This is a genomic window from Phyllobacterium sp. NPDC097923 (genome assembly GCF_044760925.1).
In the GTDB taxonomy this organism is placed as follows: Bacteria; Pseudomonadota; Alphaproteobacteria; order Rhizobiales; family Rhizobiaceae; genus Phyllobacterium; species Phyllobacterium calauticae.
In genome coordinates, this window is record NZ_JBIWBL010000001.1 from 1,177,655 (window position 1) to 1,232,890 (window position 55,236).

Sequence of the window (55,236 nt, forward strand, 5' to 3'; positions counted from 1 at the left end):
TCGTGTCCAAGGCGAACACGGCGCTGCAGATTGTGCTGGTGGCGTTTACGCTGGCTGATATGACCTTCCAATTTTCGTTCGGCGCGGGGCGGACGATTCTGGTATGGATGGTTGCACTCTTGACCGCAGCGTCCTCCACTGCCTATCTCGTGGCATGGACACAACACATGGCTGGCTATGAGCAAAACCGTAAGCAAGACGAAGACGACACCACCGGCCGAACGTGACATCCACGTGGATGTGCAGGTGAACACGCTGGCAACCGCCGTGCGGCGTCAGGCGTTTTTCTGGACCGGCGCCGTGGTGTTCCTGGCGCTGTTCCTCTACATTTTCTCGTCGATCCTGCTGCCCTTCGTGGCCGGGCTCGTGCTTGCCTACTTCCTCGATCCGGTCGCTGACCGGCTGGAACGCCTGGGTATGTCGCGCCTTCTGGCAACCATCGTCATCCTGATCCTGTTCCTGGTGACCTTTGCGCTGCTGCTGATGATCCTCGTGCCGATCCTCGCCTCACAGATGACTGATTTCATCGCCCGCCTGCCGAGCTATGTCGCCCGGCTGCAGGAACTGATCGCCAACCGCGATTCCCAGTGGCTGAAGGATTTCATCGGCGTCGATGCATCCGTCATCCGCAACAGCCTCGATTCCCTGCTGCAGCAGGGCGCCGGTTTCCTGTCCACCCTGCTGCAGTCGATCTGGAGTTCGGGCAAGACGCTCATCGATGTCGCCGCGCTGTTCGTCGTCACGCCCGTCGTGGCATTCTACATGCTGCTCGATTGGGACCGCATGGTGCAGAGCATCGACAACCTGACGCCGCGCGACCATGTGCAGACGGTGCGCGAAATCGCCCGCGACATGAACAAGGCCATTGCCGGCTTCGTGCGCGGGCAGGGCACGGTGTGCCTGCTGCTCGGTATGATCTATGCGGTGGGGCTGACCATCGTCGGGCTGAATTTCGGCCTGCTGATCGGGTTGTTTGCCGGCCTCATCAGTTTCATCCCTTATGTCGGTTCGCTGGTCGGGCTGGTGCTGGCGATCGGCGTGGCGCTGGTGCAGTTCTGGCCGGACTATTTCTATGTGGGTGCGGTGGCCGTGGTGTTCTTCATCGGCCAGTTCTTCGAGGGCAATATTCTCCAGCCGAAACTGGTGGGCTCCTCCGTCGGGCTGCATCCTGTCTGGCTGATGTTCGCGCTGTTTGCCTTCGGTTCGCTCATGGGCTTCACCGGCATGCTGATCGCCGTGCCGACGGCTGCGGCCATGGGTGTGCTCGTGCGCTTTGTCATCGGCCGTTACCGGCAATCCCCGCTCTACACAGGCGATTACAGCAAAAGCGGGCGGTCCAAAGAAATCCGGTGACATCCGGGCGGCATTGACTGTATTTCACCTGACATGACCGATGCACCGCGACAACTGCCGCTCGATCTTGGCCATGAGCCGGGATATTCGCGCGACGACCTGATTGTCACCGCCTCCAACATGGCGGCGGTGGACATTGTCGACCGCTGGCCGGGCTGGATCTCTCCCGTCGTCATTCTGGCCGGGCCGACCGGGTCGGGCAAGACGCATCTGGCGGCGGTCTGGAAGGCCGAATCGGAGGCAACCGTGATCGATGCCGCGCATATCGGCGATGCCTCGGGCAGGACCGGTCCGTTCCTGATCGATGCCATCGGCGACGGTCCGATCGATGAAGCCGGGCTTTTCCATCTGATCAACAGCGTGCGCCAGAGCGGATCGAGCCTGCTGATGACGTCGCGCCGCTGGCCGGGCACCTGGCCGGTAAAACTGCCTGACCTTGCTTCACGCCTGAAGGCGGCAACGACGGTGGAGATCGGCGAGCCGGATGACATGCTCCTGTCCGGGGTGATGTACAAGCTGTTTGCCGACCGGCAGATCGCCGTCGATCCCAATGTGATCAGCTTTCTGGTCAGCCATATCGAGCGGTCGCTGTCCACCGCCAGCCGCGTTGTCGAGCGCCTCGACCGCGCGGCACTGGAGAAAAAATCGAAAATCACCCGCGCGCTGGCCGCCAGCGTCGTCACGGCCCTCGACGAGGGGCAGGCGACCTTCGATCTTTAGAGTGCCCGGCCTTCCATGATCCGAATTGCCATGATGCGGAAAGCGTCAATGGTTCTTGATGGCATTGAGAAAGATGGCGGCGATCTTGCTCAGATGGTGGTCGCCGTCTTCGTGATAGGCCTGCCGGCCGGCGGTGGAAATCGCGTTGAACAGCTGGTTGCCCTCGCTGTCGAGCGCAAGCGTATCCCTGACGATTTTGGCAATGTCGCCGCGCGGCTGGATTTTCCGGGCGAGATAATCGGCCAGCAGTTTCTGCTGCCGCGGGCGATCATCGGTGATGGCGCTGAAGATGCCCCAGACAAACCAGGTTTCACCGACCTGCATGTCGTCATCGCTGATCTGGTGCATCTGCTGCTCCCGCAGTTTCGCCTTCTGGGTATCGGCGATGCTTTGGGCCAGGTCGAATGCTGCCGAATCTGTGATCTCGATATGTGCTGACATGATGAAACTCCAACGGTTTGAAATATGCGCCGGCATGGAAATCAAGGCTGGCGACGGGCGTTCCCTGCAAAACCAGTCCCGGGGGATTGAACCCGGATCAAGGACGTATCTTCAACGTGGCTCATCGGCCGGTCAAAGGCTGGTGTGTTCGAGCAGCAGGGAGTGTTCCAAAGTCGGACGTTACAATCAAGCCATTTGTCGCCAAGCCGTCGGGACGAGGGGCAATCTTACCGGTCCCTGCCTGTGGGGCGGCGAACCTGCAGGGGATGCCATCCTTTTTGTTTATTGAGCTTTTGGATCATTCTGATCAATACTTCATGTATATCGAAGAATAGGCTTTGGGGGATACAATGGTTGAAATCACCATGAATGATTTTAACAACCTTGTTCAAACGATTTACAATGCAGCTGTCGACCAGAGTAAATGGTCAAAATTCCTTGAGGACACATCCAATCTTTTGGATGGTACCAACATATGTATCCAGGCACACGACGTTGTCGAGCGAGCCAGCCTGGGTTTAATAACGTCTGAGATCGATGAAAATTTCAAATCCGCTTACAATGAATACTATGCGGCGAAAAATGTATGGGTGCCTCATCTGACTTGCAAGCCGGTTGGCCAGACATTTCATTCCGAAGAGTTCTGTGACCGGAACGCGCTCATAAAAACCGAATTCTACAATGATTTTTTGAGAACCCAGGATATTGTAGCTGCCAGTGGCGTCATACTGAAGCGCAATGCCGGCAGGTTGTTGATTTTATCGGGCAATATGCGCGGCAAACAGGCGGAATATTTGCAGGCATCGGTAAGTAATATATTCAATTTACTCGGATCGCATATAGCGCGCTCGTTTGAGATCATGAGGTCCGTTCCAAGTTTGGTGCAGAACGAAGATTATCGGTCCGCGTTGGAGGGTACGACCGGCGCTATATTTTTCATCGACCGGCTCGGGGGTGTCATTCATAGCAACCAGGCGATTGCCGCCGTTCCTCAGGCAACGACGGTGTTCCGTATCGAGCGTTCGGGACGATTGAAATTGCTCGACGAGCAAGCAGACATCATGTTGCAATCCGCATTGGGGGCTATCGTAAGAACCGATTATCGCCGTTTAAAGGGAACTTTTGCCGTTAAATCCCGAAACGGCAGCGCCTTGCGCGCAACAGTCGCGCCCCTTTCTCGCAATACCATCGAAACCGTTTTCGATCGGGTGTTCGAGGATATCCCGGTAGCACTCCTCATCCTGCATCCCGTTTCATCGGAACCGGATGCGTCGGCGCTTCAGGGCTATGGATTGACGCCCGCTGAAACGGCTCTGGCACATGCCATAGCGAGAGGTATCTCACCTCTCGAATATGCCGATACGAAGAAAATCAGTGTTCAAACGGTAAGGACGCAATTGAAAGCGATTTTCCTGAAAACGGAAACACGGCGGCAAAGTCAGATCGCCGCCTTGTTCTTGAGTCGCCGCTGATCAGTTATGTCAGGTCCTAGGGACGTTTGTTCTTGTTCGAGATCAACGAGTCGAGGCCATTGCAGACCCGCTGTACCTGGGAGCAATCTTGATAAGCGACGGGGTAGGGGGAACGGATCGGGCGCGACGAGCAAAATGTGCGTGGAACCAAGACACCGCCTTCAAACTGTCTCACCGTATCGCAACTGCGCTGGTATTGAGTGCGGTATTCTATCCGTTGCTTGAGCACACACTGCCTCTGCATCTGGCATCCGGCTTCAGCGATACTCGGGAAAAGGGCCAAACCACCAATGGCGACCATAACTATATTGATTGCACTCTTCATGATACCTCCTATGGAACATCTCTGTTGTTTGGAGTTATTTGAAGTGAATTCTGTCGATTGCGCATCACCCATTTAAGGTACGTCGATGCAATTCTTGCTCGGTAATGGAGTGGAGGGGGCGAAACACCGGAACTCGAATCATTCTGTTCAGGACGTTGAGGATGGGGCGATACGGTGGAGCGTCGCCGGTTGGGCTTTGGCGTGGCTTTCGGCGCCGTAAGGTCCCGCCGCATGGCTTATTTTCCATTTTTGTTTCTTTTGTCGATTTAGGCCCTTGCGTTCTCAGGGCTAAAACTCTAGGGAAGCCAACGTTGAACATGATACGGAGCGTAGCGCAGCCTGGTAGCGCATCTGGTTTGGGACCAGAGGGTCGGGAGTTCGAATCTCTCCGCTCCGACCATTTCAACCGATGATGCTGCTGGTACTGAACCGAAGCCTGTACTATATCGGGATTTCAGACAAAGGGATTTCTTCTAATGGCAGCACGTATTTACCGCCCCGCAAAAACAGCCATGCAGTCCGGCAAGGCCAAGACCGAAAGCTGGATGCTGGAATTCGAGCCGGAACAGCCGCGCAAGGTTGAGCCGCTGATGGGCTATACGTCGTCGCGCGACATGAAGAGCCAGATCCGCCTGTCCTTCGAAACGAAGGAAGAGGCAATCGCCTACGCACAGAAGAACGGCATTGCCTATTCGGTGCAGGAACCCAAGGAAACAAGACGGCGCGTTGTCTCCTATTCGGAAAACTTCCGCTTTGACCGCAAGCAGCCCTGGACGCACTGATTCTTTGACGTTTGGCCTTGTTTGCAGTTTGTTCGGATTTCCCGGCGATACTGTGATCGCCGGTGTAAAACTGGTCCCGTAGCTCAGCTGGATAGAGCACCGGCCTTCTAAGCCGACGGTCGCTGGTTCGAATCCAGCCGGGATCGCCACTTACCAAAGAGAACCAGTTCTGTTTCCCGGATAGCGAGGCAATCCGGCTGTTGATTTGCTGTGCAAACCAACAAGCTTTCATAGAGGCCGGTCGAAGCAGGAACGGTGTTAGCCGCCGAGTTCGGCAACTTTCTTGCGAAGCGCCAATACTTCCTCCACCAGCGTACTGACAACGTCTTTGAGAAACGCCACCTTGTGCTCCGGATCGTCAACAGTGTTGATAAGTTCGAGAGCACCGGGCAGAGAGTCAATCTCATCAAATCTGTTGTTGTCGCCCACGCTTCTTCTCCCACTTTTTTGGAAGACAGAACAACATAGTCCAAATCGGGAAATCAAGGTGACAACGATGTCCCTGTCTGTGTGTCGCGCCCAGCGCCGAAGCCGTGTCGGCGGGCGACATTGACACCTATCGTCTGTGTCCGCCGCCGTTACCACCGCCGCCGTTACCACCGCCACCGTGACCGCCACCACCGTGACCCCCACCACCACGGGAGCTTCCCTTGCCCGGGTTGCTGCTCTTTGCCTTTCCGCTTTCCTTGGCGACGCTTTTGCGGGGCCCGCCAAAACTCAATCCAAATCGCGCTGCGTCCGCTGTGCTGACAAGCACAACGCTTGATAGGGTAAGGGCGGATATGGCGATAACGAGTATTTTCATCATTTTCGTTGCAATCCAAACAGGTGACAAGTTGCACGAAATCGAGATGGCTATGGCCGCCGTGTCAATGCAATTGTTGTTAAAATGACCACAAAATTGCGCAAAACATGGTCTTTCCGGTGAAGTGAACACGTCCTGATACCGCCCAGCCGCCTGTGGTGCCTGTCGTCCACGCTATTCCCCGGAGAAGGCAGCTATGCGGCAGGGCCACGAGAATGCGCGTTTACTCCAATTCTCAATACCGCGTTTTTCGTCCTTTGTCTTCGCGATCTGTCTTGCGGTGATTGGATGGCACCGCTTAGTTTGATCTGCGATTGATTGGAGAGGCTCTGAATGCTTGAAACCACGGCTTCTGTGCGAAATCAACAGGTTGCCTATAAATTCAGAACACCCGACACATTGGAGGCAACACCCGTCGCTGTGAAGCGGATTCTCGTTGTCGGATCGTGCATGGCGGCGGGTCTCTTCCACTACGCCCATGTCATCTTCAAGGGCGCGGAAGTCGATCATGTCCTGTACAATTATCCCGGTGATTTGTCAGAACCGCCGCATCCAATCGAAGAATATGCCTTCCAGCTCATACATTTGCCGTTGCGGACGATTGTGCCGGAAAACATGCTGTCGGATATTCCGCATACCAGCGAAGAGCCGTTCAGGGAAAAATTGTGGGAATGCGAGCAGCGTCTGATCCAGACATTTACCGGCGCGCTGGCATTCACGAAAGACACCAGGCTCACGACCTTCGTGTCCGAATATTTTACGCCGCAGCAGAATCACATGGGGCGGCTTCTGCCGCGCTATGACCTGCGAAACCCCACCTATTTCGTCGAGCAATTGAACCGCAAACTGCATGAGCTGGCGCGGGAACATGGGGCGCATATGGTCCAGGCCGATGCCATCGCGCAGACATTTGGCCGAAAGTTCATTCAAGAGGATCTCGTCTGGAACTGGTCGCATGCCAGCTATGCCAATGACTGGGATTCCATCCACGACACAACCCGCATTGTCCAGCCAACCAAACTCACCAGCCTTTACCCGATCAACATAGAAGATTTCATCTTCGGGTTTTGGAGCGAGATACATGCCATGTATCGGACGCTCACGCAGCAAGACAGCGTGAAGCTGGTCATCCTTGATCTGGACGATACGCTCTGGCGCGGGGTTATCGCGGAAGAAGGCATACACAATCGCGTTCTCCTGGAAGGATGGCCGCTCGGCCTGATCGAAGCGCTGAAATTTCTCAAGCAGCGCGGTATCGTCCTGGCGATCGTCAGCAAGAATGACGAAGCGACAATCCTCGACCTGTGGCCTCAGTTCCTGAAGCACAGACTGGATATCGATGACTTTGCAGTCCGGAAAATAAACTGGCGGCCAAAAGCGGAAAACATCCAGGATATTCTGAGCGAAACCAATCTTTTGCCGAAAAATACTCTCTTCATTGACGATAATCCCGTGGAGCGGGAAAGCGTGCAAGCGGCATTTCCGGCCATGCGGGTACTTGGCGACGAGTTGTATTCGATCCGCAGCACATTGCTTTGGGCCCCGGAAACGCAGGTTCCGTACGTCACGCAGGAGTCAAGCAGGCGCACCGAGATGATCCAGGCTCAGGTGCAGCGGGAAGCCGCGAAGGCCGTTATGACCCGGGAAGAGTTCCTGGCTTCCCTCGACGTTTCTGTCGGCATCCGCCCGATCAACACCACAGATGACGAGCGTTTTCCACGCGCGCTGGAGCTGCTCAACAAATCCAACCAGTTCAACACCACGGGCAAGCGCTGGACCATCGGTGAATGTCAGCAGGCCTTTCTCTCGGGTGTCATCTTCGAGACGTTCGAAGTCGGCGACAAATACACCGATTATGGCCTGGTGGGAATCGCCATTGTCAAAGATCACATCATCATCCAGTTCGTGATGAGTTGCCGGGTGGTTGGCCTTGGCGTCGAGCAGGCGGTTATCGCCGGGCTTGCCGCAAACCACCTTCCCCTGAAGGGCGTCTACACGCCGACCGAAGCCAACGGCCTATGCCGCGACCTGTACCAAAAACACGGATTTACGTTGGACGGCGGGATATGGACGCTGCAGGACACTACCGTCACAGCCCCGCCGCACGTCAAATTCCGCGAGATGTCAGATTTGGCGCGTGGCGACCCTTGTTGAGCCGGGGCCGACCAACGACCGGCCACACATGATCGACGGCACCGCGGTTCGGAGAGCCTCACAGGTTCCCCGGTGCAATGCGGGATGAACGACGTGTCCAAGGCTTGCTTTGCAGCGGGTCTCGCATGGGCTGCCGCTAAAATCCGGCTGCCACACCGTGTCAGACTTGCCTAGTTCCGGCTGCCAAGCGCAAGGCGGCAGGCAAGTCCGGTGAAGACCGTTGCCAGCAAATATTGCGGCAGTTTGCGGAAGCGAGGGAAGCTGCCGACCCGGCTGCGGATATGGCCGCTCAGCAGAATCACCGTGCCATTGACGATAAAGCCGATGCCATTGAGCACGGTGGCGAGAATAAGCATCTGCAAGACCAGAGAACCGGCTTCAGGTTTGACGAACTGCGGAAACAGCGCCAGCACGAACAGTGCCATTTTGGGATTGAGCAGATTGGTGAAGAGACCTTCGCCGAAAATCCGCTTCATCGAAAAACGTTTGAGGCGGGATGTCGGCGAGAATACCATCCCTTCCGAACGTATTGTTTTCCATGCGAGATAAAGCAGATAGGCGCAGCCCGCCCAGCGAATGATTTCGTAAGCCACGGGAACCGCAAGAAAAAGCTGGGAAAGCCCAAGCGCTGCGGCCATCGCATGGCAATAGGTGCCGAGCGCTATGCCGGCATAGGTCAGAAACCCCGCGCCCCGTCCCTGGCTGATGCTGCGGGAGGCAATGAGAAGCATATCGGGACCGGGCGTGGCCGTAAGAACCACGGACGCGGCGGCAAAAAGCATGAGTGTCGAAAAGTCCGGCATATCGTTTTCCTTCGAGTTTACCGGAATTCCTGTCTAGCATTTATGCGTTGATTGACAAGGGCTTGGCTCGTCATTCCTATAACGACAGCCATGGACGCTTTTTGCCCAATAATACCGGTCTGATCCGGGATTTCGGTCACGCTCACGTCACGCCGGTTTTGATGATATGTCCATGACTGGCAACGTTGTTCTGTTGCCCGTCAATAATTCAAGTATGCCGGAAACGACACTGCCACAACACGTTCCCTGAGAAGAACGAAATCCAAGCTCCCATCGGGTGCAGGGAGTTGGGTCAATTGACTTATCGATGGAAGGAAGTGCTGCAAAATCCTGTTCCAGACACACTTTACCCCACCGTCTTTCGGGATGGTGGGGTTTTTACAGCGCCAGCTTTCCCCGCTCAATGCCGTCACCCTGGAGTTTAGAATGCATTCGATTGATCCGCAGCCATATCAAGCCAATGCTTGGAAATATATCGGCGTTGTCCTGTTTCTGGCGGCACTGTCATTTGGCCTCGGCCGATATTATGCGGCAACAAGAACTGCGGCAGAAACAGGCGTTCATCGTTTGAATGCCGAGCAGCAAGATAAAATCACTTTGCAGAGGGTGAATTAAATGGACCCAGCGGGGGTGCGCAACATGGTTGCGTCGCTCCCATCCACATAAAACCGATCGTCCCCAGGCGCTGGAATAAGCGCTTCACCAACCCTCGATCATCAATTTCGGTCTACGCGGCCGGAATAAACCTTCGTTTTGGAATAATTGTCCTTCAATCTTTAATATTCTGGTCTATCCTCAGCAACGAGGGTGGGCACATGGGGTCAACAAAGAGTATTGAAGAGGCAACAAGAGTTCTCAAACTCTCACACGCCATGCGTTACAGATATTTCATCAAGAAGTCGGTTGAGACCTACAAAGTATACACCATCAACCTTGGTTCGAATTATCTCATTCTCAATGACCCGGCGGGGACATCGATGTGCTGCCCGCTCTGGCCGGATGCGATCTTTGCGGAGCTGTGGCTGGGGCCACTTGACCGCGGTACCGGCTTGCATATCAAAACCGAAATAGTTGAGATGGAACTTGACGCTGTGCTGAAAGATTTTCTGCCGGCTTTGCGGCAGCGCGGACTTAAAGTCGGGATCTGCTTCGATCAGGCAAGCGACGGACGCATTGAGTCCGTTCACAAGGTGATTGCCGATATCAGGCATGAGATCCAGACGGGGTTTTCCTACCTGAAACCATGAGGGCAGCTCCCGCCGCCTCGAACAGGTGTCCCATTCAGCGGCGCCGCAAAAAGATGAAAAAAATCAAGACGACAACAATGAGCGGAACGCCCAGCCACCATAAAACTGCTGCTGTAAGCATCGTATTACCTCCAATTGAATGGGGTAAACGGCGGGGGGCGTGAGAGGTTCCGCCGCAATTTTTGGCGATACGATCATTCGTCGCGTCAAGTCCCGCAGGACGGTGCCGTTGAAAAGTGCCGGCTCCAACGCCTTTGCCGGCTTGTGCCGGACCGTTAGCTCGTGGTTTTGACGGCTTTGTGCCCGCTTGTTTCGAGGATCGATATCCGGAAAAACACGGGTTCAAGCGGGCGCTCCGCATCGCGAATGACCGTCTTCGTGTACCCGGGCTGCCACCATTCGGCGGATGCGCTCAGAAGGTGGTGCGCGGTTGCGCGCGCGTCGACATGGGACGGATCGTTCGACAGTTCTTCATACAGCCCGTTAACGATCACGCTTTGCCAGCGATTGGTTGCGTCGATCTCATCGAACGCAACACAGACGTGCGGATTGTTGCGCATCCATTCGACCTTTTGGCCGACCGTTGTAAAAGAATAGAGAAAGACGGAGTGATAGGCGAACCTGAGCGGAACGATGTAGGGATGATCATCCCTGGAGCAGGCCAGGCGGCCAATGCTCGCGCGGCTCAGCAAGGCATTGATCTCCGCCTTCGTCATCTCATTAATGATCATCAAGGTTGCTCCTGGACTTCTTGAACAGGCGGACTGCCGCCGCGATAATTATTGAGGGCGCTTTGTTCGTTGTCAAACAGGTGAATGACTTTGGCAGGGCAATGTGATGCGTCACCCAATGTGCGGGGATGCAAGGGGAGGCGCGGGTGGACCAGCCTTCATGCTTGCGTGGTCACGCAAACGAGGCGATCAGTGTAAAAACCTGCGCGCTTTGTCGTCTCAGGTTTTGTCGATACGACCGCGGCCGTGCCTGAACAGCATCACGCCGAGATCGACCTGAACGACCTCACCGCCCTCTTGCTGGCCGGTGTGATCCGGGTGCAGAGCCGCGGCCGGTCGCTCCGTGCTGTTGCGGGTGTGCTGTTCCAGCCGCGCGGCCAATTCGGGGTGCAGACCCTCGCCGCGTCGGGCGGCCATTGCATGCAAAGCATTCAAGAGAGACAACATTGAACTCACACTCCCTTCGGCGTGGATTCAGTGTATCGCTTGCCCTTGATGGCCAGCCACCCGATTCATGCGTCAGGTGGCGGCCATGCCAGGAATGCGAAACATCCGACGATCCGCGGCGTGCCGGTCGACGGGACCAGTTCTCCGCCATGAAATCGTTGCGATTCACGGTCAGTGAGGTCGCAGGAAAAACCGATTCGAAAGACCGGATGGACAGGACATGCCATTCTCGGGCTTTCGCAGTCCGCTCAAGGCTAAGGAAGCAGAGAAGAGAATGGATCAGACGATCACGCAATGGCTCAATTCACCCGCTGGCCACACTCCGGTTCTTGACGGAATAATGTTGACCGTCACCAGCTTCGGCGTACCGCTGATGATTGTGGCCGTCATTGGCCAATGGTGGAGCAAGGCGGACAGGCTGCATGTGCGGCATACCTGCGTCTCGGCCGGACTGACCTTTCTCATCGGACTGGGCTTGAACCAGATCATTCTGTTGTTCGTGCAGCGCATCCGGCCCTATGACGCTGATATCACGCATCTTCTCGTTCCCCCAAGCGCCGACTGGTCATTTCCGTCGGACCACGCGACGGCATCGCTTGCCATCGTCGCGGCCTTTGCGCTTCACGGTCTGGCGCGCCGCACCATTCTGCTGGGGCTGATGGCCTTTCTCGTCTGCTGGTCGCGCATCTATGTTGGCACGCACTATGTTTCCGACGTGATCGGCGGCGGTGTGACCGCCCTGCTGGCGGCCCTGGCGGTTGCCGTTTTTTATCGGGAGGGGTCGAAAATCGATCGCTTCGTAACACGCGTATTCTGAAAGTTATCCGGAACGCAATGGCGCGGCAAATTCAGCCACACTATAGCCCTAAACTAATCATTAACCCTGCTTCGGGGGCGTCGGCAAAGGCATATGTGGTGTATGGTTTTGGTGGGTCGTGTTAAGGAGAGAGTGTCATGTTCAAAGTTCTGGCAATGGCGGGTGTAACGGCTCTGACGCTATTGGCTTCAGCGCCGTCATTCGCGCAATCAATCGAAATAGGTCCCGGCGGCGTTCGCCTCGTCGATCCGCAAATGGATCGTCCCTATCGCAGCGTCAGCATCACTGATCGCACGGCGGTGCGCATCGCCCGGTCCGAAGGCGTGCGCGAGGTCGACGATATCCGGCGGACACGGTCGCGCATCATCGTGGAAGGAACGGACTATCAGGGCGACGACATCAGCGTCTCCATTGATCGTCGAACCGGAGAAGTGATTTCGGTCAATTAACGCCGGTTGAAGCTTTATCCGCCCCGCTGCCCCCAAGGGATGGCGGGGCGTTTTTGTTTGCTTGCCGTCACACCCGCGCGGTGGTCCGGCGCGCCATGAGTGTCAGAGAATTCTCTTGATCTCCACCCAGTCATTCATGTCGTTGATCTTGAGTTTTCCGATGTTTCCGGCCGTATCGAGCAGAACTTCCGGCATGAACTGGTGCAGATACTCGTCATCGCTGCTGGTCTGCTCCCATACCTGGCCATTGGTGAGTTCGAACTTTACCCCAAGCCCGTAGCCATTGGTCGAGCCTTTGATCGTCTCCTTGTCATATTCCATGGGCAGCCCTTTCATCCGGAAAAACCCAGTGTCATTCAAGCCGGACAGTTCGTCAATCAAGGGTGATGGAACCACTTGCCTTCTGATGCATTTGAAGCTTATGGAAATGCTTTCATTCACGCATGTGACCATCAAGTCGCCGCGTACCGGCCGCGTGATCGTTGTGCGCAACGTGCGCGACGCGCTGACCATGCTGACGCAGTACTGGTCGCGGCGCCGGGGTGAAAAGCACAGGATTGCCTGTGACGCATGCCGCAATGCACTTGATGAAAAATTGTCCGCCGAGGATGCACGCGCAGCCTTTGTCGCCGCATCGCTGGAAGCGGGTATCGATGTCAGCGAGCGCACCGGATCGCAATTGGGGACCACGCTCGGCGCATCGACCGATCAGCCGGGAAAACCTGCGAATACGATCTAGGGTCAGGTGAGGGTCTTATGGGACAGTATCCCGATGGGGCGATGGTTGAACTGACGGGAGCCCGTCAGGCCATGGAAGAACAAATCTGACTAATCAGCACGGCGATTGCCAGCGCAAAGCCAAACACAAGCAAATGGCACCACGCGGGCGTGGTATAGTGCAAGTGCTGTTCGTCCTCATCATCTTCATACATTCGAATGTTCCCCTAATTCGTCTGCAGGTGCCTATTCCATCAACATGAAAGTTAAATGTCAAAGCGTGTGCATGAAAATAATTCAGAAAATGCACCGAAAATGACCTGTTGGGCAGAGAAGTGTTGCGGAATCGACCCACAGAAGCGTGCTGCAGTGCATCAAAAACGGGGATTCTCAGGTGCCGTCACCGGATGCGGGGAGGGGATGACGATTGCAGGCGCAGCCGGAATGCATCCCGCCGAAGCGGTAATATCCGGTTGAATCACAGTTTACTAAACCTAGGGTTGTTATGCGAAGGCGCGTCCGAGTATCCAGACAGCGGCCAGAATGACAAGCATGATAATCGCAAGCCGCCAGGAACCTGCGAATACGCCGGGTTGTTTGTTATCATCAGACATTGAAGATTCCAGAGCGATTAAAATTTTATCGAAATGAATACAACTATTGCGCGAATATGCAATGAGAACTTCTGTAACTATGGAAGGTGAAATGTTGCGTCCGGCCGCCGACGCCAGCGTTTCGAGCTGAGGCGCCGTGAACAGATCCGGTCGAATGCCGGGCATCGATGGCACCGGTCATCGCTCCATTGCACCGGTGCCGTGTCGGATACCGAGGTCCTATTTGGTCAGAAACCTCACCTTGAGCTTGCGAACGATATGGCGCGATCTCAGCTTCTTGATAAGCCTGTCTTCGAGCTTGACGTTCCGGGCGATAAGTTCATCCCAGTTCGTCACCGCCGCGGCTTTGACGGGTTTGATTTTCCCGGCCTTTTTGACTGGCTTTGGGTTCTCGGGGCGATGTGTTGCCATTTCGGTCTCGCGATTTGAATGGCCCGGATTACGGTAGTCTTCCAAAAAGTACAAAGTAAGCACTCAGATGACCCTTTCCAAACATCCCCTGCCAACGCAATGCAGGTGGGTGTCAGCAAATTGGACGACGGGGTGAAGCACAAGACGATATGCGCCACAAAAGGCCCGCCAGCGACAAGCTTTGGTACTTTTGTCGTCATTCTCCAGTTGTGTCGTGTTGCACGGTTCCACGCGGGGATGAATATGACAAAACCACGTGAAATCCGTTGGATAAGCCACATTGCGTGGCCTGGTTTTCCCGCCGGCGAACCGCAATTTCGCCATGGGCGGGCCGGGGCAAAGACCGATGGAACGGGGTCATCGCCCGAATTTGCGGCCGAGAATCAGCACAAGGGGAATGATGATCAGGAAGACGACGAGATAGCCCCATATGGATGTCATATAGGGCGCGTAGTCGTCCTTCTCCCTGCTTTCCTCGTCCTCCTCCTCCATTGCTTTCTCCTGCATGGGCTTGGCCAGGCAGGGGTTAACGGACTTTGAACCTGCAATTGCGGTGAGGAGCAAGTCACGTTCGACCAGCATGGCAATTCGAGAACAATTTCAAGACACGATCATAACACTGACCCGGCGGCATCGGGAGGTGTAATATTCTAGTACATCCGATTGAGAAGCCCGGCCCTTTGGCGGGCCGGGGAGAGTGGCGGAGCGCAGGCCGGCGCGGTGCGGCGACCCGGAGCTGCCGGGTATCCTGTCCGGGTTTTCACCCTATGACGGGATGAAACCGCCGCAGGCAGGCAAAGCCGGCGGCAATGAACAGGAGCAGCACAATTCCTTGCACGATCGCAAAAGGCGGCTCCGAGCCGGTGGGCGCCAGGGCATTCAAAGCCGGTATTTTCTGGAATGACTGGGCGACCAGCACGAAAACATTGAAGTACAGCGAGATCACGGCGCCGACCACATAGACCCACCGCCACGGCCCGGCGAGATGCAGGGGGTAACGGGCGGCGATCGCGACGATGAGAATGATGATCGAGAGGATGCCGACGCCGATGGCGGGCGTAAAACCCTGGTAGGGAAAGCCGAAGCCGGTCAGGCTTGTGGCGGCCGTGCTCACCAGAAAGATCAGTGTCCATCCGTCCTTTCTGTCGGACGCAAGCAGTCCGGCGAGAACGATCAGCCCCGATATGATCCCGATCAGGCTGATCAGGACGTGAACGAAAGTATAGAAAGTCATGCCAAAGATCATGATGCGGTCCCCTCCATGATTTTGTTCAAGCGCATTCTGAATCAAAACTGGGGAGACGAAACAACGTTTACGGGAAATTGTAAATATATAGCATCGTGAAACGATATATGAGTAAAATAGTCAATATTATTAGGGGAATAGATCAAAGCCCGAAGTAATCAGCAGGCATATGCATGCGTATGGGTGATCGGGCTGATTTTGGTCCATGGGCCGACCGGAGCCATGGAAATGGCGGGCAGGGCCAGTCCGGATAATTTCATATCCAACGTCAACGGCATTGGCGTTGGATATGAAATTGGGGTTGCCCGTTGCCAGGCAACCCCAACGACTTGTTAGTTAACAGTCGTATTCTTGAACTTTGTGCCGAGGTTGGTGAACAGCGTGCCGAGGTTTGTGCCAAGCGAGGTTGCACCGGCAATGATGCCGACGGAGATGAGGGCAGCAATCAGGCCGTATTCGATGGCTGTTGCGCCGGACTCATCCTTGAGAAAACGTGTGAAAAGAGTTGTCATGTTCTGTATCCCTGTTGAAGCGTTGCTTTTGACGCGGTTTCGTTGAACCGTCGTGAACTTAGGCTTTCAACAATTTCGGCTGACTTAAAAAAACTGGTTAGCAAAGTATCACCGGATTTCTTGCTTAATCATCGCTTACATCGCCCTGAACATTTTAAGTAAAATGAAAGTCATGACCGCAGGGCGTGCATTTCCCGCGCCGGGCCGTGCGGCGTACCCCGACGCTGCCCCCTCAAAACCGCTGCGCTATCGCCCGATCCCCGGCAATGCTTTCGCTTGGGCAACCAGATGCAATCCTCCGGTGGCGTTCGAGGGAGCCCTTCAAAATAAGTTTTCATTAAAAATGTAAGTAATCTTGTGCCTTTCCAATTTTATCATGCGCTTACTTAAAGAAGGCATGGTGTATTTTACAATAATAAAGAAAAAATATTGAGAAGTGAAACTAAAACCCATGTTCTTACGTATCGACTATATCCATTCCAACTGACGTTGGAGATTTTATTGCGATGGAGATCGATGGAAGTTTAGAATTTTAAGAAAATATATGAATAGATATAAGTAAAAATACGAAACACATCGTTGTTTCGCGTAAAAATATTTGTGTTTTAATAAATATATTTAGAAAATATCTATTGAATAATAAGTGTTGTATTGATTTATTTCAAATAGTGATGCATATATCGGTGTTCTTGGTTTGTGAATGCTTGGATACAATAGTAATAATCGGGAGGTTGTAATGAATAAGTTCGAAAAGAAGACGAGCTGCATTGTAGCTGGCTCTTTCATACTTGCGGTGCTTACGACGTCGGCGCTTGCCGGAGGTTTGTCGGTAGGCGGGGTTTCAGTCGGCGGTTCGCAGAATGGCGGTCTGGGCGTTGGTGCCAGCGCCAATCTCGGCGGCGTAAAGGCGGGTGCTGATGCATCGGTTGGCGGCTCCAAGGGTGTTGCTGCGGGCGTCGGCGCATCGATCGGCGGTTCAAACGGAATCAATGCGGGGGCGGGCGCCAGCGTCAACAATGGCGTTAGTGCCGGACTTGGCGCCAATGTCGGCGGATCCAAAGGTGTGACAGCTGGAGCTGGCGCAAATATCGGATCAGGCGGGATCGGTGCAGGGGTTGGAGCCAATGTCGGTGGAACCGGCGGCATTGGCGCCGGGGTCGGCGTTGGCATTGGTGGTGGCAGCAATACGGGCGGCACCAGCCCGGGCGGTACCAGTCCCGGCGGTGTCAGTACCGGCGGGGTCACGACGGGTGGTGGTATTCTTGGCGGCGGCACCAAGCCGGGCAGCCTCAATCCCGGCGTAAACAACAAGGCGATCGCTGCCAGACTGGCACAGCTCACGGCGCAGGACAGGATGAAGCTGAAAATCCGCTGTGCGGAAATTTCATCCAACGCGACGAGCTATGACAGCTCGCTGGTTGCCCTGTGCAAGCTGCTGCGCGGCTCATGAGAACAGGCGCATGAGACAAGAATGGCCCCGGAAGGGGCCATTTCTTTGCCAGGACCGGCGCGGCGGGTGTCTGCCGGGCAATCAGCCCGTGCATTTCCGCCGTGCGATGGAGCGGGTCATGGAATCAACCTGTCCCTGCAGAGCGCCGGCCTTCTTCTGGTTGGCGGTGCGATAATCCGGCAGAATGGGACCGAAGCCCGTGATCACGCTCGGTTCCCGGTAGCCTGCGCCATTGGTCAGGCTGCTGATCTGGGCCATTGCGCTGTTCTTTTGCGCAATCAAAGCGGGGCACTCGACCGTATCGTAGTGCAGGGATGAAATTTTCTCGCGATCAAGCTGCCCCTGTATATTGCCGCAGCCGGCCAGCAGCACAGCCACAATAATCAGCGGAAGGTGTTTCGTCGTCATGTGCCAATTTCCTCGATCACGAATAGCGGGACATGAATGGGCCAATGCCGCCGTTTTGGCAAGATGGCAGCGTGAATCAGTTCGCCGGCACTTGCGGCAGCGCAGCATCACTCCGGACCAGGGGATGGCGGTGGACGGCGGCAACGCCGCTGCCGTATGATCTGTCTGTAAATTCAAACTAATCAGAGTGTTGTGCTGATTTTCATAATGAATATATCAACGTCGATGTTTAAAACTGTAGTGAAATATCGATTTAATCAGAAATCTCTAGCCAATTGGTCTTGTATTGAAGTTTTGGCTTGCTGATGACGCCCGCTCGCCCTTATGATTCTGTTTCCGGGAGCACCCGGCATTGCAACGCAAGAGTGAGGAGACAGGAATGCCTGGTTTGCTGCACCCACTTCATGACGGCCACGCGCCCATCATATTGCATAGTGCCTTTCAAGACGCCCTTGATGCTTTGGAGGATTGGGAACTCGGGCACGATGAACCTCAGATCGAGGTCAACGACCGGCAGGTTCTGATCAGCGCCGTGTTCCGGCGTCTGTGGACCTGCACCGATATTCTTCCATCGAGAACGCTGGATGTCGTGGAAGACTTACTGCCATTGCGTTCGGCGGAGTTCAAGGCCGGCACGTCAACCTATGCCGATGCTGCCCATAGTCTATGGGAATTGAGCCTGCAGAAACGCGCGGCCTCTTACGAAATGCAGCATCACAACGCCTCCTGAGACACATTGGACGCTTTTTGAATTACCCGCCGCTTTGACCCGGCGGGTAATTTGTTTTTCGCATGCCTTATGGATGGCGCGGCGGTTTAGCCGCCATGTTTGGCCAGCCAGGCCTTCATCTGTTTGATTTCGCCTTCCTGCGCGGCGATGATATCGGTCGCAAGCTTGCGGATTTCTTCATCCTTGCCGTATTTCAGCTCCACCTTGGCCATGTCGATTGCGCCCTGATGGTGCGCAACCATGCCGCGGACAAAATCCTTGTCGGCATCGCCGGAAAATTTGATGGACATGTCCTTGTGCATCTTGGTGTTTGCCTGCGCAAATGCCTTGGATGACGGGCCCTGATCGCCGGTTGGCTGCATTGCCATGGCATCATGCTTCATCATCTTGTGCTCCTGCGCCAGGGCTGGTGCGGTGAAGGCGAGGGCGCAGACAAGGGCTGTGGCGGAGAAATAAGAGGTTTTCATCGAATTGATCTTTCCTTAGGTCAGACAGACAAGCACAGGCTATGACCTGTTCACCCGTGCGTTATGAAGGATAGGAAGCGATCAACAGTGGTTTGGGCGGCGGCGACAGCGGTGCGCTGGCCTGGGCAATGAGGGGCAGTTCCATGCCGTGCGGCACCAGCATTCGGGTCGAGGCCGTGGTCACGGCGGCAATGCCGATGGCGGGAATGGCGATGCAGGCGGAGCATAGCGCGGGATGGGGCAGCTTGGCCGTGTCCGTGCAATGCTTCTGGTCGCCGGCACAGGCATGGGCGTGGCCGGCCATCTGACCGGTCGATTGTACCGCCATTTCGCCCGCCAACCGGACGGGCGCCGCAAACACGGGCACCCAGCCGACGGAAAACGCCGTGAGGAACGTCAGAAGAATGGCAAGCCTGCTCATGGCGTTTTCATAACAGGAACAATCGGGAAGGCGAAATCACCTTCTGTTTATTGCGTTATTGCGCACTCCTTGCCGCGGCGAGCGCCTTTTCCAGATCGGCGATGAGGTCTTTGGTATCCTCGAGGCCAACCTGCAGGCGGATGAGCGGACCCTTGTAATGCTTGCCTGTCAGCACCCGGTCGGACAGATTGACCTGAAGCGCGAGGCTCTCATAGCCGCCCCAGGAATATCCGAGCGCGAAAATATCAAGGGCATTGAGGAAAGCCCGGGCCTGTTTCGTCTCGCCTTCGATGACAATCGAGAACACACCGGCAGCGCCGCTGAAATCCCGCTTCCACAGGGCGTGCCCCGCATGGCTCTCAAGCGCGGGATGCAGGACCTCGATCACGCCGGGCTGCTTTTCCAGCCATCGCGCTATTTCGAGCGCATTTTCGCCATGGCGCTCCAGGCGCAGTGCCATCGTGCGCAAGCCGCGCAGGACATAATAGGCATCGTCGCCGCCCACGCACAGACCGATGGCCGTATAGGTATCGTCCAGCTGCCTGAAGCATTTTTCATTGGCGGAAATCGTGCCCATGAGAATATCGGAATGGCCGGACGGATATTTTGTTGCCGCGTGAATGGAGATATCGACGCCGAAATCCAGCGGCTTCAGGTAGAGCGGCGTTGCCCAGGTGTTGTCCATCATGACGATGGCGCCTGCCGCGTGCGCCTTCTCGACGATTGCCGGAATATCCTGAATTTCGAACGTGTTGGAGCCGGGGGATTCGGTAAAGACAACAGCCGTGTTGGGACGGATGAGCTTTTCGATGCCGGCGCCGACCAGCGGATCGTAGTACTCGACCTCGATGCCGAGCCGCTTGAGCGTCGTATCGCAGAAATAGCGCGTATTGCCGTAGACGCTGTCGACCATCAGCAGGTGATCGCCTGGCGACAGGAACGCCAGAAGGGGAATGGTTACCGCGGCAAGGCCGGACGGCACGAGCAGCGTGCCGAACGAGCCCTCCAGTTCGTCGATGGCCTGGCAAAGCGCGTCGGTCGTGGGGGTTCCATGCGTGCCATAGCCATATTTCTGCTTGTGGCTGGCCATGGTTTCCGCATCGGGGAACAGCACCGTCGAGGCATGGACAATGGGCGGATTGACGAAACCGTGATAATCCCTGGGATCATAGCCTCCATGGGCCAGGCGTGTGTTGATCCCGAATTTTGCCATTTTGTCCGACTCTCTGCCCATGGAGTATCCTCTGCACTGCGATGCCAACAATTGTAACTGCTGGGAGAAGTCGATAAAGCCACGGCGTTCCTGTTGCAACAGGCGAGCACAGCGGGCGTGGAAGAATAAGGCCGCTTGGGTCGATGGGAGAAACAATGACTGATGCCAGCAATCCGCAATCCCTGTCCGGCCTGAAGCGCGCGCGCCGCTCGATCGTCAATTTCCTGCGCCGCATGCGGGCACCGGCCTATCCGAACAGCCCGGCGGCCTGGACCGGGGGCATGTCGATGGCGGCGGTCCTGATCTTTTTCTTCATTCTGCTGCTGCATCCCTTCGACGATCCGCTGTCGCGCAACCTGTCCTCGCATCAGGGGCCGCTGAGTTCCCTGCGGCTGCTGACGGATATCGGTTTGTCGCAATGGTATCTGATCCCGGCCTTTTTCATCGCGGTTTGTCTGATCGGCATCGACTGGCGCAAGCTGCCCCATGCCAAGCGCGTGCGTCTCGGCCTCATCTATGCCCAGGCAACGTTTGCCTTCTGGTCCGTGGCGCTGTCGGGCATTCTCACCAATATCGCCAAGTTCTGCATCGGGCGGGCCCGGCCGAAATTCATCGACACCCTTGGGGCCAACGGCTTTTCGCCGTTTCACGCAGGGTATGATTTCGCCAGTTTCCCCTCGGGGCACTCAACCACGATGGGGGCGGTCGGCGCGGTTCTGGCGCTTTGGTTTCCACGCTGGCGCGTGCCGATCATCCTGGCGACCATGTTCATTGCCTTTACGCGCATCATCGCCAGGGCACATTATCCGACGGATGTGGTCTCGGGCTACAGCTTGGGCTTCCTGTTCACCCTTGCGCTCGCCAGATTCCTCGCCGGGCGCCGGGCAGCTTTTCTGTTCGATGGCACTCGATTCTTCCCGGTTTTGCGTTTTCGCGAGCGCTTCTGGCGCTGATCGGGGTTTTTGACCAAGAAATAATCGAAAATTCCATTCCGAAGCAGCCATTCCGCTGTTTCTGCAAAAATATTGAGCAAAGATTATCCCTTGACCAAACACGTAGAATGGCCTTCGATACAGGGGTGAATGGGAGACATGCTGGAGCCTTAAAAGGGTGTGGGGGAACCCGCTGGCATGTAAAATTTCTCTCTTGGGAACCACGGGCAACAATTAAAAGGGTTTAGTCGTTATGAAAAATCTCGTTTTGAAGAGCGTTCTGGGGGTATCGGCGCTGCTCTTGCTGGCTTCTGCGGCCTCTGCCGGCACGCTGGATGACGTCAAGAAAAAGGGCTTTCTGCAATGTGGCGTCAACACCGGTCTGGCCGGATTTGCTTCGCCGAACGACAAGGGCGAATGGTCCGGTTTTGACGTCGACTATTGCCGCGCTGTCGCCGCCGCCATTTTTGGCGATGCAACCAAGGTGAAATTTACGCCGCTTTCCGCCAAGGACCGCCTGCCAGCGCTACAGTCCGGTGAAATCGACGTTCTGATTCGCAACACCACATGGACGCTGAGCCGTGACTCGCAGGGCTTTGATTTCACCGGCGTCAATTATTATGACGGCCAGGGCTTCATGATCAACGCCAAGAAGCTGTCGGGTATCAATTCCGCATTGCAGCTTTCGGGCGCTTCGGTCTGCGTTCAGTCCGGCACCACGACGGAACTCAATCTGGCCGACTATTTCAAGGCCAACAAGATGGAATACAATCCCGTCGTGTTCGAGAAGCTTGAAGAGGTCAACGCCGCCTACGATGCCGGACGTTGCGACGTGTACACCACGGACCAGTCCGGCCTGTACGCCATTCGCCTGACGCTCTCGGCACCGGACGATCACGTCGTTCTGCCGGAAATCATTTCCAAGGAGCCGCTCGGTCCCGTTGTCCGTCAGGGCGACAGCCAGTGGGCGCACGTCATCCGCTGGGTGCATTACGCCATGCTGACGGCCGAAGAGCTTGGCATCACCAAGGCCAATGTCCAGGATCTGATCAAGAGCGACAGCCCGGAAATCAAGCGCGTGCTCGGCCAGGAAGCCAACACCAAGCTTGGCACCGATCTCGGACTGACGAATGATTGGGTTGTCAACATCGTCAAGGCCGTGGGCAATTACGGCGAAGTGTTCGAATCCAATATCGGTTCCGGCAGCAAGCTGAAGATTGCGCGCGGCATCAATGCTCAGTGGAGCAAGGGCGGCCTGCAATACGCAATGCCGATCCGCTGATTTTTTGCAGTCATCGATCTGAAATCCGGGAAGGGGGCTCGTCCTCCTTTCCGGGGGAACAATTAAAAAAATAACAAAAATAAAAATAATAAAAATAAACGGTTAAAAGAAATGAGGGGTCAATGGCATCGCAGGATATTACGCCTGCCGGTACAGGCAGCGCCAAAGTATCACTTTTGAACGATCCGAGAATTCGCGGTTATATCTATCAGCTCGTCGTTCTGGTTGTACTGGTTGCTGTGGGTTACTGGTTTGTCAACAACACTATCGCCAATCTGCAGCGCGCCAATCTGGCAACGGGTTTCGGTTTTCTCGACGGCCGCTCCGGATTTGATATCAGCTCGCATCCGTTCACCGAATACTCAAGCGACTCGACCTATATAAAGGCGCTTTATGTCGGTATTTTGAACACGATGCTGGTTGCCGTCGTCGGTATCATCACCGCGACCATCATCGGCTTCATCATCGGCGTCGGGCGGCTTTCGCACAATTGGCTCATCCGCAAACTGTGCACGGTCTATGTCGAGGTTTTCCGCAATATTCCGCCGCTGCTGGTTATTTTCTTCTGGTATTCCGGCGTTTTGGCGGTTTTGCCCCAGGCACGCCAGAGCATCGCGCTGCCGTTCAGTTTCCTGAACAATCGCGGTTTCTTCTTTGCCGTGCCGGTTTTCGGCCAGGGTGCTTGGCTGGCTGGCGTTGCCTTTGTGCTTGCCGTCATCGGCGCCTTTCTGGTCCGTCGCTGGGCCTATAAACGGCAGATGGCGACCGGCCAGCGCTTTCCGGTGTTGTGGACATCGCTGGCGCTGATCATCGGCCTGCCTTTCCTGGCATTCGCGCTCAAGGGCTTTCCGGTTACCATGAATTATCCGGAACTCGGCGGCTTCAACATCAAGGGCGGTGCTCTGGTCGGACCGGAGTTCATGTCGCTCTATCTCGCGCTGTCCTTCTACACCGCATCCTTCATTGCCGAGATCGTCCGCGCCGGCATTCGCGGTGTGGGAAAAGGCCAGAGTGAGGCGTCGCATGCGCTCGGGCTGCGTGCAGGGACAACAACGCGGCTTGTCGTCGTGCCGCAGGCCCTGCGCATCATCATTCCGCCGCTGACCAGCCAGTATCTCAACCTGACGAAGAACTCGTCGCTTGCGGTCGCGGTCGGCTATCCCGATCTGTTTGCCGTCGGCGGAACCATCCTCAACCAGACCGGCCGTTCCATTGAAGTGGTGGCGATTTTCATTGTGATCTATCTCAGCCTGAGCGTGCTCACATCGCTGTTCATGAACTGGTTCAACGCCAAAATGGCATTGGTGGAGCGCTGATCATGGCCGATAACAATCTGAGTTTCGTTCGTACCGAAATGCTGCAGGGCCAGACGCCGCCGCTGGGCGAGCGGGGAATCGTCCGCTGGATACGCATCAACCTGATGGCAACGCCCGTCGATGCCGCTCTGACGGTGTTTGCGCTCTTCCTTCTCGTCTGGTTCGTGCCGCCGATGATCAACTGGCTGTTCGTCCAGGCTTCCTGGTCGGGGGTGGATCGGGCGGTCTGCGCGACGGTTTCCCAGGGCGGTACCCAGCCGGAAGGCTGGTCGGGTGCCTGCTGGGCCTATGTGAACGCCAATTTCAACCAGTTCATGTATGGCCGCTATCCGCAGGACCAGCACTGGCGTGTCAACATTGTCGGCGTCATGTTCGTCGTCCTGTTGGTTCCGCTGCTGATCCCGAGGATTCCCTTCAAATCCGCCAATGCTATCGTGTTCTTCTTTGTCTTCCCGATCGTTGCATTCTTCCTGCTGGTTGGCGGCTGGTTTGGCCTTCCCTATATCGAAACGGCGACGTGGGGCGGTCTGCTTGTCACGCTGGTCCTGTCTTTCGTCGGCATTTCCGTGTCCTTGCCGCTCGGCATCGTCCTGGCCTTGGGACGGCGGTCGAAAATGCCCATCATCAAGATGCTGTGCGTCGTTTTCATCGAAATGGTGCGGGGCATCCCTCTGGTGACCGTGCTGTTCATGGCCAGTTACATGCTGCCATTGTTCCTGCCGCCGGGCGTGACCTTCGACAAGTTCCTGCGTGCCCTGATCGGCGTGGCGCTGTTCGCATCGGCCTATATGGCGGAAGTGGTGCGCGGCGGCCTGCAGGCAATTCCCAAAGGGCAGTACGAAGGCGCTGACTCGCTGGGATTGAGCTACTGGCAGAAAACCGGCCTCATCATCCTGCCGCAGGCGCTGAAGATGGTGATCCCGGGAATCGTCAACACCTTCATCGGTCTGTTCAAGGATACATCGCTGGTGTCCATCATCAGCATGTTCGATCTGCTCGGAACCGTGCGTCAGCACTTCAACGATGCCAATTGGGCATCTCCGCAAACCCCCATATCCGGCCTGATTTTCGCCGGTTTCGTATTCTGGATTTTCTGTTTCGGCATGTCGCGTTATTCCATCTTCATGGAACGCAGGCTGGACACAGGACATAAACGCTAAGGAGCATACGCATGACCACTGAAAACGTTGTCGATCCATCCGAACTTCATGTCGACCGCTCGCTCATGCAGGTCTCCAAGACCGATGTAGCCGTCGAGATTACCAACATGAACAAGTGGTATGGCGATTTCCACGTCCTCAAGGACATCAACCTCAAGGTGATGCGCGGCGAGCGCATCGTCATTGCCGGACCGTCGGGATCGGGCAAGTCGACGATGATCCGCTGCATCAACCGCCTCGAAGAGCACCAGAGCGGCAAGATCCTTGTCGACGGCATCGAACTCACCAACGACCTGAAAAAGATCGATGAAGTCCGGCGCGAAGTGGGCATGGTGTTCCAGCACTTCAACCTGTTTCCGCACCTGACGATTCTGGAAAATTGCACGCTCGCGCCGATCTGGGTGCGCAAGATGCCGAAGAAGAAGGCGGATGAGATTGCCATGCATTATCTCGAGCGCGTCAAGATTCCGGAACAGGCCAACAAATATCCCGGCCAGCTGTCCGGCGGCCAGCAGCAGCGTGTTGCCATCGCCCGTTCGCTGTGCATGAACCCGCGCATCATGCTGTTCGACGAGCCGACGTCGGCGCTCGATCCGGAAATGATCAAGGAAGTGCTCGACACCATGGTTCAACTGGCTGAAGAAGGCATGACCATGGTGTGCGTCACCCACGAAATGGGCTTTGCCCGCCAGGTGGCAAACCGTGTGATCTTCATGGATCAGGGCCAGATTGTCGAGCAGAACGAACCGGCGGCATTCTTCGACAACCCGCAGCACGAGCGCACCAAGCTGTTCCTCAGCCAGATCCTGCATTGAGAATTCTGCGCATCGTCGGGACATTCATCGCAGCGGCCCTCGTGGCCGCTGTTTTGCTGTTTGTGGCCGGTGCTCTGATACCGCGGTCGTTCTTCGCGCAGACAGCCCCTCCGCCGCTCGCTGGCCGTACCGTCCTTCTCCTATCCAATCCCATTCATACGGACATAGCCTTTCCCGCCGATCCCGATGTCATGGCGCGGCTGTCCATCCTGAACGGGGAGAATTTCCAACTGACCGACCCACGCATCGCCTGGGTTGTTGTGGGCTGGGGAGGGCGCAGCTTCTATCTTGAAACCCCCACCTGGGCCGAACTCAAATTCATGCCCCTGATGCGTGGTTTGACGCTTGATCGTTCCACGATGCATGTGGAGCCCATCGGGGTAGTCAACACGGACCAGCCCGGTATCGAGCGGTTGACGGTCGGCCCCGAAGCCTTCGAAGCGATGCTTGCGCATATGCTCGGCAGTTTCCGGCTGAACGACGAGGGCAAGGCGATAATGATCGAAGGCGCCGGATATGGTCTGAATGACCGTTTCTTCGAAGCCAATGGTTATTTCACCGCATTGCTCGGCTGCAATACCTGGACCGGCGCCGTATTGCGGGCAGGAGGCCTGCGCACCGGCGCCTGGAATCCCTTGCCGCAAAGCCTGGTCTGGTCACTCAAGCGCTACAACAATGCGACTGGTGATCAAATCTCGCCATTGGGCTTTTCCGCATCAAATCCATAAAGCCAGTCGAAACCCGCCACGAACTTTTCAGCCGGCCGGTTGCGCAGCAGCAGATTGCGGGCAAGCGCCACCGGCCCTTTGGCGTGATAGGCCAGTTGATTGAGCGCGCCGCGCCGCACCACGGACTCGATGCGCTTTGTCCGGTTTTTGGCATAGGCCGCCAGGGCTGCGGGCCAATCCGCGCTGCCATGGCCGAGTGCGGCGGCAAGCGCACAGGCATCCTCGATGGCCATGGCCGCGCCCTGCGCCGCGTAGGGCGTCATCGCATGGGCCGCGTCGCCGATCAGCACAAGCCGCTCATCCCGCAGGAAGCTGCACCGCCTCATTTCGAACAGGCGCCAGGGTGTCCATTGGCCCGCCGACAGCACCAGATCGCGGATGCCCGGATGCCACCGGTAGAAATCCCTGGTAAAATTCTGGTTCGGCGCCTGCGGGTTGACTTCGATGTCCCAGCGCCCGGGGTTTTTCCGGTCGCGCGCCACCGCCACGAAATTCATCAGCTCGCCCGAACGGATGGGGTAGGCGATGAGGTGCGCATTGCTGCCGGTCCAGGCAACGACATTGGTTCCTTCAGGCAGGAGGGCGCTGAACGAAGCAGGGAGGCGATCGGCAGGCACGGACACGCGCCAGGCGATGGAGCCGGTATAGCGGGCGCGATCAAGGTCTGACAGCGCATTGCGGGTGTTCGACCAGACGCCGTCGGATCCCACCAGCAGGGCGCCGCGATGCTCTTCGATGCGGTCGTTGTATTGCACGCGAACCAGCACGCCCTGCGCGTCGCTGTTGTGATGGGTAACGGCCGATTCCAGCTGCATGGCGATGTTGCCGCGCTGGCGCACTTCGGCAAGGAGTGCCTGCTGCAGATCGGCGCGATGGCAGACGATATAGGGCGCGTGCCAGCGTTGTAGCGCGGCCTTGCCGATGGGCAGGTGCAGCAGCTTTTCCCCGCTCACGCCGTCCTGCAGGCAGACCGCATCCGGCTGCACGGCATGGGGCATCAGCCTGTCCAGGACGCCGAGGCGGCCGAGCAGGCGGGTGGCATTGGGCGAAAGCTGCAATCCGGCGCCCGCTTCGGCCAGAATGGCGCTCTTTTCAAAGATCTGGACGGCAAAGCCTTTGGCGCTCAACGCCAGCGCCAGTGTCAGGCCGGCGATACCGGCACCCGCAATGATGATTTGATCAGGATTGGGAGTTCGCCTGTTGCGAGCCGTCTTCAGATCGATGACGGGCGTTTGCAATCAGGCAGCCTTGTTGTCCACATAGGTGCAGCCGGCAGGAACCGTTTCCCCGGCGAAGAGCGACGCATCGTAACGGTACAGCGTCGAGCAGTAGGGGCAGACCTTTTCATTGTCATCGCCGAGGTCGAGGAAGACATGCGGATGATCGAAAGGCGGATTGGCGCCGACGCACATGAATTCCTTGACGCCAATGCTGATGGCGGCGTGACCAGCGCTGTTCTGGAAGTGGGGAATGCTGTGTCCGGCCATGTGTCGCTCCTGGGCTTTCAGTCGATAGGCAATGGTGTTGCCTTTCTCATAGAGCAATTCCGCGGCGAAGAAAATCGCTTCTGCTGCGCTAAAGCGAGGCAATCTGACACAAGTGGCGGCTGGTTGCGCCGCAACCGGCATAATGGCGGGTTTCCCGCCGGGCGCCGCATGAGAAATTCATCGCGAAAGGCTTTGGTTCCGGTGTAAGCTGCCGCGTGCCGATTTTTATCGGGCTGAGGAAGGATTGGGCCGCGATTGCTATAAAACCTTCAAGAGACTTGACTAATGTGGCCTGTGATTCCGCTTTTGACGGGACTATTCCAATCGGAGAATGACAATGAACGATCAGTCACCCGCCATAACGAATGCAGTCGAAGCCATCGGTCTGCCGGATCTGCACACCAGTGTCGACCGTTTCGTCAATCGCGAGTTCTCCTGGCTGCAGTTCAACCGCCGCGTACTGGAAGAAGCCCACAATGTGCACCAGCCGCTGCTGGAGCGCCTGCGGTTCCTGTCCATCTCCGCCGCCAATCTCGACGAATTCTTCATGGTGCGCATTGCCGGTCTCGCTGGGCAGGTGCGTGCCGGGGTAGCCAATCGCAGCCCGGATGGGCGCACGCCGCAGGAGCAGCTGGAATTCGTGCTCGATGAAGTTGGCAAACTGCAGGCCGCCCAGCAGCTGCGCCTGAACGAACTGCGCGTCGAGATGCTGGCCGAAAATATCGAGATCGTCCGCCCGGACAAGCTGACCAAAGGCGAGCGCCTCTGGCTCGAGGATCACTTCCTTGAAACCATCTATCCCGTCCTGACCCCGCTTTCCATCGATCCGGCGCATCCGTTCCCGTTCATTCCCAATCTCGGTTTCACCATCGCCATGCTGTTGAGCCGCAGCATCGACAACCGTCCGATGACGGCGCTGTTGCGCCTGCCGCAGGCGTTGAAACGTTTCATCCAGATTCCCGACGATGCCGGCCGTTTCCGCTTCCTGACGCTTGAGGATGCCATCAGCCTGTTCACCGGGCGGCTGTTCCCGGGCTACGAGGTGAAGGGCGCCGGCACATTCCGCATCATCCGCGACAGCGATATCGAGGTGGAGGAAGAAGCCGAAGATCTGGTGCGCCTGTTCGAAAGCGCGCTGAAGCGCCGCCGCCGCGGCCAGGTGATCCGCATCGAGTTCGATGATGAAATGCCGGAATCGCTGCGTGCTTTCGTGGCGACGGAACTCGGTGTTCCCGACAACCGCATCAGCGTGCTCGAAGGTCTTCTGGCGCTCAACACCATCTCCGAAATCGTCGGCATTCCGCGCGCCGACCTGAAATTCGTGCCCTACAACCCGCGCTTCCCCGAGCGGGTGCGCGAGCATGGCGGCGATTGCTTTGCCGCGATCCGCGAAAAGGACATCGTGGTGCACCACCCCTACGAATCCTTCGACGTCGTCGTGCAGTTCCTGCGCCAGGCGGCGGCGGACCCGGAAGTGGTTGCCATCAAGCAGACGCTCTACCGCACCTCCAATGACAGCCCCATCGTGCGCGCACTGATCGACGCCGCCGATGCCGGCAAGTCTGTGACGGCGCTGGTCGAGCTCAAGGCGCGCTTCGACGAAGAAGCCAATATCCGCTGGGCGCGCGATCTGGAACGCGCCGGCGTTCAGGTCGTCTTCGGCTTCATCGAGCTGAAAACCCATGCAAAAATGTCGCTGGTCGTGCGCCGCGAGGAACAGAAGCTGCGCAGCTACGTGCATCTCGGCACGGGCAATTACCACCCGATCACCGCCAAGATCTATACGGATCTGTCGTTCTTCACGTGCGAGCCATCCATCGGCCGCGACGTTGCCCAGATCTTCAATTTCATCACCGGTTATACCCAGCCATCCGGCGAGATGGGCATTGCCGTGTCGCCGACCACCCTGCGCCCGCGCATTCTCCAGCATATCGCCGAAGAAATCGAGCATGCCAAGGCCGGCCGTCCGGCAGCAATCTGGATGAAGATGAATTCTCTGGTCGATCCGCAGATCATCGATGCGCTCTACAATGCCAGCACGCATGGCGTCGACATCGACCTCATCGTGCGCGGCATCTGCTGCCTGCGCCCGCAGGTTCCGGGGCTTTCCGACACGATCCGGGCGAAATCCATCGTCGGCCGCTTTCTCGAACACAGCCGTATTTTCTGCTTCGGCAACGGTGCGGGACTGCCGTCGGAAAAGGCGCTCGTCTATATCGGTTCAGCCGATATGATGACCCGCAACCTCGACCGCCGCGTCGAAACGCTGGTTCCGATCACCAATCCAACTGTGCATCAACAGCTTCTTTCACAGATTATGCTGGCAAACCTTCTCGACAACCAGCAGAGTTACGAGTTACTAGCAGACGGTACATCGCGCCGGATTGTTCCGGCGGATGGAGAAGATGCTTTTAACGCGCAGGAATATTTCATGACAAATCCCAGCCTGTCCGGCCGCGGCAAGTCGCTGAAGTCTTCAGCACCACGCTTGATCGCTCACCGCAAGCGATCCAAAGCAGCGAAAAACAAGACTGCATGATATCCGCAGCGCAGGGGCGTGTGCAAGGACGCCATCCGGCCGGTGTCATCGACATCGGCTCGAACTCTGTACGTCTGGTCGTCTATGAGGGGGTTACCCGTTCGCCGACCGTCCTTTTCAACGAAAAGATTCTCTGCGGCCTTGGCAAAGGCCTGGTAAAAACCGGCAAGCTGAATGAAAAGGCCGTGCAAAGCGCCTTGCGGGCGCTGCGCCGGTTCCGCGCCCTGGCCGATCAGGCGGGCGCCCGCTCGCTGGATGTGCTGGCGACGGCGGCAGCGCGCGAAGCCGAAAACGGTCCCGATTTCATCGCCCAGGCCGAAATCGTTCTGGGGGAACCGATCAAGGTTCTGTCGGGCCGGGAAGAGGCCTATTATTCCGCGCTGGGGATCATCTCCGGTTTTCATGATCCCGATGGTATCGCAGGTGATCTGGGCGGCGGCAGTCTCGAACTGGTCGACGTCAAGGGCCGCACCATCGGCGACGGCATCACCCTGCCGCTGGGCGGCCTGCGTCTGCAGGATATGTCGAACGGCGATCTTTCCGCCGCGTCCGATATCGCCAAGAAGACGCTGGAATCGGCCAAGCTTTTGGCCAAGGGCAAGGGCCGGGCGTTCTACGCCGTGGGCGGCACGTGGCGAAACCTCGCCAAGCTGCATATGAGTGCCGAGCACTATCCGCTGCACGTCATGCACCACTATGAAATTCCTTTCGAGGAAGCACAGCGCTTTCTCAAGCGCGTCGCGGACGGCAATCTCGACAATATGCGCGGGATCGAGGATGTCTCGAAGAACCGCCGTGCGCTCTTGTCCTATGGCGCTATCGCGCTGCTTGAGACCATCCGCAAGATGCGTCCGTCAAAGGTTGTCTTTTCGGCCCTTGGCGTGCGGGAAGGGTTTCTGTTCTCGCTGCTGTCGGAATCCGAACAGCTGGAAGACCCGCTGATTGCCGCCGCCGATGAACTGGCCGTCCTGCGCGCGCGCTCGCCCGCCTATGCGCGCGAACTGGCGGACTGGAGCGGCGATGCCTTTGCCGCACTCGGCTATGACGAGACGGAGGACGAGAAGCGCTATCGCCGCGCAGCCTGCCTGATCGCCGATATAAGCTGGCGTGCCCACCCCGATTATCGCGGTTCGCAGGCGCTGAACATGATCTCCAACGCCGCTTTTGTCGGCATTGATCATCCGGGCCGTGCCTATATCGCGCTTGCCAATTTCTTCCGCCATGAGGGCATTGCCAACAACGCGGCAGACCCGGAACTGGCGGCACTCGCCACGCCGCGGCTGCTGGAATATTCGAAGATACTGGCGGCGATCATGCGGATTGTTTATCCGTTTTCCGCGTCGATGGCCGGGGTGGTTCCCAACCTCTCGTGGAAACAGGCTTCTGACGGTATCTACCTTGAAGTGGCGGCAAGGAATGCCGACCTGATCGGCGACGTGCCGGAAGGCCGCTTGCAGCAATTGGCGAAACTGACGGGCAAGCCGCTGAAAATGGCCATCGGCAAATAAGTGCCGGTGCTCAGGCGGCGATAGCCGCCTTCTTGCGTCCGGGCAGGGTCATCGCCGCGACACCGGCAATCACGCAGACCAGACCGATCCATGCGGTCGATGCCAGGCTTTCGCCGAGAAACAATACGCCGATGCCGACGCCGATCGGTACGCGCAGATAGGCCTGTGATGTCGTGCCGACCGTGCCCAGCGTATTGATCAGCCGGAAATAGATCACGAAGGCGAGGGCGGTGGAGAACACGGCAAGGCCAAGCAGCGCGAGCAGGGAGTGGGCAGAGGGCGCCAGCGTCCATGGCCGGTCGACCACGAGGCTGACCGGAATGAGGATGACGGCACCGCAGAGCATCGAGCCAGCGGCGGGCATCATCGGATCGAGATTTTTGAAACCCTTGCCGAGGATGGCAGCCGCCGCATAGGAAATCGTTGCCGCAACGATGGCAAGCTGCGCCACCAGTTCCTTGCCGATGCCGTTGAATGCCTCGAGGCCGATGATCAGGGAAATGCCGATGACACCGGCCGCCACGCCGAAGACTTTTCGCGTGGTCACGGCTTCGTGGCGGGTGATCAGGACAGTCAGCAGAAAGGCGAAGATCGGCGTTGTCGAATTGAGAATGGTGGCAAGACCCGCATTGACGGTCAATTCCGCCCAGGCGATCAGGGTGAAGGGGATCACGCTGTTGATGCAGGCCTGGATGAGAAAGCGTTTCCAGATCGCCGGATCGCGCGGCAGGACAAGGCCGCGCAGCTTGATGATGGCCAGCAGCAGTCCGCCGGCGATCAGCGTGCGGGCGGCGATGAATGTGACAGGCGGGATCGTCTCGACCCCGACCCGGATGAAGGTGTAGGAGGCACCCCACAGCGTGGCAAGAAGGGCGAGAAGCGCCAGTTCTTTGGCCAGAGATGGGGTTTGCACGGGGGTAGCAGACATCATTGCCTCACATCAGCATGGTTTCAACGGGCCGATGCTAGCCAGTTTTGGCGGGCCGGTACTTCGGTTTAGGCCGAAGTATCAGTCCGTGCAGGGTACGGCCCGGATCCGCTTGTTCTCGAACTTCAGGCACAACTCGCCATTGATCAGCTGCAGCGCCTTTTCACCAAAAACCTCACGGCGCCAGCCCTGCAGGGCCGGAATATCATCCGCATCGCCTTCCGCGGCAATCCGGTCGATCTCGTCTGACGTCGCGACAACCTTGGCGGCAACGCCATGTTCTTCCGTCACGAGGCGCAGCAGAACCTTCAGCAGTTCGGCTGCTGCTCCTGCACCTTCCGGCGACTGCACGGATTTCGGCAGGCGCGGCATGTCTTCCTTCGGCAGGTCCAGCGCGATGTTGACGGCATTGAGCAGCCCCGTGGCGATGCTGGAGCGCTCCCAGCCCTTGGGGATGGTGCGCAGCCGGCCCATCGCTTCCACGTCACGCGGCTGCTGCTGGGCGATCTCGTAAATGGCGTCGTCCTTGAGCACGCGGCCGCGCGGCACGTTGCGCTCGCGCGCTTCGCGTTCGCGCCAGGCGGCAACGCTGCGCAGCACGGCAAGCTCCTGCGGCTTGCGCAGGCGCATCTTCAGGCGCTTCCACGCATCGTCGGGATGCATGTCATAGGTCTCGCGCGCCGTCAGCACCTTCATCTCGTCGAGCACCCAGTCGGTGCGGCCTTCTTCCTCGAGCTTTGCTTTGAGGTGCAGATAGATGTCGCGCAGATGGGTGACATCGGCCAGCGCATAGTCGAGCTGCTTGTCGGAGAGCGGGCGGCGGCGCCAGTCGGTGAAGCGCGAGGACTTGTCGATCTGCGCGCCATTCACCCGCTGCACCAGCTGGTCATAGGCAATGGCATCGCCGAAGCCGCAGACCATGGCCGCCACCTGCGTGTCGAAGACCGGATGGGGGATCAGATTGCCGAGATGGAAAACGATCTCGATATCCTGCCGCGCCGCGTGGAACACCTTGACGATGGTCTCATCCGCCATCAGCCGGAAAAACGGCGCAAGATCGAGACCTGGGGCGAGGGCGTCGACAATGGCAGTATGATCAGGGGATGCGAGCTGGATAACGCAAAGCTCCGGCCAGAACGTGGTCTCCCGGATGAACTCCGTGTCGACTGTTACGAAATCGGATTGCGAAAGGGCGGCTACAGCCTGGTCAAGCTGATCTGTGGTTGTAATCATGGTCATGAAATTTCTATAGCGAATGGAAATGCATTTGTCTCGCCTGTCCGAGTTTCTTCGCTGCTTGTCGCGTCTATATGGTTGATAGGCCCACAAAACGGGCTTCCAGTCATTCGCAATCTTGACAAATCGCCGTCAAAATGCGCTTGTCCGCGCAAATTCCAAGATCATGGCCGGGGCTTTCTTCACACCTCCCGGCAGCAAGCATCAAGCATCTCAGAGGCACATATCATGCACCGTTACCGCAGCCATACCTGCGCCGCCCTGCGGAAATCCGACGTTGGTTCGACTGTTCGTCTTTCCGGCTGGGTTCATCGCGTCCGCGATCATGGCGGCATTCTCTTCATCGACATCCGCGATCACTACGGTCTGACCCAGATCGTCGCCAGCCCCGACTCGCCCGCCTTCAAGCTGGCCGAGACCGTGCGCGGCGAATGGGTGATCCGCGTCGACGGTGAAGTGAAGGCCCGCACGGACGATACGGTCAATGCCAACATGCCGACCGGCGAGATCGAGGTGTTTGCCCGCGAGATCGAAATCCTGTCTGCCGCCAAGGAACTGCCGCTGCCAGTGTTCGGCGAACTGGACTATCCGGAAGACATCCGCCTGAAGTACCGCTTCCTCGATCTGCGCCGCGACACGCTGCACAAGAACATCATGTCGCGCACCAAGATCATCGCCGCCATGCGCCGCCGCATGACCGAGATCGGCTTCACCGAATTCTCGACGCCGATCCTGACGGCATCGTCGCCGGAAGGTGCGCGCGACTTCCTCGTGCCCAGCCGCATTCATCCCGGCAAGTTCTATGCCCTGCCGCAGGCGCCGCAGCAGTACAAGCAGCTGATCATGATGTCCGGTTTCGACCGCTACTTCCAGATCGCGCCGTGCTTCCGCGACGAAGACCCGCGCGCCGACCGCCTGCCGGGCGAGTTCTACCAGCTCGACATCGAAATGAGCTTTGTCGAGCAGGAAGACGTGCTGTCGACGATGGAGCCGGTCCTGCGCGGTGTGTTCGAGGAATTTGCCGAGGGCAAGCCGGTCACGCAGCAGTTCCCGCGCATCGCCTATGACGATGCCATGCGCAAATACGGTTCGGACAAGCCCGACCTGCGCAACCCCATCGAGATGCAGGCGGTGACCGAGCATTTCGCCGGTTCCGGCTTCAAGGTTTTCGCCAACATGATCGCCAACGATCCGAAGGTGGAAATCTGGGCGATCCCGGCCAAGACAGGCGGCTCGCGCGCCTTCTGCGACCGCATGAACTCCTGGGCGCAGGGCGAGGGCCAGCCGGGTCTCGGCTATATCTTCTGGCGCAAGGAAGGTGAAGCGCTTGAGGGCGCCGGTCCGCTGGCCAAGAACATCGGACCGGAACGCACCGAAGCCTTGCGCGTGCAGCTGGGTCTGGACGATGGCGATGCGGCGTTCTTCGTTGCGGGCGATCCCAAGAAGTTCGTCTCCTTTGCCGGTGCCGCACGTACCCGTGCGGGCGAAGAACTCAACCTCGTCGACCGCGACCAGTTCAAGCTTGCCTGGATTGTCGACTTCCCGTTCTTCGAATGGCTGGAAGACGAGAAGAAGATCGATTTCGCCCACAACCCGTTCTCCATGCCGCAGGGCGGCATGGACGCGCTGGAGCATCAGGACCCGCTGACGATCAAGGCGTTCCAGTACGATCTCGTCTGCAACGGTTTTGAGATTTCCTCGGGCGGCATCCGCAACCACCTGCCGGAAACCATGGTCAAGGCGTTCGAGGCGGTCGGCCATTCGCGGGAAACCGTGGAAGAGCGCTTTGGCGGCCTCTACCGCGCGTTCCAGTATGGCGCACCGCCGCATGGCGGCATGGCGGCTGGTATCGACCGCATCGTGATGCTGCTCGTGGGTGCCAAGAACCTGCGCGAGATCACCATGTTCCCGATGAACCAGCAGGCCTACGATCTTCTGATGAATGCGCCGTCGGATGTGTCGCCCGCGCAGCTGCGCGACCTCAACATCCGCCTCGCGCCGATGAAGAAAGAGGATTAAAAACCCTTTCCAACCGACTCTGGACAAACAAAAAAGCCCGGCATCTCGCCGGGCTTTTTCTTTGCCGTCTCTATCGATTACTGGTTGGCGTTGACCGTGACGCCGAGCGTCTTGATCAGCGACTTCGGATCGGCCATGCCGCCGGCTGCAATGATGGCAAACGGCACCGGCTTGGCCGGGGCGGCCTTGATCTCGATGTTCTTCGGGCTGTCGAGATAGGCGCTGACCGCTGTTCCCAGGGCCTGGGCGAATTCGGCATTGCCGAGCTGCGCTGCCATCATCGGCAGGATGGCCTTGCCCTGGTTGACCAGGTCGGTGCGCTTGGCACCCTGCTGCTTGGCAGCGTAGTCGAGAGCCTTGTTGGTGAGCGAAGCATCGTCGAAGCGGATCGATGCGCCGGTGAAGCTGAGCTGCTGCATCAGGCCGAGCATGGCCATGCCCTTGGCATCGTCAGGCTTGCCGTCGCCGCTCTTTACAGCGTCCTGAATGCCCTTGATGAAGTCGAGCGTGTAACCGGAAATGTCGAACTTCATGCCCAGCGTGCCGGCATTGTCGGCGGCAAAGGCGAACTTGTCGACGTTGAGACGGCCGTCGGGGATGTTCCACGAGCCGTTCATGTCGATCTTGCCCGAGAGCGTTTCATAACCAAGCGCCTTGATCGTGTCCTTGGTCTTTGGGTCTTCCACACCCGACAGGTCCGCCTTGAAGATTGCGACATTGGATGTGAAGACAACCGGCGCCGACGCGGTAAACGGCGAAACGGAAACGGTCAGGTTGTCAGCCGAAAAGACATCCTTGCCCTTGCTGTTGACGTTGAAGTGCTTCAGCCCGCCCTTCTGGTACTGGAGCATTTTCGCCAGCGGTTCGGTTGCGCCTTCGGCCGGCAGGGTGATGCCTTCAAGCTTGATGCCTTCGACACTGATCTTGCTGTCCGGTTCATCGGCTGGGCTGAACTTGATATCCGGTACGGTTACCGATCCGATCTTGAAGCCGCCGCCCGAAACGTCGCTGACATCGCTCAATGTCACGTCGCCGGCATTGAAGCTCTCCTTGGCGCCCGCTGCGGACAGCTTGGTGTCCTTGAGGGTGACGGTCGAGCCGTTGGTTTCAACATTGGCGTATTCGAGGGTGCCGCCCTGTTCGCCGTAAACGGCCTTCAAACGGGCAGCCACCGCATTGCCGTCCACCGCATAGGCTGAACCGGCAAAGACAACGACAAGTGCAGTGGTCGCAGCCATGAGGTGCAAGCCGGATTTCAGAGAGTAGGTTGGACGCATAGTGTGTTCCTTGTTTGCTCGGTAAACAAATCTATCCCATGCCGCGCGGCAAAACTATGACAGTCTTTCCCTGCGAAATCGGGCCAATTGGGCGGTAGAAAGTCAGATTTGGCGGATGGACGCAAGCCCTGCCCATTTTTTGCCCATCACGATAGGCAACAGACTGTGATCTGAGCGAATCATTGCTTGCCCGTGAATCGGTGAGTTGATAACCCATTGACATGGGAAAAAGCCTGATTCCGCCAGACAATGGCGACGATAATATTGAACCGGTTGATCTGAAAGCCGCGCTGGAAGAACGCTATCTGGCCTACGCGCTTTCGACAATCATGAACCGTGCCCTGCCGGATGTGCGCGACGGGCTCAAACCCGTCCACCGCAGAATCATGCATGCGATGCGGCTGTTGCGGCTTTCGCCCGACCAGTCCTATGCCAAATGCGCCCGCATCGTCGGCGAGGTCATGGGCAAGTTCCACCCGCATGGCGACCAGTCGATCTATGACGCGCTGGTGCGCCTGTCGCAGGATTTCGCCGTGCGTTATCCGGTTGTCGACGGGCAGGGCAACTTCGGCAATATCGACGGCGATAACCCGGCGGCCATGCGCTATACCGAAGCGCGGATGACCGACGTCGCCATGCTGCTTCTCGAAGGCATTACCGAGGATGCCGTCGATTTCCGCCCGACCTATAACGAGGAAGACGAAGAACCGATCGTTCTTCCCGGCGCCTTCCCGAACCTGCTCGCCAACGGCTCGTCCGGCATTGCGGTGGGCATGGCCACATCGATCCCGCCACACAATGTGTCGGAGCTCTGCGCCGCCGCCCTGCACCTGATCAAGCATCCCGAGGCGACGGTCGAAGAGCTGATGTCGCTGGAGGACGATCCCGAGGATCACACCAGAACCAGGGTGCGCGGGCCGGATTTCCCGACCGGTGGCGTGCTTGTCGAAAGCGCCGATGCCATTCTCGATGCCTACAAGACTGGACGCGGCGGTTTCCGCCTGCGCGCCCGCTGGCATGTGGAGGATCAGGGGCGCGGCACCTGGATCGTCGTCATCACCGAAATTCCCTATCAGGTGCAGAAATCACGGCTGATCGAAAAGATCGCCGAGCTCCTGATCGCCAAGAAAATTCCCTTGCTGGATGACGTGCGCGACGAATCCACCGAGGATGTGCGCATCGTGCTCGAACCGAAGAGCCGCAGCGTCAATCCCGATATTCTGATGGAATCCCTGTTCAAGCTGTCCGAGCTGGAAACACGCTTTCCCCTGAATATGAATGTTCTCTCGAACGGCAAGGTGCCCAACGTCCTGTCGCTGCGCGACGTGCTCAAGCAATGGCTCGAACACCGCAAGGATGTCCTCATCCGCCGTTCGCGTCACCGGCTGGCCGAGATCGAGCGCCGCCTGGAAATTCTCGGCGGTTTCCTGATTGCCTATCTCAACCTGGACGAGGTGATCCGCATTATCCGCGAGGAGGATGAGCCCAAGCAGGAAATGATGGCCCGTTTCGGGCTGAGCGATGTTCAGGCGGAAGCGGTCCTGAATATGCGCCTGCGGTCGTTGCGCAAGCTCGAGGAATTCGAGATCCGCAAGGAATTCGACGGGCTGACCGCCGAAAAGGGCGAAATCGAGCAGTTGCTGGGTTCCGATGCCAAGCAGTGGCAGACCATTTCCTGGCAGATCGCCGAAATGCAGAAGAAATATGCGGCCGACACACCGCTCGGCAAGCGACGCACCACCTTTGCCGATGCGCCGCAGCACGACCAGGCCGATATTCACCATGCCATGATCGAGAAGGAGCCGGTGACCGTCGTCGTCTCGGAAAAGGGCTGGCTGCGCGCCATGAAGGGGCATCTGCCCGATTTCTCGTCGCTGACCTTCAAGGAGGGCGACAAGCTCAAGCTGGCATTCCACGCGGAAACCACGGACCGGATTCTGATCCTGACCACCGGCGGCAAGTTTTACACCATCGGCGCCAACAGCCTGCCCGGCGGGCGCGGTCATGGCGAGCCGATCCGCATCATCGTGGATATGGAGAACGATCAGGACATCGTCACGGCCTTTGTGCACAACCCCGGACGTCAGCTGCTGCTGTCATCCCATGACGGCAATGGCTTCCTCGTGCCGGAGGCGGATGTCATGGCCAATACCCGCAAGGGCAGGCAGGTGATGAACGTCAAGGCGCCGGATGAGGCGCGCCATTGCATTCCCGTCGCTGGTGACAGCGTGGCGATCGTCGGCGAGAACCGCAAGATGCTGGTGTTCCCGCTGGCGGAAATCCCCGAACTCGGGCGCGGTAAAGGCGTACGCCTGCAGCGCTACAAGGATGGCGGCGTCTCCGACATCCGCGTCTTTGCCATGGAGCGGGGACTCACATGGCAGGATGCGGCGGACCGGACGTTCACGCGTAGCCGGGAGGAACTGGCCGAATGGATCGGACCGCGTGCTTCCGCCGGCCGCATGGTGCCGAAGGGTTTCCCGCGCTCGGGCAAGTTTTCCTGACATCGACGTGACGGCTGATTGAAAAATTAAACGAGAACGTTCATTCTCGTATTGACCGGTTTTTCGTTTCGCTATAAATGAGAGTGAACATTCGCTCTTTTTTGTGGTGCCTCGTGACCGACAGTATTCTGCCAAATCAATCGAAGCTCCTGACCGATGACGGATCGGACAGGGAATCCGGTTGTTTTGTCGCCAAGCTGTTCGGCAAACGGGCGCAGAACCGCGAAGTGCAGGAAGCGCGCATCCTTGAAGCCGCCACCAACTGTTTTGTCCGTGCGGGCTTTCGTGGCGCATCGATGAATGACATCTGCTCCGAGGCCGGCATGAGCCCCGGTGCGCTTTACCGTTACTTCCCCTCGAAAGAATCCCTGATCGAAGCCATCGTCGCGGGCCATCGCAAGGCAAGCGCCGAAATTCTCGACCGCATGAGCGGTTACGGCAACATCATCGATGCGCTTGTGATGGTGGGCCTCGATCACGTTCGCCAGAAGTCGGCGAACGGCGTTGACGACGCCAGCGCGCGGCTTTTTGCCGAGGTGCGGGCGGAAGCCATCCGCAACGAAGCCGTTGCGGCCCAGTGCGAGCTTTATGAAGGGCAGATGCGCGAAAAGCTTCTGTCGGCCGTCGGCGCCGCGAAGGCCCGGGGCGAGATTGATCCCGTCGGTGATCTGGAGCTTGTCGTGGCCAGCCTTGCCGCCATGGGCGAGGGGATCATCATGCGGAATTTTCCGGCACAGGGTGTGCCTGTCGAGGCGCTGGAGCCGATGTTCCGCGCTCTTGCGGTCGGCATCCTGCGCCCCGTGCAAGCATAAATACTGACATACCGATCCAGCAAATACCTCTTTTGATCAGGTAATCCGATGCGCAACCGTCGCACTAAACTTCTGGCATCCGTCGTTCTGGCCCTCAGCCTCACCGCCGCGCTTATCCCTGCCGCCATGGCTGAGGACAAAACGGCCGTACAGGCGGTCAAGCCGCCGGTCATCAATGTCATTCCGGCCGTCGAAGCCGAGATGGTCGCGTCCATCACCGTCACCGGCACCATCGTTCCGCGTCAGGAGGTTGCCGTGGGAACTGATGTGGCGGGGCTGATCGTGCTCGAACTCAGCGCCGATCAGGGTGACCGGGTGATGGAGGGCGAGATCATCGCCCGCCTCGACAAATCGTCCCTCGAAATCCAGCTGGCGCAGATCGAGGCGCAGCGCGCCCAGGCCGAAGCGTCCATCGCCCAGTCGGAGGCGCAGATCGTTGATGCGCAGATCGCCGTCCGGCAGGCCCAGGAAGCGCTCGACCGTGCCCGCGCCCTGTCGGCCAAGGGCATCACCTCCAAAGCCGATTTCGACAATGCCACCAATGCCTATGACAGCGCCAATGCCCGGCTCAACACATCCCGGCAGGCGCTGGTCGCCAGCCAGTCACAGCTGCAATTGGTCGCCGCGCAGAAGCGCGACGTCCTGCTGCGCATCGAAAAGGCCGACGTCAAGGCACCGACGACCGGCGTCGTCCTCAGCCGTAATGCGCTGCTTGGCGGCATTGTGTCGATGAATGCCGGTCCGCTGTTCCGCATCGCCCGAGACGGCGAATTCGAACTTTCGGCCAATATACCGGAAGTGGATTTGCCGCGCCTCAAGCCTGACATGCCGGTGGCTGTGCGCGTGTCCGGCATGGAACAGCCGGTTTCCGGCCGGGTGCGCCTCATCTCCCCGGAAATCACCGCAAGCTCGCGCCTCGGTGCGGTGAAGATTTCACTGGAGCGCAATGACGCGATCCGGCCCGGCAACTTTGCCCGTGCGGTCATCGAATTGACCCGGCGCAATGGCGTCAGCGTCCCGCTCTCGGCTGTTGTCTATCGCGGCCCGACGGCCCTTGTGCAGGTGGTCAAGGACGGCGTGGTCGACACGCGCAAGGTCACCCTCGGCATCCGCAATGACCGCGCAGTGGAAGTGCTCGACGGCCTTACCGACGGCGAAGACGTTGTCGCGCGGGCCGGTACGTTCGTTGCCAATGGCGACCGGGTGACGCCCATGCGCATTGCCGCGGAAACGACGGGGGCAGTCAAATGAACTGGAACATTTCCGCCTGGTCGATCCGCAATCCGGTTCCATCGATCCTGCTGTTTGTCGTGCTCGTCGTTCTCGGCCTGATGAGTTTTTCCAAGCTGCCGATCACCCGCTTTCCCAATATCGATGTTCCCCTGATTTCCGTAGCGGTCACCGATCCCGGCGTTGCGCCGAGCGAGCTGGAAACCCAGATCGCCAAGCGTGTCGAGGATTCGGTTGCCAACATCACCGGCGTGAAGAACGTCACCACCACGCTGACCGAAGGCATTTCGACAACGCTCGTCGAGTTCCGCCTCGAAGTGGATACGCAGAAGGCGCTCAACGATGTCAAGGATGCGGTCACCCGCATCCGCAGCGATCTGCCTGCCACGATCAAGGAACCCATTGTCAGCTCTGTCGATGTCGAGGGCTCGTCGATCCTGACCTATGCGATTTCCGCGCCGGCGATGACATCCGAGGAACTGTCCTGGTTCGTCGACGACAAGATTCTGCGCGATATCCAGGGCGTCAAGGGTGTCGGCCGTGTCGAACGCTATGGCGGCGTGACGCGGGAAATCCGCGTCTCGCTCGATCCGGACCGTCTGACGGCATTGGGCGTGACCGCATTTGACGTCAACCGCGCGCTGAAATCGATGAATGCCGATCTGACCGGCGGGCGCGGCGATCTGGGTTCAACCCAGCAGACCATCCGTACCCTTGGCGCATCCCGCACGCTGGACGACCTGCGCAGCGTCGAAATTCCGCTGGCGGGCGGGCGCTCTGTCCGGCTGGATGCCATCGGCACCGTGTCGGATTCGTTCCAGGAACCCAAATCCTTTGCCCGCGTCAACAACCAGACCGTGGTGTCCCTCGGCGTGTTCCGCGCCAAGGGTGCCAGCGATGCGGATGTGTTCAAGCGGGTTCAGGACCGCATGGACCTGCTGACGCAGAAATACCCCGATGTGCGGTTCAGCATCATCGACAATGCAGTGAACTACACCTACGGCAATTATGAAGCTGCCATGAGCTCGCTGGTCGAAGGCGCGCTATTGTCGATCGTCGTGGTCTTCCTGTTCCTGCGCAATATCCGCGCGACGCTGATCGCGGCGATTGCCCTGCCGCTGTCGGCCATCCCGACATTCTGGGCCATCGATATGCTCGGCTTCTCGCTGAACCTGATCAGCCTGCTCGGCATCACGCTGGTGACGGGTATTCTCGTCGACGACGCCATCGTGGAGATCGAGAACATCGTCCGGCACATGCGGTCGGGCAAATCGCCTTACCGCGCGTCGCTGGAAGCGGCCGACGAAATCGGACTTGCCGTTATCGCCATTTCCGTGACGATCATTGCGGTGTTTGCGCCGGTCAGCTTCATGAGCGGCATCGCCGGACAATATTTCAAGCAGTTCGGCCTGACGGTCGCCGTGGCGGTGTTCTTCTCGCTGCTGGTCGCCCGCCTGATCACGCCGATGATGACCGCCTATCTCCTGCGCGACGGCAAGAACCTGCACCATGAGGACAATGACACCGGCTGGGTTGGCGCCTATACGCGCTTCCTTGGGGTGACGCTGCGCTATCGCTGGCTGACGCTGATCAGCGGCGTCCTGCTGTTCGCAACGGCCATCTGGGCCATGGGGTTCCTGCCATCCGGGTTTGTCCCGGCACAGGACGAGGCGCGCGTGGCGGTCAATCTCGAACTGACGCCGGGTTCGCGCATCGATGAAACCCGCCGCGTCACCGATGAAGCGGCGCTGCGGATCCGGGAAATCCCGGAAGTGCAGCAGACCTATGTCGTCGGCGGGTCGTCGCCAAAGGGCGAGACGGATACGCGCCGCGCGACCATGATCGTCAAGCTCAGCCACAAGAGCGAGCGCAACCGGAGCCAGAAGCAGATCGAAGCCGAGATTTTTGCCAAGCTTTCCGAAGTGCCGGATCTGCGCGCCAACTTTGTCAATGATCGCGGCGAGCGCGAATTTGCCGTCGGCGTCATCGGCGCGGACGGCCAGAAGGTGAGCGAGCAGGCCCGGTCCATGCAGAGCGGCATGACGGCAACGGGCAGCTTCCAGGCGGTGTCCTCCAGCGCTGCGCTGGACCGTCCGGAAATCATCGTGACACCGCGCATGGACAAGCTGGCCGAGCTTGGCCTGTCCACGGCTGCCGTTTCCGATGCGCTGCGCGTTGCAACCCTTGGCGATCTCGACGCCAATCTGGCGAAATACACCGTGGGTGACCGGCAGATTCCGATCCGGGTTCAGCTGACCGAGGACGCCCGCCGCGATCTGACCGTCTTGAACACGCTGACCGTGACCGCCCCATCCGGCGTCGTGGTGCCGCTGGCATCCATCGCGCAGGTCAGTTTCGGCCAGGGACCGTCGTCCATCGAGCGCTTCAACCGCGAACGGCGCGTCGTCGTCGGCGCCAACATGGCCGGTGGCAAGGAGATCGGCGAGGGGCTTTCCATCGTCAAGGGCTTGCCGCAGGTCAAATCCATGCCGGATGGCGTGCGCATTCAGGAAACCGGCGACGCCGAAGTCATGGGCGAAGTGTTCGCGGGCTTCCGCAATGCGATGATCATGGGCCTGATGCTGGTGTTCGTGGTGCTGATCCTGCTGTTCGGCAGTATCTTCCATGCCTTCACCATTCTGATGTCATTGCCGTTGTCGATTGCCGGTGTGGCCGCCGCCCTGCTGCTCACCAACAATTCCGTATCCATGGCCGTGGTCATCGGTATTCTCATGCTGATGGGCATTGTTACCAAGAACGCCATCATGCTGGTCGATTTTGCCATTGAAGAGGTCAAGCACGGCATACCGCGCAATGAGGCGATCATCGACGCGGGCCGCAAGCGCATCCGTCCCATTGTCATGACGACGATTGCCATGTCCGCGGGCATGGTGCCGGCGGCGCTGGCCTTCGGCGATGGCGGCGAGTTCCGGGCACCCATGGCCATCGCGGTGATCGGCGGGCTGCTGATCTCGACCGTCCTGTCGCTGGTGTTCGTGCCGTCCTTCTACACGATCATGGACGATCTCAGCCGCTGGATGGCGCGTGCGTTCCATTGGGGCTTCCGTCCGAACAAGCCGGACGAAGCCGAAGCGGCCGCACGCCCTGGCGTGCGCACCGTGCCCGCCTATCCGGCACCGGGCTATGCCAGCGAGGCAGCCGAATAGGGGGTCTCAGATCGGGTGGCGGAACGCCGCCATCCGCGAGCGCTTGCGGGCGCTGTGCATCTGCCAGATCGAATGGCTGACCAGCGTGGTGATGATGATGATGCCGCCAAGCAGGGTGGGATCGCTCGGACGTTCGGCAAAGACCAGCCAGACCCAGATCGGCGCCAGAACCGTCTCCAGGAGATAAAACATCGCCACTTCAGGCCCGGACAGGAAGCGCGGGCCGGTCGCCAGGCAGGCAAAGGCGATTGTCGTCACCACGGCGCCGTTGAAGATGATCCAGCCGGGCGCGGCGACGGAAAAGCCATGCTGTGAAACCATGAAAATCGCCACGGTCATCGGCAGGACGGTGCCGATAATGGCGGCAAAGCTCATATCCTTCTTCGAGGCGCGGGTCACCGTGATGGCGGAGGCGAGGAAGAATGTCGACATCAGGGCGATGATATTGCCGAACAGGTGCCCCGATGACAGGCCCTCGCGCACGATGATCCCGACGCCGATCAGCATGAAGAACATGGCGACGAAGGTTGCGGTTTTCGGGCGCTCCTTCAGGAAAATCCAGGAAAGCAGCGCCGCAAACACCGTGTTGAACGCCAGGATGAAGACAAGGTTGGCGGTCGAGGTGTTGTAGACGGCGATCATGAAGAAGATCGAGCCCAGGCCGTAAAGCCCGGCCACGGCAAAGCCGATCCGTCCCGGCAGGATGGTTTTGACCCGGCCGGTCACCGTGCTCCACACCGCCCAGATGATCAGAGCGCAGATGAAGGTCGTGCCGCTGCGCAAAAGCAGCGTCGACCAGGTTTCCCCCTGGCCGAGGCGCAGCAGCGGGATATCGACGGAGAGTATCAGTCCGCCTATGCCCGTGATGAGCAGGCCCTTGCGGTGATCGAGATGCGGTTGGGACATTTCCTCTGACTTTCCAAGTCTTTTTCTTGTTTTGAGGCCCGAGCATTAGCCGCAAGCGCTGGCTTATTCTAGGTCGCCTGCACATAAATCTGTTTCAAACGGCAGAAGGCAGTTTCGTGGTGCGTGGTTCGACAAGCTCACCATGAGGGATATGGTTTGGTGCAAGGTTGGTCACAAACGTTGCAGAATAGTGCTCCCCTGCAATCCTCGCCCTCCCTCATGGTGAGCTTGTCGAACCACGCATCACCAAAGTGCACATGAACTAATCGCGGCGTTCCCAGCCCTTCGGGCCCAGATGTTCCTGGGGCTTGTAGCGGATTTTGTACTGCATCTTGCGCGAGCCCTCGACCCAGTAGCCGAGATAGACATGCGGGAGGCCGGCGGCAGCGGCGCGCTGGATGTGATCGAGGATCATGAAGGTGCCGAGCGAACGGTCGGCGTAATCCGGATTGAAGAAGGAATAGACCATCGACAATCCGTCGCCCATGACATCGGTCAGCGCCACGGCGATCAGCTCGCCTTCGCCTTTCTTGGTGATGAAGGAATCCGGCCCGCGGCGGCGGTATTCGATGATCTGGGTGGGGACGTGGGTGTCTTCGACCATCATCGCATAGTCGAGCACCGTCATTTCCGACATGCCGCCCTTGTTGTGCCGCGCATCGAGATAGCGCCGGAAGAGGGCGTATTGTTCCGTCGAAGGTTCCGCCTGGTGGATATTGCCGATCAGGTCCCGGTTGTGGTTCCAGACCCGGCGCATGGATTTGTCCTGCTTGAACTCCCCGGCGAGAATCCGCACGGAAACGCAGGCCCGGCAATTCTCGCAGGCCGGACGGTAGGCAATGTTCTGGGAGCGGCGGAAACCGCCCTGGGTCAGGAGATCATTCAGCTCGGCGGCACGCCCGCCGACGAGGTGTGTAAAAACCTTGCGCTCCAATTGCCCTTCCAGATAAGGACAGGGCGAGGGTGCTGTCAGGAAGAACTGCGGTGATTGCTGCGGTTGATGCGTCATTCGTTATCCTGGAACAGTCTGCAACCCCTATAGAATCGTAAGACCCCCGAAAACGTCAATTCAATTATATTGCATTCAGATGTGAATGTCGCGGGTCGTCGTTGCAAACGTTACGGCCAGGACCAAGGTGCCAAGCTTAATGTCAGCCGTGGTCGTCATTGAGATTGTAGCAGGGCTGGCCGTTCCATGAATGGCTCGGCGCATCCACCTTGCCGTCGACCGTACGGCCCCAGCGGCCGGCGAAGGAACGGTAATCGTTGGAAAAGCGGATGGTCAGCAGACCCGAGCCGTATTTGTCGACCCAGACCATCGTGCGCTCGGTACCCTTGGCCGGATCTTTTTCCGCGAGGGTTCCCATGACGAGGCCATCGCGCGCTTCGATCTGGTATGTGCCCGATATGCGGCCATCACGATCCACATTGAGCGCCGTGACGACATCCCGGTAGTCGCCGCTTGAAATCACCTCGCCGCAAAACCGTCCGGCCGGTGAAGCAGCGATGCTGTCGCCAAGCCCGGAACCATAGAATGCGAATGCCATTGCGGCGAGAGCAGCAAGCCTGAGATGTGTCATGGATGTGGCCGGTAAAGCAAGAAGGCTCCCGATGGGAGCCTTCTGGATTAATGATATGCGCGTACGACGACCGTACCAAGAAGAAGATCGTGGACCGTGCGTTTGCGGTCGACAACGAAAGTTGCAAGCAGGATCAGCGGTGTCAGCACCACATTCAATCCCCAGAACAGCACCGTATGGACGATCGCAAGCAGGCCATCGACCTTCTGGCCGTCAAGACGCTCGAGCCTGAGGCCCATCATCTGCATGCCCTTGGTTGCCTGGCGCGGTCCGCCGAGTGTTGTCGCCACATAGGCGAGCGCCACGGCCGGGAACATGATGCCATAAAGCATCCATCCAAGGCCAAGCGTTGCAACACCCAGAATGGCGATGACGATCGCGACCGGAATGCACAGGAAAAACACGATGACATAATCCATCAGGAACGCAAAAATGCGGCTGGACCGCACGCCCTGATACATCCGCCAGTCATCCAGGCGGTTGGTGATTATTTCGCCGTCAAGCGCGCTCGTATTCATTTCGTTTCCCGTTTCAAACACACGGACACAGTGCCGTGCTGCAGAACGTGGGAACTCCAGAATGGAAATTCAAGGAGATTTTGCGCAATAGGGCTGCATATGGCCATTGTGCGTGGTTTGACAAGCTCACCATGAGGGAGAGTGAGGATTGCAGGGAACTGTATTCTTCAATGTTCCCAATCGACTGTGCAGCCCATCCATTTCCCTCATGGTGAGCTTGTCGAACCACGCACGGAGCTGATGCAGTCTAAAGCCCGGCTTTCAGTCGCTCGGCGACAAGCGGGGCGAAATAGGTCAGGATGCCGTCGCAACCGGCACGCTTGAACGCCAGCAGCGTTTCCATCATCACCCGTTCCTCGTCGATCCAGCCATTGGCGCCGGCGGCCTTGATCATCGTGTATTCGCCGGACACCTGATAGGCGAATGTCGGGACGGAGAATGTCTGCTTGAGCCGGTGGATGATGTCGAGATAGGGCAGGCCGGGCTTGACCATCAGTGAATCCGCGCCTTCCGCCAGATCCTGCTCCGCTTCGCGGACCGCCTCGTCCGTGTTGGCCGGATCGATATAATAGGTCTTCTTGTCGCCCTTCAGGCGTCCCGACGTGCCGATGGCTTCGCGGTAGGGGCCATAGAAGGCCGATGCGAACTTGGTGGCATAGGCCATGATCGCCACATCCTGGAAACCATTCTGGTCCAGCGCTTCGCGGATGGCACCGATACGGCCATCCATCATGTCGGACGGCGCAATGATATCGGCACCGGCGGCTGCCTGCAGCACGGCGCCACGGGTGATCTGCGCCACCGTCTCGTCATTGACGATGATGCCGTCGCGCAGAATGCCATCATGGCCATGGCTGGTGAACGGGTCGAGCGCCACATCGGTAATCATGCCGATTTCCGGCACCGCATCCTTGATGGCGCGGGTGGCGCGGTTGATCAGGTTGTCGGCATCGAGAATGCCCGATCCCGTCTCATCGCGCAGGGCCGGGTCGATATTGGCGAAGGTGGCAATGGCTGGAATGCCGAGCTTTGCGGCACGTTCCGCCTCGCGCGCGGCCATATCCACAGAAAAGCGCTGCACGCCGGGCATGGCGGCAATGTCTTCACGGCGATTCGTCCCCTCGCACAGAAAGATCGGCCAGATCAGGTCATTCACCGTCAGCTGGTTCTCCTGAACCAGGCGGCGCGACCAGTCGGCCTTGCGCATGCGGCGCAGTCGCCGGCTCTGCGTGATTTCATCGACGGTCCTGCCGGTGCTGGCATGAAAAGGGGAAACTTTGTTCATGATGGCTGCCTTATCCGCGTGCAGCGGACTTTCTGCTGTTGTTGAGAAGTGTTTTAACAGGCTTCCCCCCTCGGACCAAGATGCTTGGCAACAGATGTGATCCATTGACGCGGTGCGCCGGAGTTTCCTAACCTCATCATAATCAATGAGGAGGGGTGCATGGAAATCGATTTCGGCGGCGAAGGCGAAATAGTATTCGAAACCAGGGGCAAGGCCGGACTGGTTCGTTTGACACGCCCGAAAGCCCTCAATGCCCTGACCCCGATCATGGTCCGGGCGATGCATCGCGCCCTGCAGGCCTGGGCCGTCGATCCCGATATCGCCTGCGTTATCGTTGAGGGGGAAGGCCGCGCCTTTTGTGCGGGCGGCGATATTCTTGCCGTCTACCATGCGGGGCAGGCGGGCAAGCCGCTCTATGACTTCTTTTACGACGAGTACCGGCTCAACGCCTTCATCCGCCATTTTCCAAAACCCTATGTTTCCCTGATCGACGGCATCGTCATGGGCGGTGGCGTCGGCATTTCCGTGCATGGCTCGCACCGCATCGTCACGGAAAATGTCATGTTCGCCATGCCGGAAGTCGGCATCGGCTTCTTTCCTGACGTGGGCGGCAGCGCCTTCCTGCCGTACTTGCCCGAACATTTCGGCACTTACCTTGCCCTGACAGGCAACCGTATCCGCCAGGGCGATTGCCTGCAGAGCGGCATTGCCACCCATGCCATCCGGGCGCAGGACAAGGAGGCGATCCGCCATAGCCTGATCAAAACAGGCGACCCGGCGGAAGCCTTGCACGGCAAAACGATCAATCCGGACTATGAAACCAGTGAAAAAATACGCGATATGATCGGCGTGCTCTTCGATTCGCAAACGCTTGGCGGTTGTCTCATCCGCCTGGCTGCCGCCGGCGTGAACGGAAACGAGGATGCGCAGCGCGTTCTGGATATCGTCAGGACACGTTCTCCCACCAGCCTGCACGTGACGTTCAGGCAGATCGAAGAAGGACGTGATCTCGACATGGATCAATGCATGCAGATGGAATACCGGATCCTGTCCCGAATGCTGGAAAACCATGATTTCTATGAAGGTGTCCGGGCGCTGCTGGTCGATAAGGACAATGCGCCGGTCTGGCAGCCGGCAACGGTTGAAGACGTGACGCCTGAGATGGTGGACGCTTATTTCGCGCCATTGGGCGAGCGGGAACTGCAGCTTACATGATCGAGAAGCCCACCCATCTGCCCTTCGATTCGACGCTGGCCCAGACCGGATTCATCTGGCTGCTGCGTTTGGTGTCGCTGTATTGCCTCGCGGCCGGTGTCGGTTACTGGGTGCAGATCATGGGCTACTACGACGGGCTGCTCTGGCGCTTCGACCTGATGCCCTGGCAATGGAAGGTGGCGTCCGTGTCGCTGGCCATGCTGTTTCCCGTGGCGGCGACCGGGCTCTGGATGATGGTTTCGTGGGGTCCCGTCATCTGGTTCGTGGCCGCCGCGGGTGAGACGCTGATGTTCACGGTGTTCTGGGAATACTTTTATTACCGGCCGGCAATTGCCGTTATCCATGGCTGCGTCGCCTTGCTCTATATCGCCTTCCGTATCGTGCTTTTGCTGCAGAAGCGCCAGCAGGCCATGCCGCAGCGGTAAGTCTTCATTAAGCCTGAAATTGCATGCCTCGTGGTAAGGTACTGTTAAGTCTGAGTTTTAATTCGAATTTTATGCGTATTCGATAGTGTTGCCTCAACGGTGAGAAAAATACACCGAAACAACAGTGAGGCAGGTATTATGAACAACATACAGAGAAAGTCTGGCACGAGCCCGCATGCGACCGTCAATGATACAGCATTGCGGACTCTTTATCTTGAAGCACTTCAGTTGGTCGAACGTCTGCATCGTCGTTTACTTGACGTTGTCAAAGATGAATTCGACCGCAACGGCCGCAGCGACATCAACGCCATCCAGGCATTGCTGCTTTTCAACATCGGCAATGCTGAACTGACCGCCGGTGAACTGCGCAGCCGCGGTTACTATCTCGGCTCGAACGTGTCCTACAATCTGAAGAAACTGGTCGAGCTCGGCTTCATCTCCCACGAGCGTTCCCGCACCGACCGCCGTTCGGTTCGCGTCAGCCTGACGGAGAAGGGCAATGAAGTGGCCGAACTGGTTGCAGGCCTTTACGAGCGTCACGTGGCGTCGATCGAGCATGTCGGCGGCATCAAGGCGGAAGAATTCCAGTCGATGAACAAGGCGTTGCAGCGTCTCGACCGCTTCTGGAACGATACCATCGCCTACCGCATGTAATCCTCGAGACCACTGTCAAACAAAAGCCCGGCTTCGCGTGACTGCGAAGGCGGGCTTTGCTGTGCAGGGCTGTGCCAACGGGCCAAAAGTCATCAATCCGCCATAATGGCGTGGAAAGGCGTTTTGAGTTATTCCATAATTCAGTGAAGCTTAAATAGCGGCCTCCGCACGGGCTGATCGGCGCTCGAACCATCACGATAACGCGATCAGTGCAAAAGTTGCTGTTTATTAAGGGTGTTCCTGATAATTTTGGAAACCATAATCCGTGTTCTGCGTTATGAGGCGACGGGTTGGTTACAGAACTTCCAATTGGGTTGGGCAATACTATGAAGAAACTAGGATCATCAGCGCTTGATCGCCGCACATTCCTCACGGGCGTGGCAACAGCTGGTTTGGCTGCCATTGCATCGTCCGCCTGGGCGGAAGATGCCGCAATCAACGACATCCTTGCTTCTCCACGCCGCGGCAACTGGGACGACCAGTTCGACGCACGCTCCAGCGCCCATGCCAAGGTGGCCAGCTTCCAGCCGATTGCCAGCCCCGAGACAGTGTCCTTCATTCAGGCGGCCATCAACAGCTACAACCAGATCGTTGCCGGTGGCGGCTGGCCGAACGTGCCGGTTACCACCAAACTGCAACTCGGCGTTGTCGATCCTTCCGTTTCCATCCTGCGCAAGCGCCTGATGGTATCGGGCGATCTGTCCGCGAGCGCCGGCATTTCCAATTCATTCGACACCTATGTCGATGCGGCGGTGAAGCGTTTCCAGACCCGTCACGGCCTTCCCGCTGATGGTGTCATGGGCCAGTTCACCATTGCTGCCATGAACATTCCGGCCAATATCCGGCTCGGCCAGCTGCAGACCAATCTGGAGCGCGTGCGCACGCTCGCCGCTGCCAATCAGGGCGCCCGCTATGTCATGGTCAATATTCCGGCCGCGCAGATCGAGGCCGTCGAGGGTGGCCGCGTCGTGCAGCGCCATACGGCCATTGTCGGCAAGATCGACCGCCAGACGCCGATTCTCGACTCCAAGATTTCCGAAGTTATTCTCAACCCTTACTGGACGGCACCGAAGTCGATCATCCAGAAGGATATTATCCCGCTGATGCGCAAGGACCCGACATACCTCACGCGCAACAAGATCCGCCTGTTCAACGAACAGCGCCAGGAAGTGCCGCCGGAAAGCGTCGACTGGAACACCGACGATGCGGTCAAGCTGATGTTCCGTCAGGACCCGGGCAAGATCAACGCCATGTCCTCGACCAAGATCAACTTCCCCAATCCCTACGCGGTTTACATGCATGACACGCCGCAGCAGGGCAATTTCAACAAGCTGATGCGCTTCGATTCCTCCGGCTGCGTGCGCGTGCAGAACGTGCGCGATCTGAACGTCTGGCTGCTGCGCAACACGCCGGGCTGGGACCGCCAGACCATGGATGCGACGATCAAATCCGGCGTCAACACGCCGATTGCCGTTGCCGATCCGGTTCCCCTGCATTTCGTCTATGTCAGCGCCTGGTCGACCGGCGACGGCGTCGTCCAGCTGCGCGACGATATTTACGAGCGCGACGGCCAGCAGGCCCTGTCGATCGGCACCAACACCTGATCGCTGCATCTGCTTGAATTTGCTGATATTGCAAAGACCGCCTCCGGGCGGTCTTTTTGCATTTGAGTGGTGGATGGCGGTTTCGGGCTAGTGCTTTTCGCCCACCGGCCATTGGCCTTGATCGTTTAAGTATGATAATGCGCCGGAAATACCTACTCACTTACCGGCAAATGAGGGTCCAGGCACCATGTCGAATGCAAGCGCTTCCGTTGCAGATACATTTTTCAACGCATCACTCGAAGACATCGATCCGGAAATTTTTGGCTCCATCCGCAAGGAACTGGGCCGCCAGCGCCACGAGATCGAGCTGATCGCCTCGGAAAACATCGTTTCGCGTGCCGTGCTTGAGGCACAGGGCTCGATCATGACCAACAAATATGCCGAGGGCTATCCGGGCAAGCGCTATTATGGCGGCTGCCAGTTTGTCGATATCGCGGAAGAACTGGCCATCGAACGCGCCAAAAAACTGTTCAACTGCGAATATGCCAATGTGCAGCCGAATTCCGGCAGCCAGATGAACCAGGCCGTATTCCTGGCGCTGCTGCAGCCGGGTGACACCTTCATGGGCCTCGACCTCAATTCCGGCGGGCACCTGACCCACGGTTCGCCCGTCAACATGTCCGGCAAGTGGTTCAACGTCGTGTCCTACGGCGTGCGCCAGGACGACAACCTGCTCGACATGGCCGAAATCGAACGCCTGGCACATCAGCACAAGCCAAAGCTGATCATTGCCGGCGGCACGGCCTATTCGCGCGTCTGGGATTTCGAGCGTTTCCGCCAGATCGCCGACGCGATCGGCGCCTATCTCATGGTCGACATGGCGCACATCGCCGGTCTCGTGGCTGCCGGTGTGCACCCGTCGCCGCTGCCGCATGCGCATGTCACCACCACCACGACGCACAAATCCCTGCGCGGCCCGCGTGGCGGCATGATCCTGACCAACGACGCTGATATCGCCAAGAAGATCAATTCGGCTGTCTTCCCCGGTCTGCAGGGCGGACCGCTGATGCATGTCATCGCCGCCAAGGCCGTGGCTTTCGGCGAAGCGCTGAAGCCGGAATTCAAGACCTACGGCCAGAATGTCGTGAACAATGCTCGTACCCTGGCAGAATCGCTGAAGAAGAACGGCCTCAACATCGTTTCGGGCGGCACCGACAACCATCTGATGCTGGTGGACCTGCGTCCCAAGAACGCCACCGGCAAGCGTGCGGAAGCTGCGCTTGGCCGCGCCAACATCACCTGCAACAAGAACGGCATCCCGTTCGACCCCGAAAAGCCGTTCGTCACCTCGGGCGTGCGCCTGGGCACACCGGCCGGCACGACGCGCGGTTTCGGCGCGGCCGAATTCACCGAGATCGGCAATCTGATTTCGGA

The 55,236-nt window shown here is 58.2% G+C and carries 58 protein-coding genes and 2 tRNA genes (2 of these 60 only partly in view); 34 read left to right on the forward strand and 26 right to left on the reverse strand.

Annotated elements, in window-relative coordinates; translation table 11 throughout:
- The 3 genes in view from ACIQWS_RS05945 to hdaA are tightly spaced (at most 33 nt apart) and all read left to right on the forward strand, a layout consistent with a single transcriptional unit that may run on beyond the window.
- Positions 1-227, forward strand: partial view of a CDP-alcohol phosphatidyltransferase family protein gene (locus tag ACIQWS_RS05945; RefSeq protein WP_288195117.1) — the 3' end only. 352 nt of this gene lie to the left of the window's left edge; the window shows 227 of its 579 coding nt (coding positions 353-579); its start codon lies off the left edge, out of view; the stop codon is at positions 225-227.
- Positions 178-1,353: an AI-2E family transporter gene (locus ACIQWS_RS05950; RefSeq protein ID WP_223611211.1), complete on the forward strand. Its 1,176-nt coding sequence runs from the start codon at positions 178-180 to the stop codon at positions 1,351-1,353. The genes ACIQWS_RS05945 and ACIQWS_RS05950 overlap by 50 nt, the downstream gene beginning before the upstream one ends.
- A 33-nt stretch (positions 1,354-1,386) precedes the next feature.
- Positions 1,387-2,073, forward strand: coding sequence for a DnaA regulatory inactivator HdaA (gene hdaA / locus ACIQWS_RS05955; protein ID WP_403172614.1), 687 nt, complete (start codon positions 1,387-1,389; stop codon positions 2,071-2,073).
- A gap of 45 nt (positions 2,074-2,118) precedes the next feature.
- Here the strand turns inward: hdaA and ACIQWS_RS05960 are convergent, their stop codons facing one another.
- Positions 2,119-2,514, reverse strand: coding sequence for a hypothetical protein (locus ACIQWS_RS05960; RefSeq protein WP_223611209.1), 396 nt, complete (start codon positions 2,512-2,514; stop codon positions 2,119-2,121).
- A 350-nt stretch (positions 2,515-2,864) separates the two neighbouring features.
- Between ACIQWS_RS05960 and ACIQWS_RS05965 the strand changes: the two genes are divergently transcribed.
- The 4 genes from ACIQWS_RS05965 to ACIQWS_RS05980 all read left to right on the forward strand — a co-directional run bounded on the left by ACIQWS_RS05965 (position 2,865) and on the right by ACIQWS_RS05980 (position 5,242).
- Positions 2,865-3,986 carry a helix-turn-helix transcriptional regulator gene (locus tag ACIQWS_RS05965; protein WP_403172622.1) on the forward strand — a complete coding sequence of 374 codons (1,122 nt, stop codon included), beginning with the start codon at positions 2,865-2,867 and terminating at the stop codon, positions 3,984-3,986.
- A 648-nt stretch (positions 3,987-4,634) separates the two neighbouring features.
- Positions 4,635-4,711: transfer RNA gene (locus ACIQWS_RS05970), tRNA-Pro, on the forward strand.
- Between the two features lie 76 nt (positions 4,712-4,787).
- Positions 4,788-5,093, forward strand: a complete 306-nt coding sequence (locus ACIQWS_RS05975) for an ETC complex I subunit (RefSeq protein ID WP_105735719.1) — start codon at positions 4,788-4,790, stop codon at positions 5,091-5,093.
- A 72-nt stretch (positions 5,094-5,165) separates the two neighbouring features.
- A tRNA-Arg gene (locus tag ACIQWS_RS05980) sits at positions 5,166-5,242 on the forward strand.
- Positions 5,243-5,351: 109 nt separating this feature from the next.
- On the opposite strand, the gene ACIQWS_RS05985 is transcribed toward ACIQWS_RS05980, so the two are convergent.
- Positions 5,352-5,522 carry a hypothetical protein gene (locus ACIQWS_RS05985; protein ID WP_403172628.1) on the reverse strand — a complete coding sequence of 57 codons (171 nt, stop codon included), beginning with the start codon at positions 5,520-5,522 and terminating at the stop codon, positions 5,352-5,354.
- Positions 5,523-5,743: 221 nt separating this feature from the next.
- Between ACIQWS_RS05985 and ACIQWS_RS05990 the strand changes: the two genes are divergently transcribed.
- A complete protein-coding gene (locus ACIQWS_RS05990) occupies positions 5,744-5,986 on the forward strand; it encodes a hypothetical protein (RefSeq protein ID WP_346305522.1) in 243 nt (80 codons plus the stop codon).
- Between the two features lie 245 nt (positions 5,987-6,231).
- Entirely contained in the window at positions 6,232-8,052 is a 1,821-nt protein-coding gene (locus ACIQWS_RS05995; RefSeq protein ID WP_403172635.1) for an HAD-IIIC family phosphatase, read from the forward strand.
- A gap of 170 nt (positions 8,053-8,222) precedes the next feature.
- Here ACIQWS_RS05995 and ACIQWS_RS06000 read toward each other — a convergent pair whose 3' ends face one another.
- Positions 8,223-8,855: a LysE family translocator gene (locus ACIQWS_RS06000; RefSeq protein ID WP_403172639.1), complete on the reverse strand. Its 633-nt coding sequence runs from the start codon at positions 8,853-8,855 to the stop codon at positions 8,223-8,225.
- A 426-nt stretch (positions 8,856-9,281) separates the two neighbouring features.
- On the opposite strand from ACIQWS_RS06000, the gene ACIQWS_RS06005 reads away from it, so the two are divergent.
- Positions 9,282-9,470, forward strand: coding sequence for a hypothetical protein (locus tag ACIQWS_RS06005; RefSeq protein ID WP_346305519.1), 189 nt, complete (start codon positions 9,282-9,284; stop codon positions 9,468-9,470).
- 200 nt (positions 9,471-9,670) lie between these two features.
- A complete protein-coding gene (locus tag ACIQWS_RS06010) occupies positions 9,671-10,102 on the forward strand; it encodes a DUF2750 domain-containing protein (RefSeq protein ID WP_403172650.1) in 432 nt (143 codons plus the stop codon).
- Between the two features lie 275 nt (positions 10,103-10,377).
- Here ACIQWS_RS06010 and ACIQWS_RS06015 read toward each other — a convergent pair whose 3' ends face one another.
- Positions 10,378-10,833, reverse strand: a complete 456-nt coding sequence (locus tag ACIQWS_RS06015; RefSeq protein WP_346305517.1) for a pyridoxamine 5'-phosphate oxidase family protein — start codon at positions 10,831-10,833, stop codon at positions 10,378-10,380.
- 219 nt (positions 10,834-11,052) lie between these two features.
- A complete protein-coding gene (locus ACIQWS_RS06020; RefSeq protein WP_403172654.1) occupies positions 11,053-11,280 on the reverse strand; it encodes a hypothetical protein in 228 nt (75 codons plus the stop codon).
- Between the two features lie 274 nt (positions 11,281-11,554).
- Between ACIQWS_RS06020 and ACIQWS_RS06025 the strand changes: the two genes are divergently transcribed.
- Both ACIQWS_RS06025 and ACIQWS_RS06030 read left to right on the forward strand, forming a co-directional pair.
- Positions 11,555-12,097 carry a phosphatase PAP2 family protein gene (locus ACIQWS_RS06025; protein ID WP_403172662.1) on the forward strand — a complete coding sequence of 181 codons (543 nt, stop codon included), beginning with the start codon at positions 11,555-11,557 and terminating at the stop codon, positions 12,095-12,097.
- Positions 12,098-12,234: 137 nt separating this feature from the next.
- Positions 12,235-12,546 carry a PepSY domain-containing protein gene (locus ACIQWS_RS06030; RefSeq protein ID WP_223615683.1) on the forward strand — a complete coding sequence of 104 codons (312 nt, stop codon included), beginning with the start codon at positions 12,235-12,237 and terminating at the stop codon, positions 12,544-12,546.
- A 102-nt stretch (positions 12,547-12,648) separates the two neighbouring features.
- Here ACIQWS_RS06030 and ACIQWS_RS06035 read toward each other — a convergent pair whose 3' ends face one another.
- Complete coding sequence (locus tag ACIQWS_RS06035; RefSeq protein WP_346305514.1) at positions 12,649-12,882, reverse strand: hypothetical protein; 234 nt, start codon at positions 12,880-12,882, stop codon at positions 12,649-12,651.
- Positions 12,883-12,973: 91 nt separating this feature from the next.
- On the opposite strand from ACIQWS_RS06035, the gene ACIQWS_RS06040 reads away from it, so the two are divergent.
- Positions 12,974-13,285, forward strand: coding sequence for a DUF982 domain-containing protein (locus tag ACIQWS_RS06040; RefSeq protein ID WP_346305513.1), 312 nt, complete (start codon positions 12,974-12,976; stop codon positions 13,283-13,285).
- Positions 13,286-13,349: 64 nt separating this feature from the next.
- Here ACIQWS_RS06040 and ACIQWS_RS06045 read toward each other — a convergent pair whose 3' ends face one another.
- From ACIQWS_RS06045 to ACIQWS_RS06070, 6 genes are all read right to left on the reverse strand, one after another.
- Positions 13,350-13,478: a hypothetical protein gene (locus tag ACIQWS_RS06045; protein WP_264319180.1), complete on the reverse strand. Its 129-nt coding sequence runs from the start codon at positions 13,476-13,478 to the stop codon at positions 13,350-13,352.
- A 288-nt stretch (positions 13,479-13,766) separates the two neighbouring features.
- Positions 13,767-14,051 carry a hypothetical protein gene (locus ACIQWS_RS06050; RefSeq protein WP_288195019.1) on the reverse strand — a complete coding sequence of 95 codons (285 nt, stop codon included), beginning with the start codon at positions 14,049-14,051 and terminating at the stop codon, positions 13,767-13,769.
- Positions 14,052-14,096: 45 nt separating this feature from the next.
- A complete protein-coding gene (locus tag ACIQWS_RS06055; RefSeq protein ID WP_403172682.1) occupies positions 14,097-14,351 on the reverse strand; it encodes a hypothetical protein in 255 nt (84 codons plus the stop codon).
- Between the two features lie 294 nt (positions 14,352-14,645).
- Positions 14,646-14,795 (reverse strand): hypothetical protein, encoded by a 150-nt coding sequence (locus ACIQWS_RS06060; protein ID WP_346305510.1) that lies wholly within the window; start codon positions 14,793-14,795, stop codon positions 14,646-14,648.
- Positions 14,796-15,048: 253 nt separating this feature from the next.
- A complete protein-coding gene (locus ACIQWS_RS06065; RefSeq protein WP_403172688.1) occupies positions 15,049-15,522 on the reverse strand; it encodes a hypothetical protein in 474 nt (157 codons plus the stop codon).
- 344 nt (positions 15,523-15,866) lie between these two features.
- Complete coding sequence (locus ACIQWS_RS06070; protein ID WP_163363974.1) at positions 15,867-16,046, reverse strand: Flp family type IVb pilin; 180 nt, start codon at positions 16,044-16,046, stop codon at positions 15,867-15,869.
- A 736-nt stretch (positions 16,047-16,782) separates the two neighbouring features.
- Between ACIQWS_RS06070 and ACIQWS_RS06075 the strand changes: the two genes are divergently transcribed.
- Entirely contained in the window at positions 16,783-17,496 is a 714-nt protein-coding gene (locus ACIQWS_RS06075) for a hypothetical protein (RefSeq protein ID WP_403172700.1), read from the forward strand.
- Between the two features lie 81 nt (positions 17,497-17,577).
- Here the strand turns inward: ACIQWS_RS06075 and ACIQWS_RS06080 are convergent, their stop codons facing one another.
- Positions 17,578-17,904, reverse strand: a complete 327-nt coding sequence (locus ACIQWS_RS06080) for a hypothetical protein (RefSeq protein ID WP_403172707.1) — start codon at positions 17,902-17,904, stop codon at positions 17,578-17,580.
- Positions 17,905-18,283: 379 nt separating this feature from the next.
- Between ACIQWS_RS06080 and ACIQWS_RS06085 the strand changes: the two genes are divergently transcribed.
- Positions 18,284-18,634 carry a hypothetical protein gene (locus ACIQWS_RS06085; protein WP_223615692.1) on the forward strand — a complete coding sequence of 117 codons (351 nt, stop codon included), beginning with the start codon at positions 18,284-18,286 and terminating at the stop codon, positions 18,632-18,634.
- An 86-nt stretch (positions 18,635-18,720) separates the two neighbouring features.
- Here ACIQWS_RS06085 and ACIQWS_RS06090 read toward each other — a convergent pair whose 3' ends face one another.
- The 3 genes from ACIQWS_RS06090 to ACIQWS_RS06100 all read right to left on the reverse strand — a co-directional run bounded on the left by ACIQWS_RS06090 (position 18,721) and on the right by ACIQWS_RS06100 (position 20,756).
- Positions 18,721-19,101: a DUF305 domain-containing protein gene (locus ACIQWS_RS06090; protein WP_403172716.1), complete on the reverse strand. Its 381-nt coding sequence runs from the start codon at positions 19,099-19,101 to the stop codon at positions 18,721-18,723.
- A gap of 61 nt (positions 19,102-19,162) precedes the next feature.
- The gene (locus ACIQWS_RS06095; protein WP_346308328.1) at positions 19,163-19,522 is read right to left on the reverse strand and encodes a hypothetical protein; all 360 of its coding nucleotides are present in this window, start codon (positions 19,520-19,522) and stop codon (positions 19,163-19,165) included.
- 55 nt (positions 19,523-19,577) lie between these two features.
- A complete protein-coding gene (locus ACIQWS_RS06100; RefSeq protein ID WP_223615695.1) occupies positions 19,578-20,756 on the reverse strand; it encodes a cystathionine beta-lyase in 1,179 nt (392 codons plus the stop codon).
- A gap of 134 nt (positions 20,757-20,890) precedes the next feature.
- Here ACIQWS_RS06100 and ACIQWS_RS06105 point away from each other — a divergent pair, with 134 nt between their 5' ends.
- The 6 genes from ACIQWS_RS06105 to ACIQWS_RS06130 all read left to right on the forward strand — a co-directional run bounded on the left by ACIQWS_RS06105 (position 20,891) and on the right by ACIQWS_RS06130 (position 26,968).
- Positions 20,891-21,688, forward strand: coding sequence for a phosphatase PAP2 family protein (locus ACIQWS_RS06105; RefSeq protein ID WP_403172726.1), 798 nt, complete (start codon positions 20,891-20,893; stop codon positions 21,686-21,688).
- Between the two features lie 232 nt (positions 21,689-21,920).
- Entirely contained in the window at positions 21,921-22,949 is a 1,029-nt protein-coding gene (locus tag ACIQWS_RS06110) for an amino acid ABC transporter substrate-binding protein (protein ID WP_223615697.1), read from the forward strand.
- A gap of 122 nt (positions 22,950-23,071) precedes the next feature.
- Positions 23,072-24,265 carry an amino acid ABC transporter permease gene (locus ACIQWS_RS06115; RefSeq protein ID WP_403172745.1) on the forward strand — a complete coding sequence of 398 codons (1,194 nt, stop codon included), beginning with the start codon at positions 23,072-23,074 and terminating at the stop codon, positions 24,263-24,265.
- 2 nt (positions 24,266-24,267) lie between these two features.
- Positions 24,268-25,425, forward strand: a complete 1,158-nt coding sequence (locus tag ACIQWS_RS06120; RefSeq protein ID WP_346306216.1) for an amino acid ABC transporter permease — start codon at positions 24,268-24,270, stop codon at positions 25,423-25,425.
- A gap of 11 nt (positions 25,426-25,436) precedes the next feature.
- The gene (locus ACIQWS_RS06125; protein ID WP_112524097.1) at positions 25,437-26,240 is read left to right on the forward strand and encodes an amino acid ABC transporter ATP-binding protein; all 804 of its coding nucleotides are present in this window, start codon (positions 25,437-25,439) and stop codon (positions 26,238-26,240) included.
- The gene (locus ACIQWS_RS06130; RefSeq protein WP_403172769.1) at positions 26,237-26,968 is read left to right on the forward strand and encodes a TIGR02117 family protein; all 732 of its coding nucleotides are present in this window, start codon (positions 26,237-26,239) and stop codon (positions 26,966-26,968) included. The genes ACIQWS_RS06125 and ACIQWS_RS06130 overlap by 4 nt, the downstream gene beginning before the upstream one ends.
- On the opposite strand, the gene ACIQWS_RS06135 is transcribed toward ACIQWS_RS06130, so the two are convergent.
- Both ACIQWS_RS06135 and ACIQWS_RS06140 read right to left on the reverse strand, forming a co-directional pair.
- Complete coding sequence (locus tag ACIQWS_RS06135; RefSeq protein ID WP_403172776.1) at positions 26,929-28,206, reverse strand: FAD-dependent monooxygenase; 1,278 nt, start codon at positions 28,204-28,206, stop codon at positions 26,929-26,931. The genes ACIQWS_RS06130 and ACIQWS_RS06135 overlap by 40 nt on opposite strands.
- Positions 28,207-28,455, reverse strand: coding sequence for a zinc-finger domain-containing protein (locus ACIQWS_RS06140; protein WP_403172783.1), 249 nt, complete (start codon positions 28,453-28,455; stop codon positions 28,207-28,209).
- A 337-nt stretch (positions 28,456-28,792) separates the two neighbouring features.
- On the opposite strand from ACIQWS_RS06140, the gene ACIQWS_RS06145 reads away from it, so the two are divergent.
- Positions 28,793-30,994, forward strand: coding sequence for an RNA degradosome polyphosphate kinase (locus tag ACIQWS_RS06145; RefSeq protein ID WP_403172789.1), 2,202 nt, complete (start codon positions 28,793-28,795; stop codon positions 30,992-30,994).
- On the forward strand, positions 30,991-32,502 hold the full coding sequence (ppx, locus tag ACIQWS_RS06150) for an exopolyphosphatase (RefSeq protein WP_346306212.1): 1,512 nt from the start codon (positions 30,991-30,993) through the stop codon (positions 32,500-32,502). Before ACIQWS_RS06145 ends, ppx begins: the two co-directional genes overlap by 4 nt.
- Positions 32,503-32,512: 10 nt before the next feature.
- Here the strand turns inward: ppx and ACIQWS_RS06155 are convergent, their stop codons facing one another.
- Together ACIQWS_RS06155 and rnd are read right to left on the reverse strand one after the other, a co-directional pair.
- Positions 32,513-33,415: a DMT family transporter gene (locus tag ACIQWS_RS06155; protein WP_403177529.1), complete on the reverse strand. Its 903-nt coding sequence runs from the start codon at positions 33,413-33,415 to the stop codon at positions 32,513-32,515.
- 96 nt (positions 33,416-33,511) lie between these two features.
- The gene (rnd, locus tag ACIQWS_RS06160; RefSeq protein ID WP_223615704.1) at positions 33,512-34,669 is read right to left on the reverse strand and encodes a ribonuclease D; all 1,158 of its coding nucleotides are present in this window, start codon (positions 34,667-34,669) and stop codon (positions 33,512-33,514) included.
- 225 nt (positions 34,670-34,894) lie between these two features.
- On the opposite strand from rnd, the gene aspS reads away from it, so the two are divergent.
- Positions 34,895-36,685 carry an aspartate--tRNA ligase gene (aspS, locus tag ACIQWS_RS06165; protein WP_346306211.1) on the forward strand — a complete coding sequence of 597 codons (1,791 nt, stop codon included), beginning with the start codon at positions 34,895-34,897 and terminating at the stop codon, positions 36,683-36,685.
- 77 nt (positions 36,686-36,762) lie between these two features.
- Here the strand turns inward: aspS and ACIQWS_RS06170 are convergent, their stop codons facing one another.
- Positions 36,763-37,962, reverse strand: a complete 1,200-nt coding sequence (locus ACIQWS_RS06170) for a hypothetical protein (RefSeq protein ID WP_403172804.1) — start codon at positions 37,960-37,962, stop codon at positions 36,763-36,765.
- A gap of 221 nt (positions 37,963-38,183) precedes the next feature.
- On the opposite strand from ACIQWS_RS06170, the gene parC reads away from it, so the two are divergent.
- The 4 genes from parC (at position 38,184) to ACIQWS_RS06190 (ending at position 45,675) form a co-directional block, all read left to right on the forward strand.
- Entirely contained in the window at positions 38,184-40,466 is a 2,283-nt protein-coding gene (gene parC, locus ACIQWS_RS06175) for a DNA topoisomerase IV subunit A (RefSeq protein ID WP_346306209.1), read from the forward strand.
- A gap of 113 nt (positions 40,467-40,579) precedes the next feature.
- Positions 40,580-41,278 carry a TetR/AcrR family transcriptional regulator gene (locus tag ACIQWS_RS06180; RefSeq protein ID WP_346306208.1) on the forward strand — a complete coding sequence of 233 codons (699 nt, stop codon included), beginning with the start codon at positions 40,580-40,582 and terminating at the stop codon, positions 41,276-41,278.
- Positions 41,279-41,326: 48 nt separating this feature from the next.
- Entirely contained in the window at positions 41,327-42,529 is a 1,203-nt protein-coding gene (locus ACIQWS_RS06185; RefSeq protein WP_403172816.1) for an efflux RND transporter periplasmic adaptor subunit, read from the forward strand.
- Entirely contained in the window at positions 42,526-45,675 is a 3,150-nt protein-coding gene (locus tag ACIQWS_RS06190) for an efflux RND transporter permease subunit (RefSeq protein ID WP_403172826.1), read from the forward strand. The genes ACIQWS_RS06185 and ACIQWS_RS06190 overlap by 4 nt, the downstream gene beginning before the upstream one ends.
- Positions 45,676-45,681: 6 nt before the next feature.
- Here the strand turns inward: ACIQWS_RS06190 and ACIQWS_RS06195 are convergent, their stop codons facing one another.
- The 5 genes from ACIQWS_RS06195 to hemB form a co-directional block, all read right to left on the reverse strand.
- On the reverse strand, positions 45,682-46,581 hold the full coding sequence (locus ACIQWS_RS06195) for a DMT family transporter (protein WP_403172835.1): 900 nt from the start codon (positions 46,579-46,581) through the stop codon (positions 45,682-45,684).
- A 262-nt stretch (positions 46,582-46,843) separates the two neighbouring features.
- Positions 46,844-47,590, reverse strand: coding sequence for an arginyltransferase (locus tag ACIQWS_RS06200; protein ID WP_223615712.1), 747 nt, complete (start codon positions 47,588-47,590; stop codon positions 46,844-46,846).
- A gap of 142 nt (positions 47,591-47,732) precedes the next feature.
- Positions 47,733-48,161, reverse strand: a complete 429-nt coding sequence (locus tag ACIQWS_RS06205; protein WP_346305626.1) for a hypothetical protein — start codon at positions 48,159-48,161, stop codon at positions 47,733-47,735.
- Between the two features lie 47 nt (positions 48,162-48,208).
- Positions 48,209-48,622, reverse strand: coding sequence for an RDD family protein (locus ACIQWS_RS06210; RefSeq protein ID WP_403177534.1), 414 nt, complete (start codon positions 48,620-48,622; stop codon positions 48,209-48,211).
- Positions 48,623-48,926: 304 nt separating this feature from the next.
- Positions 48,927-49,964 carry a porphobilinogen synthase gene (gene hemB, locus ACIQWS_RS06215; RefSeq protein ID WP_403172845.1) on the reverse strand — a complete coding sequence of 346 codons (1,038 nt, stop codon included), beginning with the start codon at positions 49,962-49,964 and terminating at the stop codon, positions 48,927-48,929.
- A 159-nt stretch (positions 49,965-50,123) separates the two neighbouring features.
- Here hemB and ACIQWS_RS06220 point away from each other — a divergent pair, with 159 nt between their 5' ends.
- The 5 genes from ACIQWS_RS06220 to glyA all read left to right on the forward strand — a co-directional run.
- Positions 50,124-51,179: an enoyl-CoA hydratase/isomerase family protein gene (locus tag ACIQWS_RS06220; protein WP_403172849.1), complete on the forward strand. Its 1,056-nt coding sequence runs from the start codon at positions 50,124-50,126 to the stop codon at positions 51,177-51,179.
- The gene (locus tag ACIQWS_RS06225) at positions 51,176-51,604 is read left to right on the forward strand and encodes a DUF6163 family protein (protein ID WP_223615716.1); all 429 of its coding nucleotides are present in this window, start codon (positions 51,176-51,178) and stop codon (positions 51,602-51,604) included. The genes ACIQWS_RS06220 and ACIQWS_RS06225 overlap by 4 nt, the downstream gene beginning before the upstream one ends.
- Before the next feature lie 138 nt (positions 51,605-51,742).
- Positions 51,743-52,258, forward strand: a complete 516-nt coding sequence (gene ldtR, locus ACIQWS_RS06230; protein ID WP_105735615.1) for a transcriptional regulator LdtR — start codon at positions 51,743-51,745, stop codon at positions 52,256-52,258.
- A gap of 314 nt (positions 52,259-52,572) precedes the next feature.
- On the forward strand, positions 52,573-53,862 hold the full coding sequence (locus ACIQWS_RS06235) for a murein L,D-transpeptidase (RefSeq protein WP_374042779.1): 1,290 nt from the start codon (positions 52,573-52,575) through the stop codon (positions 53,860-53,862).
- Between the two features lie 187 nt (positions 53,863-54,049).
- Positions 54,050-55,236 carry the 5' portion of a serine hydroxymethyltransferase gene (gene glyA / locus ACIQWS_RS06240; RefSeq protein ID WP_403172868.1) on the forward strand. It continues 124 nt past the right edge of the window, so the window shows 1,187 of its 1,311 coding nt (coding positions 1-1,187); the start codon lies at positions 54,050-54,052; the stop codon falls past the right edge of the window.

What these genes read in the sequence shown, in the direction of transcription:
- ACIQWS_RS05950 (WP_223611211.1), top strand. Translation starts at nt 178, where the DNA reads ATGAGCAAAACCGTAAGCAAGACGAAGACGACACCACCGGCCGAACGT.
- hdaA (WP_403172614.1), top strand. Translation starts at nt 1,387, where the DNA reads ATGACCGATGCACCGCGACAACTGCCGCTCGATCTTGGCCATGAGCCG.
- ACIQWS_RS05960 (WP_223611209.1), bottom strand. Translation starts at nt 2,514, where the DNA reads ATGTCAGCACATATCGAGATCACAGATTCGGCAGCATTCGACCTGGCC.
- ACIQWS_RS05965 (WP_403172622.1), top strand. Translation starts at nt 2,865, where the DNA reads ATGGTTGAAATCACCATGAATGATTTTAACAACCTTGTTCAAACGATT.
- ACIQWS_RS05975 (WP_105735719.1), top strand. Translation starts at nt 4,788, where the DNA reads ATGGCAGCACGTATTTACCGCCCCGCAAAAACAGCCATGCAGTCCGGC.
- ACIQWS_RS05995 (WP_403172635.1), top strand. Translation starts at nt 6,232, where the DNA reads ATGCTTGAAACCACGGCTTCTGTGCGAAATCAACAGGTTGCCTATAAA.
- ACIQWS_RS06000 (WP_403172639.1), bottom strand. Translation starts at nt 8,855, where the DNA reads ATGCCGGACTTTTCGACACTCATGCTTTTTGCCGCCGCGTCCGTGGTT.
- ACIQWS_RS06005 (WP_346305519.1), top strand. Translation starts at nt 9,282, where the DNA reads ATGCATTCGATTGATCCGCAGCCATATCAAGCCAATGCTTGGAAATAT.
- ACIQWS_RS06010 (WP_403172650.1), top strand. Translation starts at nt 9,671, where the DNA reads ATGGGGTCAACAAAGAGTATTGAAGAGGCAACAAGAGTTCTCAAACTC.
- ACIQWS_RS06015 (WP_346305517.1), bottom strand. Translation starts at nt 10,833, where the DNA reads ATGATCATTAATGAGATGACGAAGGCGGAGATCAATGCCTTGCTGAGC.
- ACIQWS_RS06020 (WP_403172654.1), bottom strand. Translation starts at nt 11,280, where the DNA reads ATGTTGTCTCTCTTGAATGCTTTGCATGCAATGGCCGCCCGACGCGGC.
- ACIQWS_RS06025 (WP_403172662.1), top strand. Translation starts at nt 11,555, where the DNA reads ATGGATCAGACGATCACGCAATGGCTCAATTCACCCGCTGGCCACACT.
- ACIQWS_RS06030 (WP_223615683.1), top strand. Translation starts at nt 12,235, where the DNA reads ATGTTCAAAGTTCTGGCAATGGCGGGTGTAACGGCTCTGACGCTATTG.
- ACIQWS_RS06035 (WP_346305514.1), bottom strand. Translation starts at nt 12,882, where the DNA reads ATGAAAGGGCTGCCCATGGAATATGACAAGGAGACGATCAAAGGCTCG.
- ACIQWS_RS06040 (WP_346305513.1), top strand. Translation starts at nt 12,974, where the DNA reads ATGCTTTCATTCACGCATGTGACCATCAAGTCGCCGCGTACCGGCCGC.
- ACIQWS_RS06045 (WP_264319180.1), bottom strand. Translation starts at nt 13,478, where the DNA reads ATGTATGAAGATGATGAGGACGAACAGCACTTGCACTATACCACGCCC.
- ACIQWS_RS06060 (WP_346305510.1), bottom strand. Translation starts at nt 14,795, where the DNA reads ATGCAGGAGAAAGCAATGGAGGAGGAGGACGAGGAAAGCAGGGAGAAG.
- ACIQWS_RS06065 (WP_403172688.1), bottom strand. Translation starts at nt 15,522, where the DNA reads ATGACTTTCTATACTTTCGTTCACGTCCTGATCAGCCTGATCGGGATC.
- ACIQWS_RS06070 (WP_163363974.1), bottom strand. Translation starts at nt 16,046, where the DNA reads ATGACAACTCTTTTCACACGTTTTCTCAAGGATGAGTCCGGCGCAACA.
- ACIQWS_RS06075 (WP_403172700.1), top strand. Translation starts at nt 16,783, where the DNA reads ATGAATAAGTTCGAAAAGAAGACGAGCTGCATTGTAGCTGGCTCTTTC.
- ACIQWS_RS06080 (WP_403172707.1), bottom strand. Translation starts at nt 17,904, where the DNA reads ATGACGACGAAACACCTTCCGCTGATTATTGTGGCTGTGCTGCTGGCC.
- ACIQWS_RS06085 (WP_223615692.1), top strand. Translation starts at nt 18,284, where the DNA reads ATGCCTGGTTTGCTGCACCCACTTCATGACGGCCACGCGCCCATCATA.
- ACIQWS_RS06090 (WP_403172716.1), bottom strand. Translation starts at nt 19,101, where the DNA reads ATGAAAACCTCTTATTTCTCCGCCACAGCCCTTGTCTGCGCCCTCGCC.
- ACIQWS_RS06095 (WP_346308328.1), bottom strand. Translation starts at nt 19,522, where the DNA reads ATGAGCAGGCTTGCCATTCTTCTGACGTTCCTCACGGCGTTTTCCGTC.
- ACIQWS_RS06100 (WP_223615695.1), bottom strand. Translation starts at nt 20,756, where the DNA reads ATGGGCAGAGAGTCGGACAAAATGGCAAAATTCGGGATCAACACACGC.
- ACIQWS_RS06105 (WP_403172726.1), top strand. Translation starts at nt 20,891, where the DNA reads ATGACTGATGCCAGCAATCCGCAATCCCTGTCCGGCCTGAAGCGCGCG.
- ACIQWS_RS06110 (WP_223615697.1), top strand. Translation starts at nt 21,921, where the DNA reads ATGAAAAATCTCGTTTTGAAGAGCGTTCTGGGGGTATCGGCGCTGCTC.
- ACIQWS_RS06115 (WP_403172745.1), top strand. Translation starts at nt 23,072, where the DNA reads ATGGCATCGCAGGATATTACGCCTGCCGGTACAGGCAGCGCCAAAGTA.
- ACIQWS_RS06120 (WP_346306216.1), top strand. Translation starts at nt 24,268, where the DNA reads ATGGCCGATAACAATCTGAGTTTCGTTCGTACCGAAATGCTGCAGGGC.
- ACIQWS_RS06125 (WP_112524097.1), top strand. Translation starts at nt 25,437, where the DNA reads ATGACCACTGAAAACGTTGTCGATCCATCCGAACTTCATGTCGACCGC.
- ACIQWS_RS06140 (WP_403172783.1), bottom strand. Translation starts at nt 28,455, where the DNA reads ATGGCCGGACACAGCATTCCCCACTTCCAGAACAGCGCTGGTCACGCC.
- ACIQWS_RS06145 (WP_403172789.1), top strand. Translation starts at nt 28,793, where the DNA reads ATGAACGATCAGTCACCCGCCATAACGAATGCAGTCGAAGCCATCGGT.
- ppx (WP_346306212.1), top strand. Translation starts at nt 30,991, where the DNA reads ATGATATCCGCAGCGCAGGGGCGTGTGCAAGGACGCCATCCGGCCGGT.
- rnd (WP_223615704.1), bottom strand. Translation starts at nt 34,669, where the DNA reads ATGACCATGATTACAACCACAGATCAGCTTGACCAGGCTGTAGCCGCC.
- aspS (WP_346306211.1), top strand. Translation starts at nt 34,895, where the DNA reads ATGCACCGTTACCGCAGCCATACCTGCGCCGCCCTGCGGAAATCCGAC.
- ACIQWS_RS06170 (WP_403172804.1), bottom strand. Translation starts at nt 37,962, where the DNA reads ATGCGTCCAACCTACTCTCTGAAATCCGGCTTGCACCTCATGGCTGCG.
- parC (WP_346306209.1), top strand. Translation starts at nt 38,184, where the DNA reads ATGGGAAAAAGCCTGATTCCGCCAGACAATGGCGACGATAATATTGAA.
- ACIQWS_RS06185 (WP_403172816.1), top strand. Translation starts at nt 41,327, where the DNA reads ATGCGCAACCGTCGCACTAAACTTCTGGCATCCGTCGTTCTGGCCCTC.
- ACIQWS_RS06190 (WP_403172826.1), top strand. Translation starts at nt 42,526, where the DNA reads ATGAACTGGAACATTTCCGCCTGGTCGATCCGCAATCCGGTTCCATCG.
- ACIQWS_RS06195 (WP_403172835.1), bottom strand. Translation starts at nt 46,581, where the DNA reads ATGTCCCAACCGCATCTCGATCACCGCAAGGGCCTGCTCATCACGGGC.
- ACIQWS_RS06200 (WP_223615712.1), bottom strand. Translation starts at nt 47,590, where the DNA reads ATGACGCATCAACCGCAGCAATCACCGCAGTTCTTCCTGACAGCACCC.
- ACIQWS_RS06205 (WP_346305626.1), bottom strand. Translation starts at nt 48,161, where the DNA reads ATGACACATCTCAGGCTTGCTGCTCTCGCCGCAATGGCATTCGCATTC.
- ACIQWS_RS06210 (WP_403177534.1), bottom strand. Translation starts at nt 48,622, where the DNA reads ATGTATCAGGGCGTGCGGTCCAGCCGCATTTTTGCGTTCCTGATGGAT.
- hemB (WP_403172845.1), bottom strand. Translation starts at nt 49,964, where the DNA reads ATGAACAAAGTTTCCCCTTTTCATGCCAGCACCGGCAGGACCGTCGAT.
- ACIQWS_RS06220 (WP_403172849.1), top strand. Translation starts at nt 50,124, where the DNA reads ATGGAAATCGATTTCGGCGGCGAAGGCGAAATAGTATTCGAAACCAGG.
- ACIQWS_RS06225 (WP_223615716.1), top strand. Translation starts at nt 51,176, where the DNA reads ATGATCGAGAAGCCCACCCATCTGCCCTTCGATTCGACGCTGGCCCAG.
- ldtR (WP_105735615.1), top strand. Translation starts at nt 51,743, where the DNA reads ATGAACAACATACAGAGAAAGTCTGGCACGAGCCCGCATGCGACCGTC.